Source organism: Acinetobacter amyesii (assembly GCF_023499985.1).
GTDB classification, from domain to species: domain Bacteria; phylum Pseudomonadota; class Gammaproteobacteria; order Pseudomonadales; family Moraxellaceae; genus Acinetobacter; species Acinetobacter amyesii.
On record NZ_JAMCOU010000036.1, the window covers coordinates 1 to 57671 of the forward strand.

Consider the following 57671-nt stretch of genomic DNA (forward strand, 5'->3'; position numbering starts at 1 on the left):
CCCACTCATTTATTAAAAAAAAGTGGCGGGAATGTTTTAGACTATCCCGCCATTAGCGGGGCATAAACAGGAGGAAGTGTTTGCAGGAAGAGATCAGGCGCTTGATAAAGATTCTTCCAAACAAATTTTGGCGTATATTCAAAGCTCTGATGTGCAATAAAAAGAATCGCTTGTTGATTTTGCACAATCAAATGCGTCATAGACGGCAAATACTGTTGATAATCTTCACCGAGTTGCAGATCACTTGCGGTATTTTTGTCTAGTTTGCTACTTGATTCAGATGCTTGATGCAACGAATGCTGTGGATTGGTTTCACTGCTGACGCATAAGGTATTTTGATGATGACCAAAATGATAGCTTTGAACAACTTGGGTTTGCTCTTCATGCACACAGAAAGCGGCTGCCCGTTCCAAAGGGTTTGGAACATGAACAATCCGACTAAGACTGTTATCCATGTCGCAGAACGCATATTGCATCAATCAAGAAAATTTTAACGATTATAAAGCTTGGAGTCAGTCGAAGGTCAAGTGAATCTTTGAATTTGTCTTAAAAATGGATTGCCATAGGGATATAACCTAACCCATTCGCCTTAATCCCCTTACATGGCACATTCTAAAGATTATCCATTGGTTCACGTTTACGATTTTTTATCAGCGATACCTTTATTTTTAATTCAGTTCGGAATCATTCTTCAACTTAGCTTTTCTTGTCACCACTATGCCGCAGAGCACCACCAATGTCGTAACACCTAAAGATAATGAAGTCTCATAACTGTAGGCTGGAGATAAAAACATATAGATCAGCACACTTAAAATCACAATAATGACGGCCCATGTCAGCCATGGAAATAGCCACATTTTAAACGCAACCTCAGTTCCATTTTTTTCGATTTGTGTTCTCAATTTAAGCTGTGAAAATGCAATCACTAAATAAACCAATAAGGCAATTGAACCTGTTGTAGACAGTAAAAATCCAAATACTTGGCCTGGAAATAAATAATTGACTGCACAGCAAATTAATCCCACTACAGACGATGCCAATACTGCAATTGCTGGCACGCCAGAGGCATTAATTGATGTGACCCATTGAGGTGCTTCTTTGCGTGTCCCCAATGAAAATAGCATCCTTGATGAACTATAAAGTGCAGCATTCATACAACTTGCAACCGCAATAAAGACCACACTATCAATAATCAATTTTGATTGAGGGACATTTAAACTGACCAAGACATATTGGAAGGTGCCTAATTGTTGTAATTGCGGTGAACGCCAATCGACCAATGCAACCGTTATAAAAATTGAAACCACAAAAAATAAGATGACCCGATACAACACTAAATTGGTTGCGCGTTTAATTTTTTGCTCAGGATCTTTTGATTCTGCTGCAGCGATCGATAAAATTTCTACACCAAAGAATGAAAATGCTGAAATCAATATTGCTGAAAGCACGCCACCCAGACCATTTGGCATAAATCCATCATTTTTGAATAGATTTTCTACACCACTCACTTCAGGTGCTAAGGGCCAAAATCCAAATATTGCGGTGAGTCCAATGCCGATAAAAATTACAATAGCCAAGACTTTTATCAGAGAAAACCAAAATTCAAACTCACCAAAACTCCGAGTACTAAAAAAGTTCGCTAAACTGAGAAGCACAATAAAGAATGTCGCAAATACAGCACTTGATATTGAAGGAAACCATGCATGCAGAATTTCTGCACCAGCGATTGCTTCAATTGGAATAACTAAAACCCAAAACCACCAATATAACCATCCGATGGTAAAACCCGCCCAAGGCCCAATGGCTTTTCTTGCATAGGTTGAAAATGAGCCGGTGTCAGGTTGGGCTACAGCCATTTCTCCCAACATTCGCATGATTAAAAAAACCAAAATACTGGTAGTAATATAAGCAAGAACGGCGGCAGGCCCTGCTTTTGCAATCGCAGCAGATGATCCAACAAACAGTCCAGCACCAATTACACCACCAATACTGATCATTGTAATATGCCGATTAGATAGCCCTGCACCCAGTTTTGCAGTTGAATTATGTGTGGCTAAGCTATCATCATGCATCGATTAGATTCCCTGTCTGCACGGTCAGTCGTACAAATCATTATTTCCAAGATCATTAGGAATAAAAAAGGGAAAACGCTGTGTTCTCCCTTGTTTTGTAACAATTTAATCTAGAAAATGAGTTTTTCATAGTTCTAATCAAAACTTTAAGATGCAGCTTAATACCATTTTTTCATCTAATTCACTGTTATTACTTATATAATTTATATTTATTTAAAAACTTATTTGACCATTTTCTAGATACAAAATATGGGCTTTTAAATAATCTAACTCATCGCCATGATGCGTAACATATATCATCGGCAGCGCCAACTGTTCTTTCACCGTGTTTAAAAATGGCATTATTTGATCTTTCAGCCTGCGGTCCAGTCCTGTCAGCGGTTCATCTAACAGCAGTAAGTCAGGCTGTGACAGCAATGCGCGTCCTATGGAAACGCGCTGCGCCTCACCGCCAGAAAGTTCATGCGCCCGCCGTTTGAGCAGTGGCTGTAACTCAAGCAGATTAGTCACTTGCTCAAATTTAAATTTCGCATTTTCCTGAGCGCCTAAGTTCTCCGCATATTGCAGATTTTGCTGCACATTCATATGCGGAAAAAGCCATGCTTTTTGAAAAATCAGCGCAATACTGCGTTGATGCATCGGCACGTTAATCTTCTGCGCCGTATCGAACACATCACGCTGATTCAGCGATATATAACCTTGCTGCGGCTGCAGCAAACCAACCAAATTTTTCAGCAGCGTAGACTTGCCGCTGCCTGATGGCCCCATAATGCCAAGCAGCTGTTCTTGCATCTGCAGCCGAGCCTGCAATTGAAAATCTGCATATTGAAACTGAAAATCACACTGAAGCATGGCCGGCTCCGAGTTTTCGCTGATAGCGCTGTAAAATATAATAATTGGCAATCAATGCGCCAAAAGCCGCCAGCAGTGAAAGGATCACTAAACGCATTGCGGATTCTTCGCCATTGGGCTGCTGTATCAGCGAATAGATAGCAATTGGAATGGTTCGGGTTTCATCAGGAATATTACCCACAAAGGTAATGGTTGCGCCAAATTCGCCTAAACTTCGGCTAAATCCTAAAATGCTCCCGATTAAAATGCCCGGCAATGCCAGCGGCAGGCTAATTGATGCAAATACCCGTAACGGATGCGCGCCTAGTGAGCCTGCAACCTGCTCCAGCTGCTGATTAATCATTTGAAAAGACAAACGGATCGGCTGCACAATCAGCGGAAATGACACAATCATGGATGCTAAAACGGCGCCTTTCCAATTAAAAGCCAGTTGAATGCCCCATTCATTGAGCAGCTTGCCGATCCAGCCATTTGAACCAAACAGCACCAATAGCAGATAACCTAAAACCACCGGCGGCAGCACCATCGGCATTTGTAACAGCGCTTCGACTAAAAATTTCAAATGAAACTCATAGCGCGCCAGCACCCAAGCCAGCCCAATAGCAAATGGCAAGCAAAATACAGTGGCGCAAACGGCAACCTTAGCCGACAGAAACAAGGCGCTCCACTCTTCTGGGCTGAGCATGCTTTAGCCTTTCACACCAAAGCCATAATGCTTAAAAAGCATTTTGCTTTGCGCATGGTCTTTAAGATAACGGTAAAACTTCACGGCCTCAGGTTTAGCTGCGCCTTGATGTGTTAAAGCCAATGGATAAATGATCGGTTGATGAGTATGATTTGGAAAAATCCCGGCTATTTTAACTTTAGAACTGATCAGCGCATCGGTACGGTAAACAATCCCCACTTGGCACTCACCGCGTTCAACAAAAGCCAAAGCCGATCGTACATCATCTGTCCCGACAATCCTTCCATTCAAACTTGATAGCCAGCCCAACTTGGTTAGGCTTTGTTTGGCATATTTTCCAGCAGGTACAGACTCCATTTGCCCTGTACATAAGTGACCTTTGAATGCCTTGGCAAAATTAAACTGCGGCACGGCTTTAAATTGCATATTCACCGCTTTAGGCGTAATCAGCACCAAATCATTACTTAGCATGTTGAATACTTGCTTTGCAGGTATTTTCTGTTTTTGCATCAAATAATTCATCCAGTCCACATCTGCTGAAAAATACAAATCACTTGGCGCACCGGCTTCAATTTGTTTGGCTAAAGCAGATGACGCGCCAAATACCGGTACAATTTTGATGTCTGGATTCTGTGCCTGATATTGCTTTGCAATATCGCTGATAGCATTGCTTAAACTGGCTGCAGCATAAATTTTGACTGTTTCCGCCTGAGATGCGCCAGCAATGAAGCTCAGTCCTAGTGCTAAAATAAATTTGAATCGCATAGCAAACTCCTAATGCTGAATAAATACGCCTTGAAGAATTTTTCCTGCTTGCACAGACTGCCCTGCAGGAATCCGAACAATGCAATTGGCTTGCATTAAATTGCTCAACATATGCGACTGCTGTTTAGACAGGCTGGTTAGTTGAAGCTTGCCTTGCTTATCAAAGTGCGCCGACATTCTTAAAAACCGCTCACGTGCATCTGCTTTTAGGTCATGTGTCATGACTGCGCTGAACCAGTCCAGCGCAGGTGTTTGACCTTGTAGGGCTTTCAATAATCTATCTGTATAAATTTGCATGCCGACATAGACTGCAGCGGGGTTGCCCGGCAGTCCGAGTAAATAACAGGAACTGCTGTCAGGACGTCGATATTGTGCAAACAGCATCGGTTTGCTGGGTTTTTGTTTCACTTTCCAGAAAATTTGCTGAAAACCGATGTCCAAGGCTGCCGGCCGAACAAAATCATAATCACCGACAGATACGCCGCCAGTCGTTAAAATTAAATCAAAGCTGTCTTTTAAACGGTTGAATAAATCTAAAACCGCCTGTTTTTCATCTGCAATATGAATCACTTCAACTTGGACGTGCTGCGAATGAAACCATACTAAAATCAGCGGCGCATTGGCATCAAATATTTTACCTGCACGGTAATCTTCTATATTTTGCGCAACTTCATCACCTGTAATTACGACCGCAATTTTCGGATAGGCAAAAACTTCGCAGTGTGAAATACCAGCCATACTGAGCGCTGCAATTGATCCAACCGTCAGCTTTTGACCACGCGCTGCTAAACATTGTCCAAATGAAATTTCCTCACCTGCATCTCGAATATCTGCATGCGGGCTTAAGGCTGCAGTCAGTTCAATCTGCTGTCTATCCGCCTTTACAATTTCTTGCCGCGCTACAGTTGCCGTGCCTTCAGGTATCTGCGCGCCGGTAAATATGCGGACAGCTTGCCCTGCTTTTAAGCTTATTTCAGCCGTTTGCCCTGCGCGGATTTCTCCAATCAGCTTAAATTGCGCGCCGGGTTTAATTTCACCCGCTGCGCAAATGGCATAGCCATCCACTGCGCTTTGCGCAAATAAAGGCAGCTGAATTGGTGAATGCACATCTGCCGCCAAATAACGGCCTAAAGTGTGCTGAAGCGCCAAAGTTTCATGCGCTAAACTTTGCGTATGTGTCTGAATCAGCGTAAGCGCTTCGTCCACTGAAATCAGTCCAGCCTCGGCCCCGCAGCCTGCGTGCAATACGGCTTGGTTCATTGGTAGCCTCCTGCATGCGGAATATTCTTCTGCACATCAAATAGATGCACCAAGGCAGGTAAAATGGCAATCAATGATTCTTTTGCGCCTTGTCTGCTGCCCGGCAGTGTAATGACTAAACTGTCATCAATATAGCCGGCAACACCGCGGCTAAGGGCCGCATAAGGGGTGCGTTTCTGCCCAAAACTGCGGGATGCTTCCATCAGCCCTGGAATTTCCCGTTTTAACAGCGGCTGAATGGTTTCAACGGTTAAATCTTTCTGGCCTAGACCTGTACCGCCCACGGTCAAAATCAGCGGATACTGCGTCTTATGCTGTTCAATAAGAGCCAAAAGCTGTTTAGGACTGTCCGGTATCACTTGATAGCTGATGTTGCTGAAGTTTGCTTCTTCTAAAATTTCGAGGACATTTTGCCCTGCAGTATCTGATTTTTTACCGGCAGCAACCGTATCTGAAAGCACAATAATCGACGCCGATAAGCTTTCTTTCAATACACGGGTAAAATGTGATTTACCGCCTTTTTTCTTTTGCAGTTTCACCTGATCTAGGCATAAATCTTCAGGCTCACAGTGCGGTTTCAGCATGTCATACAGCGTTAAACCGGCAAGACTGACCGCAGTTAATGCTTCCATTTCCACACCCGTTGGGCCAATGGTTTCGACCACAGCACTGATTTCGACATGCGCCTCAAATAATTCATATTCGACATCTGCACGGTAGATCGGCAGCGGATGACACAGCGGAATGAGTTCATCCGTGCGTTTTGCGCCCAATATACCTGCAATCCGTGCGGTTTTCAGCGCATCGCCTTTTTCTGTATTGCCATTACGCAGCAGTTCAATGCAATGTGGCGGCGCATGCAGAATTCCAGTTGCAATGGCTGTACGGTAACTTTCAGCTTTCATGCCCACATTTTTCATTGCTTTGTCCTTATCTTATTCATTTGCGTCTGCAGTATTAAATTTGGAGTTTTATAGGTGCCATTGGTAAATATTGGCGTTCAAATGCATGGTCTGATGGCTGTTTTGATGTGCATGTTCACATGACTCGCCATGAATATGAGCATGCTGCGCTGCATGACTTGTCGCCTTGGGCACATGATCTTTACGAATACAGCAGCCCTCTACATATTGGCTGCTGCCGTCCATATAAAACTCTTCTTTCCAGACCGGAACTTCATGCTTAACCCGCTCAACCGCTTCTTCGCAGGCAGCAAAAGCCTCACGTCGGTGCGGCGCATAGGCCATGGCGATAATGGCGGTATCACCGACCTGCAGCGCGCCAATACGGTGTACAACCCGTACATATGACACGCCGTATTTGGCTTGAATTTCCTGTTCAATTTGCTGGATCATTTTTTCAGCCACAGGCGCATAAGCGGTATATTTCAAAGCTTTTACCGCTTTGCCTTCATGGTGATTACGCACCGCGCCTATAAATACACCTATACCGCCGCATTCAGGAAATGCCTTAATGCTGTCAAAATCGGCTTGGCTGAATACCGTGTCTTGTATGCGTGAAATATACTTGAGCTCCATATTCAGCCTCCCGCCACAGGTGACAACAGCACAACGGTGCTGTCCTGCATCAATGCGGTTTGCCTTGGCACAATGTCTTCTCCCATAGCGCAGGCGCAGCGTTCAAGCATGCTGAACGACTCCGGAAATTGATCTGTAACTTGCTGCAAAACCTCTGCAATCGACTGCTGTGCGAAGCAAGTCAGACTCAAATTCTCTGGCAGCAGGCGTTCAATAGCGCCAAAAGATTCTATTTTGATGGTGATATGAGTCATCTTTAACCTCCAATCATATGCATGCTGATTTTTCTAGATGGACTGGATTGAGCTGTTATGGCATGAAAGCCTTGCTCCTTCTGCCAAATATAACTGCCTAATTTTTGCTGCAAAGCCATTGCATCGAGCGGCATTAACTCTGTTGTTTTACTGCTTTTCAGCTGTTGAATTTCATGGCTGAGATTTAAACCTTTTCGGGCAAACAGGCAGTTAAAAAACTCGCCTTGCGCATTCAGTCTTAGACGGTCGCAGCTGCCGCAAAAAGAATTGCTGATGGTTGAAATAATACCTAGAGGCAAGCCGTTGATTAAGTAAGATCTGGCTGGTGACGCACCTTGACCGTGCACTGTTTGCACTTCAAAAACAGTATTGAGTTTATCCAGTATGTTTTGTTCGGTAACGACCGCAGCTTTAGACCAGTTTTGATCGCCATCCAGCGGCATAAACTCGATAAACCGTAGTTCGAAACCTTTTTGCAGCGCCCATTTTGCTAATGGAATGATTTGCTGTTCATTCAAGCCTTTGATTAACACGGAATTGATTTTGATTTCAAATCCCGCTTGCTGAGCTGCTTCAATTCCATCTAATACAGGCTGTAATTGTTTTTGTGTCAGCTGGAAAAATTGCGCTTCATCCAAACTGTCTAAGCTGATATTTATGCCATCTAAGCCGGCTTGTTTTAAGGCCTGTGCATATTGCTTCAGATAATGTCCATTGGTTGTCATGGAAATACGTTTAAGGCCTAGCTTTCTTAAGTGCTGCAGCTGTTCAATAAAATGTACAACGCCTTGACGCATGAGCGGTTCGCCGCCCGTGATCCGGATCTGATCAATCCCGCGCAGCACCATAAACTCACAAAAATTGTAAAGTGATTCAAAACTAAGAAGATTATGTTTTTTCATCCATTCAGGATGTTCAGGCATACAATAGACACATTTAAAATTACAGCGGTCTGTCACTGAAATGCGCAATTTGCGTTTTTCACGGCCAAACTGATCCTTAAAAATGGTCGCTGGCTGTAATTGTGTCATGCTGTTCATGTTTATCTTCCATGGTGCTGTCATTTGCCCTGTCTTAGCTCAGTACAAATTTTGCGCCCTCTTTTCTTGCAGTAAAAATTGCAATAAGTGTTCCAACTTTGCGCTTTTTTGAATATTTATTTCAGAGGATTTGGTTTGTTTTTTTGACACACAAAATCAATAACTTATAAATAACTAATAGCAATTAAAAATATAAATTGCCGTTAAGCCCATTATTTAAGGTATAAAAGCAGTCTGTTTTATCTCTAGATATCATGCTCAAAAGCTTCATATTGGCTGTAGATTTTCTCTCTGGGTTCAAAAACAGCACATTAGGCTCATTATTTGAAATGAAAGCTCCGCAAAAGGTACAGCTTTTAGAGAAAATTCAGCTGACGGTGCTGCTGCAGCTCATCTAGAGAGTTAATGCTGTGAAAAAAGAGTGCATTATTTTGAAAACGTGCAACTTGCATGTGCATTTTACTAAAACACCCCTTCAAACTGCGCTGTTTTTGATCAAGATGCACCTGCAGCATTGTGAGACTGCTTCGTTTCAGCAAACAAAATGGATACAGCGCTTTGCCATTAATTTCCACTACAGCTACTTCACACAAGGGATCCCGCTGCATGGCCTGATGCAATCTCGAAAGCACTTTCTTCGGGATATAGGTCACATCGCACGGGACAAACAAAACATAATCAGACTCAACATGTGACCACGCGCTTTTCATCCCCATCAATGGCCCTAAAAATCCGGCTTCATCATCTTGATAAAAGCGGATCGAGGGAATGAGCCGTTTATAAATCGAATGATCGCGATGGCTGTTGATCCAGACATTTTCAGCCCGTGATTTCAACTGCTGATGGATCTTAATCAGCTGAATTTCATTATCAAATTTTTGCAGCACTTTATTCATGCCGTTCATTCTGCGGGCCTGACCGCCCGACAAAATAACCAAGTCTGTTTCTGGATAGCCTATTGATTTGGTGATTTTCTTCATCATTCTGCGTACTCCGTCTGACAGGCTTTAATTAAGCCTCGAATTTCTGATAAGCACGAACCGCAATTGCCGCCAGCCTTTAAACATGCAGTAACTTGTTTTTCATGGGTAATATTCTTTTCTTTAATGGTTTCGATAATGGTATTTTTACCGACTTTAAAGCAGCTGCACACCAGCGGACCTGCACTGTTGGTCATGTTCATCGGCTGACCTGCAAGCAGCGCTTTGCGGTGCATTGCGCTTAGTCGTTCACGCTTAAACATGCCAGCAATCCAATCACGGTCTGGCAGCATAGAGCGTTGCGCAATATATAGACTGGCAATTAAATGCCCATCTTGCAGCACCACGGTATGACTCAAATCAGCAGTTTGATCTTCCAAATTCAGCCATTCAAAGCTTTCATCGGTAAATGGCAGTAATGTTTTCAGCTGCTGAACCGTGTTTCTAAATTTTTTACGATCGGCCAACTCAAAACGTGTCGCTTTCGCTGTTTTAATTTTGGTCCACCACACCGTGTTTTGAATGGTGTTTTGCACCATTTGCTCAAAGCCGTCACGTACATACAGTACACCTTGCCACTGTGTATAAAACGGCTGTACAAATACCGGCGTATGTTTAAATTCAGGCTCACCAGATAGTGAATCGACCACAGGATTCACCACTTTGCCTATACGCGCATCCGATGCGACTTGGTCATTCCAATGAATTGGCGCAAAGATTTGACCGCGTCGAATTTTACTGCTGACCTGTGCACGTAAAATACATAAGCCCCAGTTAGATTTCACCTCAACCAGTTCACCATCTTTAACACCAAACTTCAGTGCATCTTGCGGGTGTATTTCACAAAATGGTTCGGCGATATGTGTACTCAAGTTTGCAGATAAACCCGTACGGCTCATGGTGTGCCATTGATCACGGATACGGCCAGTATTTAAAACCAGCGGATATTCGCCGCAAATCTTGTTCAAAGGGTCAATAGCGGTTGTTGCGACAAACTTAGCTTTGGCATCGGCATGGCTGAATTGGCCCGCTGCAAACAAACGGCTGACTGCATCAGCACTCTGATCTAACTGCCAAACTGGCCATTGCACGGGCTTTAATTCAGCATAATCTTGTGCAGATAACTTACTTAAACCCTGCAAGTTAAAGTAGCGAAAAGACTCAGTTGTATCACGTTGATCTAAAGGCGCATTTTGATAAGCAGATAATTTTGCATGTTCAATAAAAATGTCATAGCTGCTGCTGTAGTCAAAACCGCTATAACCCATCTTTTTCGCAACTTGTGCAATAGACCACCAATCTGCTTTGGCTTCACCCGGCGCATCTAAAAATGCAGTTTGACGTGAAATACGGCGTTCAGAATTGGTAACGGTTCCGTCTTTTTCACCCCAGCCCAATGCAGGTAAAAGCACATCTGCATATATTGCTGTGTCTGTGTCTTTGCAAATATCCGACACCACTACAAACTCGCATTGCTCTAAGGCACGTTTGACTTGATCTGCATCTGGCAAGCTAACTACAGGATTAGTAGCCATAATCCAGATGACTTTTATTTTGCCGCTTTCAACCGCCTGAAACAGATCAACCGCTTTTAATCCCGCTTTATTGGCAATAAATGGACTTTGCCAAAACGCTTGTACTAATGCCTGATGCGCTGTGTTATCGACATCTAAGTGCGCAGCCAGCATATTGGCTAAGCCGCCAACCTCGCGGCCACCCATTGCATTGGGCTGACCTGTCATAGAAAAAGGCGCTGCACCTAATTTTCCGATTTTGCCAGTCAGCAAATGGCAGTTAATAATACTGTTGGCTTTGTCTACACCGCGCGAAGACTGATTAACCCCCATCGAAAATAGCGACATAACTTTGTCAGTTTGCGCAAATTTTTCAAAAAATAGCTGTAATTTTTCTAAAGAAATACCTGTACGCTCAGCAACTGCTGTCATAGAAGCTTCTGTTTTACTTTGCTCCAGCGCTTGCGCCAAACCTTGAGTATGTTTGGTGATAAAATCTACATCACTATGATTATTTTGTACTAAATACTGCAGCAAACCGTTGAACAGTGCGACATCTTGCCCCGGTAAAATTGGCAAATGCAAATCTGCAGCCTCACAGGTACTGGTAAAGCGCGGATCAATGACCACCACGAACAAATCACGTTCTTCTTTGGCTTTCATAATGCGCTGATACAGCACGGGATGGCACCATGCTGTATTGGATCCGACCAGCACCACCATCTCTGTATGCTCAAAGTCTTCATAGCTTGCTGGTACAAGGTCTTCACCAAATGCACGCTTATGTGCCGCCACAGCCGATGACATGCAAAGCCGTGAATTGGTGTCAATATTTGCAGTACCTAAATAGCCTTTGACAAATTTGTTAACGGCATAGTAATCCTCCGTCAGCAGTTGGCCCGACACATAAAAAGCGATGCTTTCACGTCCGTAAAGATCTATACATTGCTGAAATTTTTCGGCAATCAGTGCTGTTGCTGTGTTCCAATCTGTAGCCTGACGAGTATGAAATGGTGATGTTTGACGCCCAAGCATCGGCTGTAAAACACGTGTTTCTAATCCAATCGTATCGGCTAAGTTACTGCCTTTAATGCACAGCTTGCCATAGTTTGATGGATGGTTCGCATCGCCAGTCACGCTTACTTTTTGCCCTAAAGCTGTCTGTTCAACTGTTGCGCTCACGCCGCAGCCGACACCGCAATATGGACAAGTGGTTTGCGTTGTTTTAATTTTATTTTCTGTGGAGCTATGCAGTTCCACTATCGGGATGCTATTCACTTCTGCTGGCTCCTTTTCCAATTCTAACGAGGTATTGCAATAATTTTTAATATTAGACTACTTGCATAAGTAGATTTTTAATCAACACTTAATTCATATAGGAAGTTCCCTCTCCTTTTAAAGGATGAGGAACATAGTTCCGCAAGTGGGAGAGGATTTATATGAAAAGCCCCCTCATCCTAACCTTCTCCCAGTGGGAGAAGGGACTTTCAAAATTAAAGACGCATCACCCTGCTTTCTTTAATGCAAAATCCTTACCAAACAGCAATTTGTTTCGGATACTTGAAATTGGAGTTTGATCTGAAATCAATTCTGCATACCATGCCCCGTCTTCAGTATCGCCAAACAGCACAGCACCAATCACTCTATCTTTTTGAATAATAATGCGTTTATAGATTTGGCGTTTTTCATCATTCAAAATAATGTCTTCAAAATCATCCAACGGTTCAAAGTTGCCTGCAGAAAAAACATCACAGCCGCTGACTTTTAACTGCGTCGGAACCGTAGGCGCTTTGAAGGTTAAGCTGCCATGTTCGGCCAAATGCGATGCACAAATGAATGCCTGTCCCCAAAGCGGTTCAACTAAACCGAAAGTTTGGCTTCGGTGTTCAATACATTCACCCACCGCATAAATACTCGGATCAAAAGTTTGCATGGTGTCATTCACCATGACACCGCGGCCGCAGCGCAGTCCTGCACTTTGCGCAAGCTCAATATTCGGACGAATACCCACCGCAAAAACCACAAGATCTGCATCTAAAACAGTACCGTCTTGCAAACGCAGCTGCTTCACATGGCCATCTTCACCCATCAACTCTTGGGTATTTGCTGCGGTCATGATTTTTATACCTTTTTGTTCAATCGCATGATTGAGCATTAAGCTGGCTTTTTCATCTAACTGACGGTCCATAATACGATCCATCAAATGCAGTACTGTGACATTCATGCTACGCTGTTTCAGGCCATACGCAGCCTCTAGGCCAAGTAAACCGCCGCCAATCACCACTGCATTTTGCTTAGATTTACAGTAATCCAGCATGCGGTTTACATCATAAATATCACGGAAGCTGAGAACACCTTTTAAGTCAGTTCCCGGTATAGGCGGAATAAATGGCTTAGAACCTGTCGCTAAAATCAGACGGTCATAATCGATGACCAAGCCTTTTTCTGTGTATACCTGCTTGCGCGGACGGTCTATGCGTACCGCCGCATCACCTGCTACAAAACGGATATTTTTGTCTTTATACCAAGCATGTGAATGCAGCATGATATCTTCAATGGTTTTATCACCTGAAAGCACAGGTGAAAGCATAATTCGGTTGTAATTACCCCAAGGTTCTTCACCAATGACCGTAATTTCATAACGCTCTGGCGCCATATCCAGCAGATCTTCTAAGCAACGCATACCTGCTAAGCCATTGCCGACCAAAACAAGTTTCATCAACTCAGACGATGGCGCGTTATTGGTAATATAGGTTTTTTGAGCAGTTGGACTAATCAGCACACGGCCATTTTCAATTTTGCTTGGAAAAACCAAGAGTTTTTGGTCTTTATCTTCTAAGCAGCGTCCAGTAGCAAGGCTGAAATGCTGTTTATAAATGGGTGATGCAACAACACGTTCACCCTGCAAGTCACCAATAATACCGCGGGACATAACATAGGCTTGGCTAAATGGGTCTTGATTGCTCAGTGCATAAACCCGCTTTTCTTCACCGACACGGAATATCGCAATTTGCTGATTTTCAATCAGTGCGCCCACACCTGTATTTGGCGTAATATCATCTAATGCACAAATATCAAACCAGTCTAAATCATTCATTTCTTTTAAAACTGTCATCTTTAAGTTCCTCTTATCATTCTTTAGCTTTATTAGATCTCTTACAGAAGTTCTTTTTATCCATAAATTCATTTAGATCTAAATTCCCTCTCCTTTTAGGAGAGGGTTAGGGAGAGGTATTTGTTAAAACTCTTCATCCTAGCCTTCTACCTGAGCCATATAAGGTCTAAGTAAAGGAATTTATACTTTGAAAAATAATGGAAAATTTTAATTTTAACTTTCGTAAGATCTCTATTGCTGTGATTAAGCTTCAACCACTGGAATGCGTGACGAATCGCGTTCAGCTTCTGTTTTGGGTCTGATTTGACCGCGAACGGATGCAAACTGAATATGCGGATCATTTTGCTGTTCTGCTTTTGCATTCACGAAAGTCACAAAGCGTTTACGTACTTCAGGATCTTCTACAGCAGTACGCCATTCATCTTGATATGTACCCACAACATGGCTCATACGGCGTTCAAGTTCACCCGCTACGCCAAGCGAATCATTTACAACGACATCTTTCAGGTAATCTAAACCGCCTTCCATGTTGTCGCGCCATACAGAAGTACGCTGCAAACGGTCTGCTGTTTGAATGTAGAACATAAAGAAACGGTCAATGTATTTGATCAATGTTTGCGTATCTAAGTCTGATGCCAAAAGCTCTGCGTGACGTGGCTTCATACCGCCATTGCCGCATACATAAAGGTTCCAGCCCTTTTCTGTCGCAATCACGCCCACATCTTTACTTTGCGCCTCAGCACATTCACGGGTACAGCCCGACACAGCCATTTTCAGTTTGTGCGGTGAGCGAAGGCCTTTGTAGCGGTTCTCTAAATAAATCGCCAAGCCGACTGAATCGTCCACGCCATAACGGCACCAAGTACTGCCGACACAAGATTTCACCGTACGCAGTGATTTGCCGTAGGCATGGCCAGACTCAAAACCAGCAGCAATCAATTTTTCCCAGATTTCAGGCAGTTGATGCACTTGTGCACCAAACATATCAACACGCTGACCGCCTGTAAGTTTGGTATATAGACCATATTCTTTGGCAATTTGACCCACGGCAATTAATCCGTCCGGAGTAACTTCACCGCCAGCCATACGAGGTACTACTGAATATGAACCGTCTTTTTGAATATTGCCGAGGTAGTAGTCATTACTGTCTTGCAAGCCCGCATGGCTTGGTTTAAGTACAAAGTCATTCCAGCATGACGCTAGGATATTGGCTGCCGTCGGTTTACAGATATCACAGCCTAAACCATGGCCATGCTGTTGAATCAGGTCATCAAAGGTTTTGATTTCGTTCACACGTACCAAGTGATAGAGCTCTTGGCGTGAATAAGCAAAGTGTTCACATAAATGGTTATTTACAGTTACACCTTGACGCTGAAGCTCCGATTTAAGTACTTGAGTGACTAATGGCGCACAGCCGCCGCAAGCTGTTGCAGCTTTAGTACATTTTTTCAATGCGCCTAAAGAAGTCGATCCGTCAGCAATGGCTGAACAAATATCTGCTTTAGAGACGTTGTTACATGAACAAATCGTTGCGCTGTCTGGCAGCAGATCGACACCGCTTCCGCCCGATTTACCTGCAGATTGTGCATAGCCAGGCATGATTAGGCTTTCTGGGCTTTCTGGAACTTCTAAGCCATTCAGCATCATTTGCAGCAGGTCATTGTATTCTTTAGCACAGCCCACCAATACTGCACCTAGCAGCTTAGTTTTCTCTGCATTCACGACAATTTTTTTATAAACCTGAGCTGCTTCATCTGCATAGAAATAGCTTAAAGAATTTGGTGTCATTGCATGCGCATCGCCTACAGATGCAACATCAACTCCCATCAGTTTCAGCTTGGTGCTCATATCTGCACCAGCGAAAAGCGTGCAGTTTTGTTCCATCACATGCTTTGCTGCAATACGTGCCATCTCATAGCCCGGCGCAACTAGGCCATAAATTTTATTTTGCCAAAGCGCACATTCACCAATGGCATAAATGTCAGGGTTTGAAGTTTGGCAATAATCGTTAATTACAATACCGCCACGCTCACCAATGGCTAAACCACTTTGGCGCGCTAATTCATCGCGTGGGCGGATACCTGCAGAGAATAAGATGATGTCGGTTTCCAGTTCAGAACCATCACCAAACTTCATTACATGCTTCGCATTTGCACCGTCTTCGATGCAAGATGTCGCTTTTTGCGTATGGACTTTAACACCTAGATTTTCAATTTTAGAGCGTAAAACTTTACCGCCTAGATCATCAATCTGAACTGCCATTAAGCGTGGTGCAAATTCAACAACATGGGTTTCTAAGTTTAAATCACGCAGCGCTTTTGCTGCTTCTAAACCCAATAAACCGCCGCCGATCACCACACCTGTTTTAGCATTGAAGCTTGCGGTACGGATGGCATCCAAGTCTTCAATGGTACGGTACACAAAGCAGTTTTCACGCTCATTGCCTGGAATTGGCGGTACAAAAGCGTATGAACCTGTAGCCAGTACTAATTTGTCATAAGAAAGAATATCACCGTGATTGGTCGTGACCGTTTTATTACGCTGATCAATTTCAACCGCTTTGGTGCTCAGGCGTAAATCTATACCGTATGCATCAGCAAAGTCGCTGCGGCACAGGGTTAAGTCTTTCGCTGACTTGCCGCTGAAGTATTCAGTTAAATGCACACGGTCATAAGCAAGACGCGGCTCTTCAGCTAAAATGGTTAATTCAACATCATCACCTGCGTGTTCCAGTACAGATTCGATAAACTTGTGGCCAACCATGCCATGCCCAATCATGATGATTTTCATATTCTTTCTCCGCAATATTTTCTTTGGCACAGCCTAAGCCTCTATACGCTTAGGCTGCTATTTGTATTAGTTTTGAACTTCAGCTAGATTTCTTTCATTCACAGCTTGTTCAAATAAGCGCTGTTCTTTTTCTTTATGCTCTACAGAGAAGCGGATCATCAGCACACAGCTTGCAGCAATCACCACCAAACCGCCAAGCACCATCAGCGTGGTTTGAATATCCAACATGCCTTTAAGCAAGAATCCTGCAGCTACCGCACCAACGTTACCGCCTGCGCCGATAATGCCTGCCACGCCGCCTAAAGCATCACGGTCAATGAATGGCACCAAGGCATAGGTTGCGCCGCACGCCATATGGGTGAAGAGCGCAAAGACTGTCATGGCAAGAATGGCGAAGATTGGCGTGCTCATTTGCGAGAACAGTATTAAAAACAGTCCTTCGAGCAGAATCATCGCAAACAGAACTTTGGTACGGCCATCCAAGCCTTTGGTAGTCGCGACTTTGTCTGAAACAATGCCGCCGAGCGCGCGGGCAAACAGTGCCAATAGACCGAAGATCCCTGCTGCCATACCCGCTTCTTTTAATCCAAATTGGAAGTTGTCGACGTAATACAGCGCAATAATGTTGTGAATAAAGATTTCTATACCAAAGCAAGCTGCATAAGCGCCAAATAAAATCCATACGCGATAGTTACGTGCAGCGTGCATGAGAATGGCTACACCGCCTTTTTTATCTGAACCGACTGCAACGCCTTGTTCACGCAGTTCTTTAAAGTTGCCTTGCGGGCAGTCTTGGGTAAATTTCCAATACAGCGCGCCTACGATCAACATCATCACACCAGGAACGATTAACGCTATGCGCCAGCCCATCGCTTGCTCTACACCAAACATAACGAGTGCGCCAAGCAATAAAGGCATGAGGGCTTGAGTTGCACCGCCGCCGGCATTACCCCAGCCTGCTGTTGCCGCATTGGCTGTCCCCACCACATTAGGCGCAAACATAATGCTAGTGTGGTATTGCGTGATGACAAAACTTGCGCCGATCGCACCGATCAACAAGCGGAAGAAAAGAAAAGATTCATAGCTATTCGCAGATGCAACACCAAAGACTGGGATGCTGCCGACAATTAATAATGCTGTGTAGGTCTTACGCGGGCCATATTTATCACATAAAGGGCCGACAATCAGGCGGACTAAAATCGTGATTGCAACCGCGGCAATATTAATATTGGCAATTTGATCTTTAGTCAGGTGAAATTCGCCTGCAATCACTGGCATCAACGGCGCACAGGCAAACCATGCAAAGAAGCAAACAAAGAATGCGAGCCAACTCATGTGGAAGGCCCGCATTGCTGCTGAAGAAAAATTAAATAGACTTATTTTTGTGGCTTTTTTGGCATTTAAATTTGAAGACATAACCTTCTCCTGACTGAACTGAACGCATGAATTACTCGGTTATGTCGCTAACACATAACAGAGTCGATCAGAACGGACGTCGTTGGCCGTCTAACAAATTTTTAGAGTCTTCATTGACTCAACAAGTATTAAGCACGAGCCATGCCAAGTTTTTATTTTCGACTTCAATTCATCTTTACATTGCGGCTTTGAACGCCGACTTGTCAGAAATTAAGCGAATTAAGGTAAATAGATAGTCAATGTGCCTATAGAGATGCAGCTAAATGTTCAAGCGTGGTTCAGCCCTGCACAAGATCAGTGCACGGAAATGGTTCAATTTGAAAATGCGAATATAACTTTGCTCAAACTTAGAAGCAGATTTATATTTTGTATTGCCTTTAGATTTGGCATTTAATTTGCTTAGCAAGCTCAATACGTATCTGTTTGGCTCTGTCTGAGTGTTTGCATGCCAAAACTAAAAATAGCCCTGATTGATGATGATCAAGAACGTGCTGAATTTATTCAAGCCTCATTAATTCAGCATGACTTTGATGTGGTCGCCAGTTTTATAATTGATCATTTAAATATGTCATATCTGCAAAATATTCAGGCAGATGTGATTTTATTGGATATGGATCACCCGCATCGCGATGTCATTGAAAGCTGTGTCAGTCAATTTGACTTACCGACTGTTCTGTTCACTAAAAATTCGAGTCGAGAAATTATCCGAAGCGCGATTGATGCAGGTGTCACGGCTTATATTGTCGATGGTATTGACCCTGCACGTTTGAATAGCATTTTAGAAATTTCAATTGAACAATATAAAAAGCATAAAAAACTGCTGAATGATTTGGCTGAAACCAAGTGCAAATTGGCCGATCGAAAAGATATTGAAAAAGCCAAAGTGCTTTTAATACAAATGCATGGATTAACCGAAGATCAAGCATTTAATTTGCTGAGAAAAAATGCCATGAGTCACCGTATGACAATGGGTGAAATGGCGCGTCGGCTGCTTGATGCGCAAGCGTTGTTACAGTCTCAATTTAAGGAATAAACCATGCAAAAGCTTGAAAAAACAGATATTCAATTGGGGTATATTCCTTTACTCGACTGTGTTGCTTTGCTCTGGGCAGAACATCAAGGATATTTTGCTGAACAAGGGTTAAATATCACACTGACTCAAGAACCGTCTTGGGCAAGTTTACGCGACCGTCTAGCTTTTGGTTTTTTAGATGCTGCCCATTGCTTATCGGCCATGCTGCCTGCGTCTGTGACGGGTAAAGACCATCTCGGCATTCCCTTACAAACCTCTCTTACACTCAGTACTAATTGTGCTTATATTAGTTTGAGTCAAAAGCTGTGCTATGAATTAAATATCAATGCTTTGGATCTTCCAAAAAATTCAGCAGAGAAAATCGTATCTGCGGTAAAACAGAATCAAACGATTCAGTTGGCGCATGTTTTTCAGCATTCGATTCATCATTATATTCTAAGAGAATGGCTGGCACTTGCAGACACAGAAATTGCTCAAACGCAAACGTTTTCAACTTTACCACCGCCTTATATGGTCGAAGCAATATCAACGCAACGAATTGATGTATTCTGTGTCGGAGAGCCGTGGAATACGCAAGCTGAAATACAAGGCTATAGTCGTATTATCGTCAATAGCCAAGATATTATTGATCATATTCCAGATAAAGTTTTAGCTTTTACCCATGATTGGGCAGAAAAACATCCCAATACCTTAAACGCAATCCATCTTGCCATCCAAAAAGCCCAAAACGATCTGCTTCAACAAACGCATTTTTCTGAAATATTTTCTTTGTTAAAGCAATATCACATCATCCGTTTTGATTGTTCTGAGCAGATTCACGTCGAGGCTTTTCATCGAATCAAAAGAATCATTCAAAATTTTGGCAAGAGCAAAGCGCCACAAACGTCAGATTTTGAATGGATGATTCAAAAAATGCAGCAATATGATCAATTGAATATTGAAGATGAAAAGGTTTTTGAAATAGCTCAGTCTTGTATTTATCAGGATGCTTTGGGCTGAAGTGATTGATATTCCATAAGACCCTATCATCTGAATAGTGGATCTTGAGTTACATCGACCATGAAACCTTGACTTAGTTATGCATCTGCATCGATGGCGCGCAGATCGATATTTTCTTCAACAAAGACTTCACGAATGCAATCCAGTATCTTTGGAATGTAATTACTATGATCCATATTGCGCACCGACAAAGAGATTGGACTATAGGCTTCCAAATCTAAGATTGGGATATACATCAAATTTTTCATGCCAATATCACTGGCACTTTCAGGGATCAGAGAAATGCCCTCTCCCGACGCCACCAAGCCCAAAGCCATATGAATTTCACGCACTTCGGTTAAATGTTTAGGTACAAGTCCTAATTCGGTAAAAATGGATTGGATGAGGGTGGAAAAATTCGGTTTAGGTGTCGTAGGGTAGGCAAAAATTGGTTCATTTAAAATTTGAGAAAGATAAATGCCTTTGTCTTTAAATTCAGCCAAATGATGATTTTTATGTATAGCTAAACGTAGCGCTTCTTTTCTTAATAAAATACGTTTAATAGACGGATCGGTTAATCGCAGTCGTCCAAAACCAATATCAATTCGACCGGTTTTTAAGGCTTCAATCTGATCGCGTGTACCACATTCTATGAGTTCAACATGAATATCTGGGTTACGTTGTCGAAATAAATAAATAATTTGTGGCAATAATGCGTATAAAAGCGAACTGACATAACCAATGCGGACAGTTTTATCGACGGCATTAATTCGCTGTGCCATGGTTGTGGCCTGGGCGGTATGCGTCAATATCTGTACAGCATGCTCATAAAAGAACATACCTGCTTCTGTGGTTTTCACGGGTCTAGAACCACGCTCAAACAAGGTAATCCCCAGTTCTTCTTCAAGTTTTTGAATTTGGCGGCTCAAAGGTGGCTGAGCAATACATAATTTTTCTGCTGCCTTGGTAATACTTTGCTCTTCAACCACGGTGACAAAGTAACGTAAGTGCCTTAATTCCATTTATATACCTTTTAAGTATCTAAAAATACCAAAATCGCTCTAGTTAAAGATATTACATTAAATTAGGGTATATAAATAGTTGGATAGATAAGAAATATGCAAGATGTATAAGTCGATTGAAACCCTGCTCGTGGAAATCCCAACAATCCGTCCGCACAAGATGGCTGTTGCAACCATGCAAACGCAAACCCTTGTTTTGATTAAAATCACTACCGAAGATGGTTATATCGGTTGGGGTGAAGCGACGACGATTGGTGGTCTAGGCTATGGTGAAGAAAGCCCTGAAAGCATTCGAATCAATATTGAAACTTATTTTAGTCCTTTACTGAAAACTCTCACTGGTTTGAATGTTGCTCAAACCATGCAAGCCATTAAACGTAATATTAACGGCAATCGCTTTGCTAAATGTGCCATTCAAACGGCGCTACTCGATATTTTGGCGCAGCGTTTAAATCTGCCTTTGAGTGAATTATTGGGCGGTCGTTTACGTGACAGCTTACCTGTTCTTTGGGTACTTGCATCTGGCAATACGGAGAAAGACATTGCCGAAGCACAAAAGATGATTGCGACAAAACGACACAATATTTTCAAACTTAAAATCGGTTCACGCCCCGTTGAAGCCGACGTTGAGCATGTTTTAGCCATAAAAAAAGCGTTAGGTTCAGACATTTCTATACGTGTAGATGTCAACCGTGCATGGTCTGAATTAGATGCCATTAAAGGCATTCAATTGTTACAAGATGGTGGTGTTGATCTGATTGAGCAGCCTTGTGCAATCGATAACATTGACGCGATGCGCCGTTTAACTCGTCGTTTTGATATTGCGATTATGGCAGATGAATCACTGATGGGGCCTCAAACGGCATATCAACTTGCGCGGCACAATTCTGCCTCTGTTTTTGCAGTCAAAGTTGCACAGTCTGGCGGTTTAATCGAAGGCTGTGAGGTTTCTAAAATCGCCAAACTTGCGGGTATCGATTTATATGGTGGAACCATGCTTGAAGGCCCTGTGGGCACTATTGCATCGGCACATGCATTTTCTACATTTGACAATTTAGCTTATGGCACAGAGCTTTTTGGTCCATTGCTGCTAACTGAAGAAATTTTAAAAACCCCACTTCAATATCAAGATTTCGAACTCAAGATTCCGACCACAGCGGGTTTAGGGATTGAAATTGATGAAAACAAAATTGATGACTTACGTCGCAAATAACATTTAGCTAGGAGTGAGAAATGCTTTTTCAAGTACGCATGGATGTCAATATTCCATTAGATATGCCAGTCGAAAAAGCCAATGAAATTAAAGCTGTAGAAAAGGCATATTCACAAGATCTACAACGTCAAGGTAAATGGCGCCATATCTGGCGCATTACTGGTCAATATTCAAATATCAGTATTTTTGATGTTGAAAGCAATGAAGAGTTACACAACATTTTACAAGGATTACCCCTTTACCCGTATATGAATATTGAAGTTATGGCTTTAAATCGTCATCCCTCTTCTGTTCGTAGTGATGATAGCTGATGCGTTTGGATTCCAATTGTGTAGCACATGATTGGAGTCCATTGATATGCATTTTTAAGTTTGTAAACATTTGAAATAAAAGATTATCTGCCTTACATGACTGAAGTCGTTAGTCAGGTAAATAGTTTTATCGTTCTTGATGAAGGATCGTAGCATGATTGATAAAAGTACCGCTTCCTTAACAGAAGCACTTTCTCAAATTAAGGATGGATCTACCATTATGATTGGCGGCTTCGGTACGGCTGGTCAGCCTGCTGAACTGATTGATGGACTGATTGAACTTGGCATCAAAGATCTCATCATCGTCAACAACAATGCAGGTAATGGTGACTATGGATTGGCTAAATTACTCAAAGCCGGTGCTGTTCGTAAGATGATTTGTTCTTTCCCTCGCCAATCCGACTCTTGGGTGTTCGATGAGCTATACCGTGCAGGAAAAATAGAACTTGAGCTTGTACCACAAGGTAATTTGGCTTGCCGTATTCAGGCTGCAGGTATGGGGTTGGGTCCAATTTATACACCAACAGGTTTTGGTACGTTGTTGGCAGAAGGCAAACCTACACTCAATTATGAAGGCAAAGATTTTGTTCTCGAAAATCCAATTAAGGCCGATTTTGCTTTAATCAAAGCACATCAGGGCGACCGCTGGGGCAACTTGGTTTACAACAAATCAGCGCGTAATTTTGGCCCCATTATGGCCATGGCGGCAGATGTGACGATTGCTCAAGTCTCAGAAGTGGTTGAACTTGGTGCATTGGACCCAGAGCACATTATTACCCCTGGCATTTTTGTACAACATGTTGTGGCTGTTCAACCTGCACAGCTTGAGCAATCTGCATAAATCACGTGAGGAAAGAACCATGAGCTATACCAAATTAACCCGTGATCAAATTGCAGAACGTGTTGCACAAGATATTCCAGATGGCGCTTATGTCAATTTAGGCATTGGCTTGCCCACTAAAATTTCAAATTATTTACCAACAGACAAAGATGTTTTTCTACATTCAGAAAATGGCCTTTTGGCTTTTGGTCCTCCTCCGGCTAAAGGCGAAGAAGACCCTGAATTAATTAATGCAGGAAAAGAGTTTGTCACTATGCAAACGGGCGGCTGCTTTTTTCACCATGGTGACTCTTTTGCCATGATGCGTGGCGGGCATTTAGATATTGCAGTATTAGGCGCTTTTCAGGTTGCCCAAAATGGTGATTTAGCAAATTGGCATACTGGTGCGCCAGATGCAATTCCTGCTGTAGGTGGTGCAATGGATTTGGCTGTTGGGGCGAAAAAAGTCTTTATTACTACAGACCATGTGACTAAAAAAGGTGAACCGAAAATTGTCGCTGAATTGTCATACCCTGCGACAGGCCTGCAATGTGTCGATCGTATTTACACAGATCTGTGCGTCATTGATGTGACGGTTGAAGGCATGAAAGTGATTGAAAAAGTTGAGGGCTTGAGCTTTGACGAATTACAGTCAATGACCGGTGCAAAGCTGATAGATACGACAGCATAAAGCAAAAAGTCCCTCCTTGATTAAAGGAGGGATTTTGGGAGGATTAATTTAAAAAATTAACTTCCTGTAAATCCCTCCCAACCTCCCGTTAAAAGGGAGGAGCTGAGTTTTTAGGATTTATAAAATGAAAAATGCCTATATTATTGATGCAATCCGTACCCCTTTCGGTCGCTATGCGGGCGGTTTAGCAGCAATGCGTACCGACGACCTAGGTGCCTTACCTATCAAGGCACTGATGCAGCGAAATCCAAGTATTGCTTGGGAGTCTGTTGATGACGTGATTTACGGCTGTGCGAACCAAGCCGGTGAAGATAACCGTAATGTTGCACGAATGTCGTCGCTACTCGCAGGTGTACCTTTTCAAGTTCCTGCTACAACTGTGAACCGACTTTGTGGTTCATCACTTGATGCAATTGCGATGGCAGCCCGTGCAATCAAGGCAAATGAAGCAGACTTAATTATTGCCGGCGGTGTTGAGAGTATGTCCCGTGCACCCTTTGTTATGGGTAAATCGGAAAGTGCTTATGGACGCAGCCAAAAGATTGAAGACACCACCATGGGCTGGCGTTTTATCAATCCAATACTCAAACAAATGTATGGCGTGGAAACCATGCCTCAAACCGCTGAAAATGTGGCAGAACAATTCAATATTAACCGTGCTGATCAAGATGCTTTTGCCTTAGAAAGTCAGCGCCGTACAGCTGCTGCACAAGCCAATGGTTTTTTTGAGAAAGAAATCACCCCTGTCGTCATTCCACAGCGTAAAGGCGACCCACTGATAGTCGATACAGATGAGCATCCACGCGCATCGACGACAGCAGAAGGCTTAGCAAAACTCAAACCTGTGGTGAAAGCAGATGGTACGGTAACTGCGGGCAATGCTTCAGGAATCAATGATGGTGCAGCTGCACTACTGATTGCTTCAGATGATGCTGTTAACAAATTTAAGTTAAAGCCACGGGCCAAAATTATTGCGGCAACGGTGGTGGGTGTTGAACCCAAAATCATGGGCTTTGGTCCTGCGCCGGCCATCAAAAAGCTATTAGCTCAAACAGGTCTAAGCCTTGAACAAATGGATGTAATCGAGCTGAATGAAGCTTTTGCGGCTCAAGCCTTAGCGGTTACCCGTGAACTAGGTTTGGAAGATGGCGCTAAACATGTCAATCCAAACGGTGGCGCTATTGCTTTGGGGCATCCTTTAGGTGCATCTGGAGCCCGTTTAGTTATGACTGCGTTAAATCAGCTTGAGGAAATTTCAGGTCAATATGCCCTCTGTTCGATGTGCATTGGTGTCGGTCAAGGCATCGCTTTGATTATTGAACGTGTTTAATCCTCAATAAAAGTCCTCCTTCTGATAGGGGGATTTAGGAGATTTATAAAATTAAGGATTCAAAATATGCCTACATTTATATCCAACGATGCAACGATTAATTACGCAACTTTTGGTGATACCAACAAACCTGCGATTGTCTTTTCTAATTCTTTAGGCACAAAGTTCAGCATGTGGCAGCCTCAGATAGAGTCGATGCAGCAGGATTATTTTGTCATTTGTTATGATACACGTGGTCATGGTGCATCTTCTGCCTCTCAAGGGCCTTATAGCCTTGATCAATTGGGTACAGATGTCATCCATTTATTGGATCATTTAAATATTCAACAGGCCACATTTTGTGGAATATCGATGGGTGGTTTAACAGGTCAATGGCTTGCAATACATCATCCTGAACGCTTTAACCATGTCATTATATGCAATACCGCTGCAAAAATTGGGCAAGAATCAGCTTGGAATGAACGTGCGCAGTTAGTCCGTCAACAAGGTCTGAAACCAATTGCAGAAACGGCAGCATCACGATGGTTTACAGAACCCTTTATCCAAAGTAACACTGCAACTGTACAATCTTTGAGTAACGACCTCGGAGCTGGCAGCCCAGAAGGTTATGCAAGTTGTTGTGAAGCTTTGGCTAAAGCGGATTTACGCAATGAAATCTCGTCTATTCACATCCCGGTATTGATTATTGCAGGTCAACAAGACCCCGTAACCACAGTTGCAGATGGTCAATTTATGCAAGAACACATTGCAAATAGCCAATTATTTGAAATTAATGCATCGCATATTTCAAACATTGAACAGCCGGATGCATTTAATCAGGCTTTGCAGAATTTTATACAGCAATAATAAGCAGCTGAACAAATTCAATGTAATGTGATTAAAATAGAGCCTTGCCATTGTGCAGGGCTTTATTTCGTTTGAAGACTTATACTCTCGCCAATGGAGGTGGTATCGAGATCTTTCTGTGCAATTAGTAGACTTGAAAAATAGGCATATAAATGCTTATTGCCTGCAGCATTGCGGAAATTGGTTTGTGGATTCCAGAATTTTAAAGTTATAGCTTAAAGAAAAAATATCAAGGCGCAAAAGTATGGACATCTCTTTCATACGAAAAAATAAAGACCGTATTGCAGGCCCAAACTTTAATGAATAATTATACTTTATCTAGAAAATTAACATTAAAAGCACTCCGTAAATGAATATTGATATTGAAAAAGACCGAAGTATTGGAGTCCTTCGGTCTAAACTTTTAACTCCACTCATTCCACATAGGCGTTTAAGCCCATATATTGAAGAATAGTTTGAAGAATAATCCCATGAAATTTTAAGCTGCAGGATGATTGAGTTGATCAATGATACCTTGTGCAGCCAATTCATTTAATTCAGCTTCAGTTTTAAATTGGGACAAAATTTCGATTGTGTGCTGCCCTAACTGCGGCGGTGCATGACGGTATTCTACAGGCGTATCAGATAATTTCATCGGTGATCCAATCACTTTAAAATCATGATTTAAAGCATGTGGAATATTCACCACCATTTGACGATGTTGAATTTGCGGTTCATTTAATGCGTCTTCTACAGAGTTGATTACACCCACTGGCACTTTTACCGCATGAATCGCATCAACCCAAACTTGAGCATCTTGTGTCAGAAAATAGGCACTCAATAATGGAATCAATTCTTCACGGTGCTTCACCCGATCTTGATTACGTAAATAGTTTGGTTGATCTAGCAGTTCTTTATAGCCAATCGCAATACACAAATCTTTAAATTGTTTGTCATTACCACAGGCAATAATAAATTCTTTATCTTTAGCTTTAAAGGTTTGATACGGTACAATATTCGGGTGATTATTTCCCATGCGCTTGGGTGCTTTGCCCGAAGTCAAATAGTTCATACCTTGATTGGCTAGCGCCGCCACCTGTACATCGAGTAATGACATATCGATATATTGACCGCGTCCTGTATGCTGCCGCGCCAACAATGCCGCCTGAATGGCAATCGTTGAGTACAGTCCGGTCTGAATATCGACCACAGCGACCCCCACCTTTTGTGCGCCACCACCGATTACATCATCAGATTCACCAGTAATACTCATCAGACCTGACATGCCTTGAATAATAAAGTCATAGCCTGGTTCTTCCGCACGTGGACCATCCTGACCAAAACCTGTAATTGAGCAATATACGATATTGGGATTTAGTGCACTGAGCGATGCATAATCCAAACCATATTTTGCAAGTGAACCTGCTTTGTAGTTTTCAATCACGACATCTGCAGTTTGGGCAATTTCACGGACTAGGGCTTGCCCTTCTTCACTGGCAATATCAATGGCTACAGAATATTTATTGCGGTTCGCACATTGGTAATAGCCTGATTCTTTCGTCGCTTGACCTTGCTGATTTGGCATCCAAGGTGGTCCCCACATACGGGTATCATCACCCACTTTTGGACGCTCAATTTTGATTACCTCTGCACCTAAATCAGCCAAAATTTGACCGCACCAAGGACCTGCCAAAACACGGCTTAAGTCCAATACGCGAATTCCTTTTAATGCACCCATAGTTCACTCCAGATGTGCCATAGTATTGAGCTATGGCACAGATTTTTTATTTATTTTAATGTCGCAGTTTTTGCAGATGCTTTTTGTTCTGCATCACCAACATGTGTATCTAAATTTGCCAGTTTTTCTTTTTCCGCATCTGAAGAAAGTGAGGCTTGCTGCGGGTCATATTGACGTTCACGAATGAACAAGCCCGGAATAACACCTGCAATAAAGTACGCAGCACCCATTACAATAAAGGCCATAGTGAATGATCCGCCAGCGGCAATCATACCAATGGTTGCTGGTGCTATGGCTGCGCCTAAACGTCCCATATTGTAAGCACCGCCAATAGCCGTACCGCGTACATCCGTCGAGAAGCTTTCTGCCATATAAGTTGCATTTACACCGTATGGAATACCGTATAAGAAACCGAAAGTTACGAGTAAATAGGCGATGTTGGTTGGTGTGTTATAGAAAATGATGATCGGTAAGAATGCTGCCGTAGCTACCGTACCAAACACAAAGGTAATACGACGTCCAAATTTGTCAGCGGCATAGCCTGCTAAAATTTTACCCAGAATCATGGCGGTATATGCACCTACCATATAGCCAGTCATGGCTTTAAAGTTCATGCTGAGTTCAGTTTCTAAATACGTTGGCATCCAGTTGTTGACACCGTAATAACCGAATTGTAGAAATGCAGCGGTCGACATCCAAAAGAAGAACATTTTACGATGATTGGTATGTCCAAAAATACGTTTATAAATGCTTTCAGAAGGTGCGTTTTGCTTGGCTGCAGCTTGCTGCTGTACAGGTTCAAGCTTTAATTCACGGCGTTTTATCTGCTCAATTTTTGCTTCCTGCCAAGATTTTGGCTCAGGAACAAAACGCATAAAGATCAGGGCAAATGCAGCAGGAATAATGGTGACATAAAATAGCATCCGCCAGCCGTGATCTGGAATAATTGCACCCGCCATCAGCGTTGCAACGATATAACCCACGGTTTGACCGGTTTGCAAAGTCCCAAGTACCGTTGTTCGATATTTGGTTGGTACATATTCTGCCATCAGCGTATTACACGCCATATAAAGTGAGCCCAGACCAAATGCGCCAATAAAACGTAAAATTAAAAATTGTTCATAGCTTTGGGTAAAGCCTAAAATACAGGTCATGATTGAGAAAAATACTACCGACCAAGCAATAGTTTTCACACGGCCAAATTTATCGCACGCCCATCCACCCGAAATACCACCCAGCGCCATCCCTGCTAAAGAAGAACTACCAAGCATTCCGGCTTGAAATGTACTTAAACCAAATTCAGCCTTTAAACTGGTCAGGCTGAATGACAGCAACATGATGTCTACACCATCAATCACCAAAGAAATAAAGGCAAAAATAAAAGCCATTTTCCAAGTGTTGCTTGTAATACGATGCATCGTGCCCACGTTAGAAGGCAATTTGAGCGTTCCTGCTCCGTTTTGCATTTCGTTATTCATTTCCTTGTTCCTCATTTTCCCAAATGAGTCATCGGCATTCCTATGTCTGCACATTTGCCTTTTTTATTCTTTTTATTTCATCACTGCTCAGGCTATTGCACAGAGTTACAAGAGTGTTTCACGATGAATCCTTTATTGATTAAGTTTATTTTTGCATAAAAAGTCTCTAAGGCACTCTATGCAGAGCACCTTATCGATATATAATTCAATTAGTTACTAAAAGCCGCGATGCCTGTTTGCGCACGACCTAAGATCAGTGCATGTACATCATGCGTTCCTTCATACGTGTTGACGACTTCGAGATTGACCAGATGGCGGGCAACACCAAACTCATCAGAAATGCCGTTACCACCCATCATGTCACGCGCAACACGGGCAATATCTAAAGCCTTGCCACAGTTGTTACGTTTAATTAATGATGTGCCTTCTACAGCAGCAATGCCTTCATCTTTCATACGTCCAAATCGAAGCGCAGCTTGTAAACCCAAGGCAATCTCAGTTTGCATATCTGCAAGTTTCTTTTGAATCAGCTGATTCGCTGCCAATGGTCGGCCAAACTGTTTACGGTCCATAGTATATTGGTGCGCTGTATGCCAGCAGAATTCTGCGGCGCCCATTGCGCCCCAAGCGATACCATAACGAGCACTATTTAGACAGGTAAATGGACCTTTTAAACCACGTACTTCTGGAAAAGCATTCTCTTCAGGGACAAAGACATTGTCCATCACAATTTCACCGGTAATCGATGCACGTAAGCCAACTTTACCGTGAATTGCAGGAGCAGATAGACCTTCCCAGCCTTTTTCTAAAATAAAACCACGAATGTCACCAACATTACCTTCAGGCGATACTTCTTTCGCCCAAACAACAAACACGTCGGCAATTGGGCTGTTGGTAATCCACATTTTTGCACCCGTGAGACGATAGCCACCTTCGACTTTTTTTGCACGAGTAATCATGCTACCTGGGTCAGAGCCATGATCTGGTTCAGTTAAACCAAAACAGCCAATGTATTCGCCTGTTGCCAGCTTTGGTAGGTATTTCTGTTTTTGAGCTTCAGAGCCAAATTCATTAATGGGCACCATCACCAAAGAACTTTGAACGCTGGCCATTGAACGGTAGCCAGAATCAACATATTCAATTTCACGTGCAACGAGACCATAACTAACATAGTTTAGACCTGCGCCGCCGTATTGCTCTGGAATCGTTGGGCCAAGTAAGCCAAGTTCGCCCATTTCTCGGAAAATAGATGCATCGGTTTTTTCATGGCGGAATTGTTCGAGTACACGTGGCTGTAAACGCTCTTGACAGTATGCATGCGCAGTATCGCGAATCATGCGTTCTTCTTCAGTTAATTGCTGTTCCAAAAGAAACGGATCTTGCCAGTTAAATTGTACTTTTGGTTTTTTTACATTGACCATTTGATTCATCGCATCCTCTGCTTTTTCGGGCTTTCTTTGTTTTATTCGATGCTATGTGTGAAAAGTGATTCATTCAAACGATTAATTTGCATGTAGATATGCGCCTTTCGCATACCTGAGCTTTGTTCACGGCGTATTAAGCACTTTAGCCACTGATTTAAGCGATGGATTGCTTTATTTATAGACTATAGTGGTATATGAAAATCATTCTTATATGCCATTTTGTGATACCTCTCGATAAAAAGGACTTTATCTATGCGGCGTAATATTCCATCATTGCAAAGCTTAATTTGCTTTGAATCTGCTGCAAAACACGCAAGTTATACGCATGCTTCTCAAGAGTTATTTATTACGCAAAGTGCTGTGTCACGCCAAATTCAACAGCTAGAAGAATATCTAGGTGTCACGCTATTTAGCCGAACGCGTCACGGTGTAGATCTCACAGAAGCAGGCAAACAATATGCAAAAAGTATTAAACCCTTTTTGCAAGGCATCGAAAAAAGCACCTCTGATATCATGACGCACAAAGGCTTAGGCGGTACTTTAAAGCTGGGCGTTGTGCCAACGTTTGCCACACGTTGGCTGTTGCCAAAATTAAATAATTTAAATGCACAGCATCCTGAAATTACCGTGCATTTGGAAACCAGTACCAAACCTTTTTTGTTTAATGAAAATGTCTTTGACGCAGCTATTTTTGCAGGAACGCAACAGCAAATTGAGCATTGGCCTGGCATTCAAGCGCATTATTTAATGGATGAAGAAGTGGTTCCCGTTTGTTCTCCCAAATTGATTGAAAACAATTTTCCCCATGCGGAAATGACGGATGATCATAGTTTTAATTTAAGTGATGAAGAATTGCTTCGATTACCCTTATTACAGCAAACAACCCGTCCAAGTATTTGGCAAGAATGGTTTCAAGCCCATCAAATTCAGCATCCCAAGCCTTTCGATGGGCAGAGGCATGAACTATTTTCTATGCTTTCTGTGGCAGCCAGTCATGGCATGGGTATGGCACTGATTCCACAAATGCTGATTGAAGCAGAACTGAGAAAAAAAGAATTGGTGATTGCATCAAATAAAAAACTGCACGGTAGCAGAAAGTATTATTTGGTCCACTCGAGTCAAGACAGTTCACCGCAAATACAAAAATTTGTCGATTGGGTGCTACAAGAATTGCATCAGCTGAGTTGAAGTAGTCGCTATATTTTGAGTACATTAAATTCGCTGCATTATTCGTTCAATACATGTAACCGTACCTAATGGACGCATCAATTAAAATATAAGGCTATAATCTATGCAAAAAATTGTGGTGTTTTCAGGTGCTGGTATGAGCGCAGAAAGCGGCATCAATACCTTCCGTGACAGTGATGGTCTTTGGGAGCAGCATCGTATTGAAGATGTGGCCACACCTGAAGCTTGGGCACGTGACCCTGCTTTAGTACAGCGTTTTTATAATGAACGCCGTAAACATATTTTAGCCGCAGAGCCAAATGCAGCGCATAAATTGATTGCAGAGCTCGATGATTTTTTTGATGTTCAAGTTATTACACAAAATATTGATGACTTACACGAACGTGCAGGCAGTCAAAATGTGCTGCATTTGCATGGTAATATTCGCTACGCTAAAAGCTCTGGCCCTCAGGCTCCACACCCAGAAGAACTATTTAAAGTAGAAGGTTCAGATTTAAATTTAGATACAGACAAATGCCCAGCTGGTTATCCACTCAGGCCCCATGTGGTGTGGTTTGGCGAAGCAGTTCCAGCTTATGACGATGCCAGCATAAGCGTACAAAGCGCGGATATTTTTATTGCGATTGGTACGAGTTTAGCGGTCTACCCTGTGGCTGGATTGATTCACCAAATTCGACCGAGCTGCCGTGCATTTTATATTGACCCGAAAGCAGATTATCAGCGTGTACCTGAGCAATATGAACTGATTAAAGCAGGTGCCAGCGAAGGCATGAAAAAGCTATTTGAGCAATTAGTTGCGCCATAAAAGTACATTTTGGCATTGTTCTAGATCCAAAAAATCATTTTGCCTGCTACCTTGGCAGGCTTTTTCAGAAATTTAGTCCATTCAACTTTATCAATTGCAGTTAAATCACGGCATACAGGCCTTTGGCATTCTAATTGCTTTACAGTATTACGTTTTATTAAAAAAGTAATATTGGGGCTTGGTCAGTATGGGTTATGTCGCAAGAGAGCTCAGTCCAAAAAGTAAGCTATTGCTCGGCTTCGGATCATTTTTAATTCCTGTGCTCATTTGGTGTGCAGTGAGTTATTTGCCATTTTTATGGCACCCGCAGGTGCAAATTACGCAGTCAGGCAGTGTGTCGTATTTTCAGGTCGATAGCCGAGTCGACAAAGCGGTGTTTTATGACGAAGCGCAATCTGCGGTCAATGCTGGTTTAGCACCACCTCAAGGTAAACTGGTCAATCCAATCTATTTACCTGCACCGCACGAAGTAGCAAAAGCATTAGTTACGGCTTTTATAACTCCACCTGCCCAACCTGATGCCCCATGGTTTCATCAAAGCTTATGGCACAGTATTAAAATTGTGTTCAGCGCTTTTTTTATTGCCTCTCTCATCGGTATTCCGCTGGGTATTCTTTGCGGTTTTTCTCAAAAAATATCTCAACTGACCGAACCCTTTGTTGAGTTTTTCCGCTACTTGCCCGCTCCTGCTTTTGGTGCCTTAGCCGTTGCGATTTTAGGCATTAATGATGCACCTAAAATCGCCATTATTGTGATTGGTACGCTATTTCAGCAAATTCTAATTATTGCGAATACCACACGGATGGTAGACCGTGGCCTGATCGAAGCAGGTTTTACGCTGGGCACCAATAAATTGAAAAGCTTATTTCATGTGGTGATTCCAGCTGCACTACCAGATATTTACCGCGACTTACGTGTATTGCTGGGCTGGGCTTGGACTTATCTGATCGTATCTGAACTGATTGGCACAACCTCTGGGATTACGTGGTTTATTACCCAACAAGCGCGTTACCAAAACTTTGACAATGTTTATGCCGCGATCCTCATCATTGGGGTGATTGGTTTGGTATGCGATGTGGTGCTAATGAAACTCGGTCAACGTCTATTTAAATGGAAAGCAGGAGCAAAATAATGAACAGCACAGAATTTAATGCCAGCACTTATTTCGATGCAATTTATGTACGCCCTGTCATTTTAGAAGCAAAAAAACTTACACAAAGTTTTAAACACGGCAAGACTGAGCGTACTATTTTAAATCAGTTGGATTTAAAGATTCATAAACGTGAATTTATCTGCGTGATTGGCCCATCGGGTTGCGGTAAATCGACCTTTAGCCGAATTGTGGCTGGACTTGACCCTTACAGTAGCGGTGAATTGCTGGTCGATGGCCAAGTCATTGAAGGCCCAAGCCCTGAGCGTGGCATGGTTTTTCAAGGCTACACGCTTTTTCCATGGAAAACGGTCAAAGAAAATGTGATGTTTGGCCCTTTAATGAAAGGTGCCAGCAATGCCTCGGCTGAATCCAGCGCCCGCGAATGGATTGATATTATTGGTCTAGAAAAATACCAAGATCAGTACCCGCATCAGCTGTCTGGCGGAATGAAACAGCGCGTTGCGATTGCCCGCGCATTGGTTAATGAACCCAAAATATTATTGATGGATGAACCGTTTGGCGCACTTGACCCGCATACCCGTCAAAAAATGCAAAAACATTTAATGGACCTTTGGCAAAACATTGATATCACGATTATTTTTGTGACCCACGATATGGATGAAGCGATTCTATTGGCGGATCGTATTGTGGCGCTCAAAGCCAATCCTGGTGAAATTAAAGAAATAATCGAGGTCGATTTACCACGTCCTCGTAATCCTGAACTCATGCTGAGTCCTGAATTTAAACAACTGCGCGAACGGGTAGATTTCTTGGTACATGCACAGGAAGACGAGCTCGACCCAGCGATGGAAAACCTACCGAAAATTCCGCGTATGACCCAAGTCAGTACGCAAAAATAACTGGATTAATCCCTCTTCATCTTTAGGACGGCCTAAATGATGTACTACAGCGTTGGACGGCCAACATTATAGGAATTGAAGATGAATGAATCTTATGTTTTGCCGTTTGTTGATATTTCAAAAATGCAAAGCACGGAATTGTCAGAACGCTTAGAAGTAGCCTCTGCGTTGGATCAAGCCTGTAAAGATGTTGGTTTTCTATATTTAAAAGGTGATCAGTTCAATTTTGATTTTGCGACATCACTGATTCAGGTGGCAAAGCGTTATTTTCAACAAGATACCGCCAGTAAAATGCAACACTATATTGGACTGTCGAAAAATCATAGTGGCTATGTGCCAATTGGTGAAGAACAATTTGCAGGCAACAGCTACGACTTAAAAGAAGCCTATGACATTAATTATGATTACAACGGCGAAACGACGGCATTTCCCTTGCTGGGCCCTACGTTATGGCCAGATGATGCCACATTTAAAAGTACGGTCAGTGATTATTACCACCATTTACGCAGTATCAGCGAAGAAATTTTTCAGGCCTTTGCTTTAGCATTGAATGTAGATGAGCATTTTTTTGATTGCAAAATTACCCATCCGACCAGCCAGCTGCGTCTAATCCATTATCCGTATAACCCTGAAGTGAAAGATGCCGAAGGTATTGGCGCGCATACAGATTATGAGTGCTTTACACTGCTCTTACCGACTGCACCAGGTTTACAGGTACTCAATAAACAAGGTGAATGGATGGATATTCCATTGATTGAAAATACCTTGGTGATGAATATTGGCGACATGATGGAAATTTTGTCGAATGGCAAATATTTGGCCACCAAACACCGTGTTAAAAAAGTCTCTGAAGAACGCTACTCTTTCCCTCTGTTCTGCGCCTGCAATTACGACACGATCATTGAGCCAGTACATTCAACTGAAGCGCCTAAATATCAGACCTTAATTGGGGGTGAACACTTATTTAATCAAACCGCGCAAACCTTTAGTTATCTCAAAAAACGTATCGCTTCAGGAGAGCTAAGTCTTAGAAATGCTGTGCCTTTGTCATCATTTGGTATGGATGAAAATACAGAAGTACAAGGAGCAAGCGCATGATTCTATTTCAGGCTTTAGCACAGCTTCCAGCAAGCCAAGATGTTTCAGGCCCTATTCCAGACTATTTGTATGGTGCTTTTCGCCGTAAAACCATTAGTTTTTCGAATGGATTAACGGATGAAAAAACCATTGTGTATTGGTTTCAGTCACGTAGTTTTACCATCGATCTACGTTTAAAAAGCCAAGAAAATACGCCAGTGAATGAGCGTCAAGGCTGGATTGGAAATACTCTTTGGGATGCCGATCAGCAATTATTGTCTTGGGATGTTAAAGCACACTCAAATTATCAAAATCATGTGCAATGGCCAGAGCCTGCCAAGTTGCATGCGATTGGCAACTGTATTTTAGAATTCTCTCCAAGCAATGCGTATGTCGAAGACTGGCGTCAACAAGTGCATGAAGGGCTATTTTTAGGCCTACGGTTGAAGTCAGCCTTCGATGTAGAAAGTCATGAACCATTGCAGATGGATGGAGGTTTAATTATTTGTGATAAGCATGTGGCCTTTGCACTGAGTCGTTTACCTGCAGATCAGCAAACAGTTGCCAGCGTCAATATACCATCTGCACCTACTATGTATGAAACGGTGATTGAAAGCTTTGAAGTATCCATCGCTATTGATGGTCTGCATAAGCACCTTACAACGACTTCCTCTCAGCAAGATCAAGCACTTAACTTTGATCATTTTGAAGTTATTGATGAAACAAATTTGATGCAAAACGTAATTATTAACGGTCAAGCAATACAGCTGATGTTCGAGGTGGATATTTATGTTCCACATTTTGCATTTCAACATCACACTGATACCACGACAGAAAGTGCAGCTTGGTTGCAAAATGAAAAACAGCATCTATTACATCATGCAGTAGAATGCCTATAGGAAATCAATGTCGTTTATATATTTGCTCATCGCAATCATTGCTGAAGTGATTGCTACATCCGCCTTAAAAGCCAGTAATGGCTTTACTGAACTTGTGCCGATTATTTTTACCGTATTGGGCTATGCCATTGCGCTCTTCTTTTTAGGTTTGACCTTTAAATCGATTCCTATGGGATTGGCCTACGCCATGTGGTCCGCTGCAGGCATTGTGCTTATTTCATGCGTGGGCTGGGTTGTGTTTAAACAAAATTTAGACCTACCTGCCATAATTGGTTTGGCCTTTATTTTATTGGGTATTGTGATTATTAATGTTTTTTCTAAAAGCACAGAGCTTTGAAATGTCAGTTTTAAATGAAGTTTTTAAATAATGTCTCTGAAATTTTAAAGACTTAAATTGCTTTAGATAAAAATGCTCTAGCTTGCTGTTGCACACTAGAGCATACGTTTCGAATGAATTAACTGTGATCAGTCGGCTTCTATAAAATGCCTTTCACTAGAAAAAAGCATCCAACAATACACAACAGCACAGCAAAACATTTTTTCAGTACTGCTGGTGAAAGCGCATGCGCAGTTTTCGCGCCATATTTAGCCGTAAAGAAACTCATCACACTAATGCCCAAAAAGGCATAAATATGAATAAAGCCAATGGTATTTGGAATTTCAACTTGCTGTTGCATACCAAAAAACATAAAGCCTAATGCACCAGCAATGGCGATAGGTAAACCGCAAGCGGCAGACGTCCCGACCGCTTTTTGCATCACCACGCCATTTGCCGTTAAATACGGCACAGTAATACTGCCGCCGCCAATCCCGAAGATTGCAGATGCAACGCCGATACCCGAACCTGCCGCAATTTGTTTAGCTGTAGATGGCAGTGTTTTGTTGGGATGGACTGGCTTTTTTGCTCCCATAAACATGGTATAAGCCACCCAAAGTAAAAACACGCCGACAATCATTTGCAGATGTAAACCTGACAGCCAGCCTGCAATCCCTGCGCCTGCAAAACAGCCAATCGCCATAGACGGAGCTAAATTTTTAAATACAGGCCAAATCACAGCACCATTTTTATTGTGCGCCATCAAGGAGCTGATCGATGTCACAACAATCGTAGCCAAAGATGTGCCGAGCGCCAAATGCATAATCACATCGTGACTATAGCCCATTTGGCTAAAAACAATATAGAGCAAAGGCACAATGATAGTACCGCCGCCAACGCCAAACAGCCCCGCAGCAAAACCTGCAAATGCGCCAATAATTAAGAAAGTAATGAGTTCCACGAAATAGATACTTTTAAAGAGATGTATTGAAGAAGTTGACTGGTTTAAGCCAACTCCACTTGACCCACAGCATGATAAGCACGGTTGAAATACACTAAACTTTCTTCCTGCTGACTTTGCTTGATTGCAACCACACGGCACATAAACACACTGTGCGTACCCACTTCTTGAATCTGTTCAATCTGACAGTCAAAACTGACCAAAGCATCTTTTAATATTGGTGAACCTGTTTCTAATGCAGTCCAAGAGCCCAATTTAAACCGCTCTTCAGAGTTTAATTTGCTTGAAGCAAAAGCATTGGAAATTTGTTCATGCTGTGCGCCCAAAACATTGACAGACAGAACTTTATTTTCAAGAAAATGCGCATGAGAACGAGATGATTGATTCATACAAACCAGCAAAGTTGGCGGTGTATCTGTCACACTGCATACTGCTGATGCTGTAAATCCATGCATGCCTGCTTCACCCTCAGTCGTAATCACGTTGACTGCAGTCGTCAATAAAGACATTGCATTTCTAAAATCAGTTGCTTCAATCATCTCTTCAATCTCAATGGTCTATATGGCTTTTCTCTTTCTCAGGTTTGGGCAATAGCAAATTTAATTTCCTTATTGCCCGTACATGAAACCGAGTCAGCTCAAATTTATGCAGTCAATTCTTGGCGAACAATGGCAGCGCCTGCGCTTAGCGCATTTAGTTTGCCTTGCGCCACTTGGCGAGGTAAAGGCGCCATCCCGCAGTTTGTTGAAGGATATAACTTATCTGCATCTACAAACTGAAGTGCTTTGCGTAATGTATTGGCTACTTCTTCTGCTGTTTCTACTCGATTGGTTGCAACATCAATTGCGCCAACCATGACTTTTTTGCCGCGGATGAGTTCAATCAAATCCATAGGTACACGAGAGTTTTGGCATTCTAGCGAGATGATATCGAGCTTCGATTGCTGTAGTTTCGGGAATGATTCTTCGTATTGGCGCCATTCATTACCCAAAGTCTGTTTCCAATCGGTATTGGCTTTAATGCCATAACCATAGCAAATATGAACGGCTGTTTCGCATTTCAAACCTTCAAGCGCACGCTCTAATGTCGCAATACCCCAGTCATTGACTTCATCAAAAAATACGTTAAACGCAGGCTCATCAAATTGAATGATATCTACGCCTGCCGCTTCAAGCTCTAAAGCTTCTTGATTCAGGATTTTAGCAAATTCCCAAGCCAATTTTTCACGGCTCTTGTAGTGACCATCATACAAGGTATCAATCATCGTCATCGGGCCAGGCAGTGCCCATTTGATCGGCTGATTGGTTTGGCTGCGTAAGAATTTTGCATCATCCACAAACACTGCTTTCTTACGCGATACTTCGCCCACCACAGACGGTACACTTGCATCGTAACGATTACGAATACGCATCGTTTCACGCTTTTCGAAATCTACACCTTCAAGATGTTCAATAAACGTGGTCACAAAATGCTGACGGGTTTGTTCACCATCACTGACAATATCAATGCCTGCATGGATTTGTTCATGCAAAGATAATTTCAACGCATCACGTTTTGCATCTAATAATTCTTCGCCTTCAAGTTTCCATGCTGACCACAATTTTTCAGGTTCAGCCAGCCAAGATGGTTTAGGTAAGCTGCCAGCAGTTGAAGTTGGAAGTAAAATGGCCATATTCGATCTTCTATCTCTATTTTCTTTAAAACGGGTGGTTTAACTCACCCGTATTTCATCTATTTGCGTGATTTAAAATTAAGCTGCGGCTGCATTTTCAATACTAAAATTAGCCGCCCACTCATTCAGAATGTCTTTATATGGCTGGATAAAGTTCTCTTCTGTCCATTTGCCCTGTTTAACCGCCAACTGACCACGTTCAACACGGTCATAAACAATACGGGTTAATGAATAATCACCGAAGCTTAAGCTTGGTTGATACACTAAACCTGCTGTCGCATTGGTATTGTAAATTTCAGGACGGTAGATTTTTTGGAAGCTTTCCATGGTGCTGATCGCGCTGATCAGTTCGAAATCTGTATAGTCGCTGAGCAAGTTATTTGCCGAATAGAATGCCAATGGCGCAGTCGCATTTTCAGGTTTAAAGTAACGAACGCTTAAGCCCATTTTTGCAAAATAATCATCTGTACGGGAGTGATCATCATTGGTGTATTCCACACCTAAGATCGGATGCACATTTGCAGTACGGTAATAGGTTTTTGTCGTTGAAACACTTAAACAGATGACAGGCTGTTTTTTAAATTCAGCTTTGAATACATCTGAATTGATCAAATGTTGATATAGCTTGCCATGTAAATCACCAAAATCTTCAGGTTTTTCATTGAACTTACAGCCGAGTGCTGGTAATACCACGCTGAAGTCATAGTCACGTACATACGATGAAAAACTGTTGCCGATCATGCCTTCAATGCGTTCATTGGTTTTATGGTCGATGATGGTGCTCTTTAAAGTTTCAATAAATGGGAAAGTTTGACCATTGCCTTCCACATCGAGTTCAGCCGAAATGATGTCAATTTCAAGTGAATAACGATCTGCATTTGGGTTGTCACAAGTAGCTAAACTATTGAAACGGTTATTAATCATTGCCAAAGTACGGCGCAGATTCTCTTCACGGTGTTCACCACGTGCCAAATTGGCAAAGTTCGTTGTTAGACGCGTATTGTCAGCTGGTTTATAGTTTTCATCAAAGCGGATACGTTTGATTGAACATGCAAATTTATGACTCATGGAGATTCACTACCCTAAAATTAAAAATAATCAAAATTTCTGTATGGAGTAATTTATACGTGAAACTTAAGATGAATAAAAATGATTTAACCTCAACTCAAGGTGAGATAAATTCATGTTTAAGATTTAAATACAATGAATTTTCTTCAACTATGCATCATTCAACTGGCGATAAAAAAACTGCCACTCAGGTAGTATTTAAATTTTATTTAATATAAATAAAGGCTTAAAAAAAATTCAATGAATAATTTTTCATTCAAACACACATCTGAAATGCGTCGAATCGTACAGATTGGCTCAATATCTCCACTCTCAAAATTCAGCGATTTATTCATTCGGGTGAATTTTTCTAACTTTAAAATGAAAAAAGATCAAATCACTAATTGTTTTAATATTGAATCTGTAACACTAATATACTTTTGCCCTGAGCTATAAAGTTCTTAAACCTTGCCATAAATAGATAAACCAAATATGAAATAAGCATATATTCATGTCGTTTCAGCTTTTTAGTCAATATACTGAATATGACTCAACTTATACTTAGAAAAAATCAGCATATTCGAGCTTTGGTATGTTAAGGAATCACTAAAATATTCGGTTTATACTTATACATTCTTAAAATCATGTCTAATAAATTAGAACGTCAGACACTGACTCTCCCAGTAGGTCATGACAAGCTTTTACTCCACTCTTGCTGTGCACCCTGCTCTGGCGAAGTCATGGAAACTTTAATTGAATCAGGTATCGATTTTTCAATTTTCTTTTACAATCCCAATATTCATCCAGTAAAAGAATATGAAATCCGTAAAGAGGAAAATATCCGCTTTGCAGAAAAACACAATATTCCGTTTATCGACTGTGATTACGACACAGACAACTGGTTTGAACGCGCCAAAGGCATGGAGAATGAGCCTGAAAAAGGCATTCGTTGCACGATGTGTTTTGATATGCGCTTTGAACGTACGGCATTATATGCAGCAGAACATGGCTTTAGCCTAATCAGCAGTTCACTGGGTATTTCACGCTGGAAAAATATGCAGCAGATTAATGACTGTGGTCATCGTTCGGCTTCACATTATGACGGAATAACCTATTGGGACTATAACTGGCGTAAAAATGGCGGTGCTGTACGCATGCTGGAAATCAGTAAAAAAGAAGAATTTTATCAGCAGGAATACTGTGGCTGTGTGTATTCACTGCGCGATACCAACCGCTGGCGTATGAGCCAAGGCCGTGACCGAATCAAATTGGGTGTGAAGTTTTACTCAAATGCGATGGATGAAGAAGCTTGAGTTCTGCCCTTCGTTATTTTTTATGAATATTAATTTGATGTTGTTAGCCCTGAAGCATTTATACTATTCAGAGCTTATTTTATTTACGTTTCAACTTATTTCAGTTCTTCAACCAAAGCTGGATAGATTGATCCATCGACATCCATTTCAGTTTTATAAATGCCATTAGCAACATTAAATTTATTTACGTGGTAGCTAGAACCATAAATAGAGTCAAAACCAGTTCCTTTTTTAAAGACTTGTTTGTTGGCAGCTAAATCCAGTAAATGTGTGCCTCCAATAAACTGTTCATACTGTGCAGGATCAACGCCAACGCGATTTGACATGATTTTCACTGCATCGGCATGCGTTGCAGGGTCGTTGATGTATTTAACTGTTTTATCCCAAACTTGAATGATTTTTTTCCACTCTTCTTTGTTGGCAGATAAATGTGTCATATTGACGGTTAATGTGTCGTAAATCAGACCAGGTTTATCTTTCGATGTATAAATGATTTTAGATCCAGCAACAGCTTTCAGTGCTTGATTTGCGACCGGTTGCCACACGGCAATCGCTGCAATATCAGGACTGGCAAATACTTGTGGCAGCTCATTGGTCATAGTGTTGACTAACTTCACTTCAGAGGCTTGAATTTTTGCATCATCCAACGCCGTCGCCAAAAGCAAATGATCAACCAATCCTTTTTCTGTAGCGACACTTTTACCTTTTAAATCGGCAAGGCTATTGATGCCATCTTTAGCAATGATGACATCATTACCCGCAGAATAGTCCGTCGCCATAATCATGACGCCTTTAGTGCCGCCAGAACCCGTGACTAAGTTGTCACCATTGGTGACTAGAACAGCATCCAACTGATTTGCCGCAAATGCAGATAGTGAAGCTGAATAATCAAACCATTTAAAGTCTACATTGACACCGGCTTCTTTCAACCAGCCTTTTTCAATAGCAACTTGCCATGCGACAAAACCAGGCCAGTCGCTATAGCCGATCGTGATGGCTTTTGTATTGACTGTGCTTTCTGCTTGCGCATTTGGTTCAGGTGTTTTGGCCGTATTGTCACAGCCACTCAGTAAGATGGCAGTCACAACGGATGCAGATAAGCAGGCTTTTTTGATCATAGTGCGATTTCCCCGATGGCATTACAGTTAAATTTGGTATTGGTATACAAAAACGATGATGTATTCGGATTGCTGACAGATTGAGCATGGTGCTTTGCATGATTTAGTCTTTGGTTGGCTGCATTAGCATGTGCTTGCTGTTGGTCTGTGATTTGGTCTTTAAACTGACCTTGTGATCGATATAATTGACCCATTTTAAAACTCCTTAATTCTTTGCATTTTGCGGAATTGGCGGCATTACAGCGTCCATCAACTCCAAATGTCCTTTAATCACACCTTTAAGTGCTGAAAAATGCTGACTGATGACTTTGAGCTCTGAACTGACACCTTGCAGAATCATGACTTCTAAAATCTTGTGGTCATCGAGTTGAATATGCAGTGAGCTCACCACTTGTTCTAAAAACTGCTGCTGTAAATCTAAAAGCTGAATACGTAGCGCCGTACTACTTGCGTCATAAAGTAAGGTAAACGTGCCGACCATCACTTCATTGCGTAGCTCCTGATCGGCAATCAGATGCTTATTGATCATGTCGACAATGGCCTGAGAACGGCTTTCATAATGCTGATCGACAATTTTTTGGTCCAATGAATCGACTGTTTTTTCAGGCACGGTAATACTGATACGCGCCAGCTTTTGTTTAGGCACTGTTTTTCCTTATTTTTTTTGCTGAATATAGAAACCCGCACGGGCGCTCAGTAGCTCAATAAAAAATTGCTTTAATTGATGCAGAAATGTTGCAGATTGATGGCGGTTCATATGCATCTCCTGTTTGAGTAATACAAAATATTTATTTCGTAATATCGATAGAAATGCAGAATCTGTGCCAAGTGAGAAATACAAAAAATGATCAATTATTTTGTTCTTTTAACTTTCTTTTAGATTTTATTGTTCATCATTTGTGCAATTAATGCACTCCTACTGACCCATTTGCACTATTGCTGCGATGTGTTATTTGATGAAGGTTTATTTCTAAAAAATCATTGTTCTTAAACAAGAGCATTGACCGACATGCAACAAACTCGAAGTTCAATTTATTTCATCAACATTGAACATCATTTATACTGATTGATCATTCTATTCATCACTCAACGCCTATGAAATATTTCAGCTGCGCGGTATGTTCTAACCAAATCTTTTTTGCCAATTCACACTGTGTCAATTGTCAGACTGCGCTGGGTTATATTGCCTCTGAAAAGCAAATGGGCTGTTTTGAAAAGCACAGCACTACGTTATGGCTTGCCTTAAATCCTGAAATAAAGGGAAAACGCTTTAAACCTTGTCATAATTATCAGCATCATCAGGTTTGCAACTGGATGGTACCTGCCGACAGTGAGGAAATTTATTGTGAATCTTGCTTGCTCACGCACATCATCCCCAACCTAGATAATCCAGACCATATTGTGTACTGGGCACGATTGGAACATGCCAAACGGCGTTTTTTGTATTTAATGCAGCAACTGAATACCATGCCGCGTCCTAAACGCAGTCAAGATGACCGTTTTGGGCTGCGTTTTGATTTTCTCATGCCAACAGAAAATACACCTGTCATGACCGGTCATGCCAATGGCATTATTACCTTAAATGCCAGTGAAGCAGATGTGATTTACCGCGAAACAACGCGTATAAAAATGGGTGAAAACTACCGTACACTTCTAGGTCATTTTAGACATGAAAGCGGTCATTATTATTTTGATTTGATCAAACATTTACACCCTGAACTGATTGAGGAATTTCGAGAACTGTTTGGTGATGAACGACAGGATTATAGTGAAGCTTTGAAACGTCATTATAATGCCGGTGCGCCACAAAATTGGGCGGATTACTATGTCAGTTCATATGCCAGTACGCATCCTTGGGAAGATTGGGCGGAAACATGGGCGCATTATTTGCATATGATGGACACCCTAGAAACAGCCTACTATGCAGGATTAGTGGTCAAAACCAATAAGTCGGATTTGAATAATTTAGAATTAAAAGAAAACCCTATTGGCGCTCAGGATTTTGACCTATTGCTGCAACATTGGATGACCTTGACCTTTAATTTAAATGCGTTGAACCGCAGCATGGGCTTAGATGATGCATATCCGTTTACGCTGTCGAATCCAGTATTGGATAAATTGCGGTTTATTCACCACAAACTGCTCAACATGACCTTAAAAAACCAGCAGCACAAGCAGCACAATTAGATTAAATTTAACACGCGACAGTGTTTGAATCTCAAATCAACTTTTCGGTATCACAGTATTCGTACATTAGCTTAGTTTGAAAGGATGTATACGTAGTAATTTTCTTGGATTGAGCGCTGTAACACCTGCCCTATTTTTACTATTTTATAAAGGTTAAAATAACAAAAAATAGATGCCTGTGACCTTTCCCATGATGCCTTTCATGCATTTACCCGCTCGTTTTATGTGTATCATCAGCCTGAGTTTGCTCAGTGGATGCCAATTGGTCAAATTACAAGAAAATCAACTCAGTGCGTCACTAAATAATAAAACAGATAGCATATTAACCCATCAGAAGCTCAGTACATTTAGCCATCAAATCCTGTTAATGGTGAATGAAAGCGACCAATCTTGTTTAAATGCGCTTGAAAGCTGTATTCACAAAATGCGTAATAATGAAACTTTAGATATTGCTCAAGTCTATGCAGCAGCAAGTGAGCTGTACATGGCACGTGCTTTAAGAGCCGATCAAAATCCACAATGCAAAAAAAGCTTAAAACAACACAGCGGAAAATTAGCTTCAAGCAAAATAAAAATGTGTATGGATCAACAGCTTGCAGACTTTGATTTTAGTCTGCGCTACAGCTATGTCTATCTATTTAAATCCGCTCAAGCCCCTGAAGAACGCTTATTTGATTTGCGTCAGGGACAAGTCCGCACCTTTTATAATGTGGCTTTATCACGTTTAATCACCTCATCATTTACCCGTATTGACTATCAGCAAATGCCTGAAAGTTTAATGCTGGGTTCATCGCTTTATCATTTTAACTATGAGCATTATCCTGAAATCAAAAATGCGGACATTGATAAATTACTGTCGAGCTATAATTTTAATTTTTCAGGCTTAAAAACCATTAACCGTCAGGAAGGCATTGGTTCTGAATTTGTCTTAGTCAAAAAAGCTACGGATCTGTCTGCTGCGCAGTCTTTTATACTAGATCCTGAACAATATTATTCAAATAAATCCAACCCCAACATCCATACAGCACGCTATTTATCTGTCAGTGCGATCGCAGAGCCTGCCAAGACCAATAGCAGCATTAGTGAAATTTTGTCGCCGCAATCACACTTTAAGGTTGAATTATTTAATCCCTATCAATTTAAAAAGGCAAAAATTGAATCTCAGTCCTATACCCTAACGGCCAATTATTCTGTGCCTTATGGACTTTGGTTAGCCGAAAATAAATTAGGACAATCTGGCTACTGGACACTTCTGAATAAGGAAGAACATTTGCGCATGCCACATGTGTTTATGTTAGAGCCGTATCAACCCAATAAAAAGATTATTATCATGGTTCACGGTTTAGCCAGCAGTCCTGAAACTTGGATCAGCCTGACCAATAACATCATGGGTGATCAAAAACTGCGTGATCATTACCAAGTTTGGCAAGTGTTTTACTCAACCAATATGCCAATATTTGAGAGTCGCTTTCAAATCAATGCTTTACTCAAACAGGCATTTGCAACTGTTCAGCCCAATACGCCTTCGGCTCAAGATGCTGTCATTATCGGACATAGTATGGGCGGCATCATCAGTCGTTTATTGGTTAGTGATGCAGATATTTCCGCTCAAGCTATTCCACTCATGAACTATGAACAAAATACACAGTTACAACGTCATCCAATTATCCGCGATCGTTTTGTCTTTAAAGCCTTGAAGCCAGTTAGTCGTGCAATTTTCATTGCCGCACCGCATCATGGTACTGACTATGCAGACCGCTGGTTTACCAATTTAGCGAAAAAAATCGTGGTATTGCCTTTAAGTTTTTTAAATGATGTCAATGTGGAAATCCCGAATGCAAAAAATTCAACTATGGGCCTGATTAAGTCTGGACCTGCAGATTTAAGTCTACAATCACGTTTTATGCTGCTGACTACAGACATCATGCCAAATAAAGATATTCCTTATTATTCTATTATGGGGAATCAGACGCAAAGTACTGAGCCGAGCAAAATGTCGGATGGCATTGTTCCCTATACAAGTTCTCATTTAGATGGTGCGGTGTCTGAAAAGATATTCAATGGTGGACATTCCATCCATGAGTCTCCAGATGCCATTTTAGAGTTGCGACGCATTTTGAGAGAGCATTGGGACAATGAAGCGTTGAATCAATAACGATAAAATTGCTTTATGTATTTATAAATTATCTTTTAAAAGCAGTGTTTTATTGCTAAATTAGCTCTATATTTTGGGGGCTTTATGACAGAAAAATTATACTATTGGGCTGAAAATTTAGAAAATTACACATCAAATAATGATAGTGAAACTGGTTATGATGAAGTTATAGAAATCAAACGACTTAATTTCTTTATTGGTAAAAATAACGCAGGTAAAAGTAGGTTTTTACGTGAATTATTTAAAACATCTCAAGGTCAGCAACTTTATAACTCACTACAATTCAGAAAATTAATAACTTTTAAAAATAGGTTAATCGTTAGCAAAAAATATAACAAACATGATGATTACAATCATTTTTTAACAACGATTGAACAAATTAAACCGTCCAATATCGGTTCTGTAATCACATTATTCTCAAATTCGCTTACCCACTTATCAAGATTCAATCAACTATCAGGAATTTATTCAAATAATAATATTCAGCAAGCTCAAACATATTTTAGTCAAGAACTTCAGCAAAACCTAAATCCTATTTTTACAAATACTAAATTTTATATCCCTATCTTACGTGGCATGCGCCCTGTAACCGATTTAGACAAAAAATATCCTTATATAGAGCGTGCACAAAAAGACTATTTCAAGAATCAGAATAAATTTAATCACGAAAATATAATTACAGGAGAACGCTTATATTACGAGCTTAAAGCTCACTTATTAGGAGAACCTGAACACCGAGAACTTATTAAAAAATATGAAGAAAAATTAAGTCAGTATTTTTTTGATAATGAACCTGTCACTTTAATTCCAAAATTCGGAAAAGATGAACAAGGAAATGAGATTGATGTCGTTCATATTAAAATTGGCTCAGATGCTCAAAGACCTATTTATGAGTTAGGTGATGGCTTACAACAAGCGATAATCTTAACTTATGAAGCTTATATAAAAAGTAAAGACAAAGCAGGCAATCCAGAAACACATGCCTTTTTTATAGAAGAACCGGAATTACATATGCACGCGGGTATGGTTCGTCAACTGATGAACTTCTACTTAAATGAGACTCCACATTATTATTTCTTTACGACACATTCCAATCATTTACTTGATATGGCAGATGAATCAGATCAAGTGATGATTCAAAAATTTGTTAAACAACCCAAAGCTGGTTCATCTAACAATTTTGATTTTAAAATTTATCGCTGCGACAGAGATCGAGACTTACTTGCTTCTTTGGGTGTGCGCCCTTCTTCGGTTTATTTAGCTAATTGCACTATCTGGGTTGAAGGCATTACAGATCGGCTTTATATCACCAAATATATGGAAAAATATTTGGATGAATTAAAAGTATCAGATCAGGAAGTTTATAAAAAATACCGTAGATTTATGCCGAACTATCACTATACATTCGTGGAATATGCTGGCAGTAATTTAGTACATTGGTCTTTTAGCGATGATTATACTGACCAATTAGAAGATAAGGGATTGAGCGCTAAAGCTGTTGCAAGTGAAATGTTACTCATTGCTGATGGTGATATTCAAAGTAAGGCTGATCGTGTTCAAGTCTTAAAAAGTGAATTAAAGAAAGGCAATTATCTGATTTTAGAGTGTAAAGAAACAGAGAATACTCTACCTAAGGATTCCATTATTAGAGTCGCGACTCAAAGATTCAAGCGTATGAAATCTAAAACTAAAGATAGCTATGATATTTCTTTAACCAACAATATAACGAGTGAAAATTACTTTGATCACAAAGAATATGGTATTGGTAAACTCCTAGATATTAAATTAAAAAAACCTTCATCAAAAACCACACAATCTTTGTTTGCCGATGGTCAAGGTATCGGTACTATTAAATACAAATTAGATTTTTGCCGTGAAATTATTAAAGATTTTGATGAAAACTCTGGTTGGAAACTGACACCAAAAGCGAAAGCATTGTGTGAGCGGATTTATAAACATATCGAAAAATGTAATTCTTAAATTCCCCTAACCCCTCTTTAATAAAGAGGGGAAATTCCCTCCTTTTTCAAAGGAGGGTTAGGGAGGATTTTTTATGCCACTGGCGACAACGTAAACAACACCTGCCCCGTTTTCACAATCTGACCTTTTTCAATGGTAATTTCAGAAACCTTCATACGTTCAGGTGCGATAATTGGAATCTCAATCTTCATCGCTTCAATCACAGCAAGCGTTGCACCTTCTTCCACAATATCACCTGACTTGCATTCAATTTTCCAAATACTTCCCGGCATATGCGATTCCACCGCACAGCCCCCTTCAGGTACGTCAACCCCTTCACCATCATCCACAGCATCAAGGCTTTCAGAGACATATTCTGCAAGTTCTGCCTCATGCCAGCGACGACGTTCTGCATCAAAGTTAGCCTGTTGCACAGACTTAAATGCAGAAATGGATGCTTGGTTTTCAGTTAGGAAGTCGTTGTACTCTTTTAAGTTCAGCACGCCTTCTTCAATACGAAGTTTTAAGCGACCTGCTTTAAAGTCCTCACGCATTTGCATGAGTTCAGTTTCAGACACTTCATAGAATTTAATTTGGTCAAAGAAGCGCAATAACCACGGCTTGCCTTGTTCAAAGTCGGCATTTTTACGGTAGCGTGACCACATTTGCGTGGTACGACCAACAAACTGATAGCCTCCCGGACCTTCCATGCCGTAGACACACATATATGCACCGCCAATACCCACGGCATTTTCAGGTGTCCATGTCCGTGCAGGATTGTATTTCGTCGTCACTAAACGCTGGCGAGGATCAAGTGGTGTTGCCACAGGTGCACCTAGATACACATCGCCCAAACCCATGACCAAATAACTCGCGTCATAAACCACATCTTTGACCGCTTGTTTGTCTTTTAAACCATTAATACGACGGATAAACTCAATATTGTCAGGACACCATGGTGCATCTGGACGTACCGTTTGCATATAACGCTCTGTCGCTAGCTGGGTTTGTGAATCCTCCCAAGCAAGTGGTAAATACACAGTCCGTGACGGTACTTGCATTTGGGTCACATCAGGCAATTCTGCTTCAGCCACTTGCAATAAACGCAGTAAATCAAGTTGATCAAGCTTGATCGAATCAAAATGGATTTGCAGTGAACGGATGCCCGGTGTCAGGTCAATAATCCCTGTGATATTTTGCTTTTCAACCCATTGCATGAGTGCATGAATACGGAAGCGTAAGTTTAGATCAAGCACCAACTCACCATATTCCACCAACATGTAGTTGTTTCCGGCAGGACGATACACCACATCAGGCGCACCATTTTCACCTTTTAAGGTATCAAGCAAGGCATTTTTTAAGGTTGCGAGTTCAGGATAGAACGACTCATCAAATGCGACAGCTTGGGTATCTGAAGCTTCTAGTTGCGCATGATATTTTTCATTCAGCATTTTGGCTTGGTGATAGCTCACAGGCACAAATTTAACTTTGTCTCCTGCTTTCAATTGACCGAGTTTCCAAAGCTCAGAATTAATCACCACGGCAGGACAAACAAAGCCTCCTAAACTTGGACCATCTGGACCCAATATAATCGGCATATCACCAGTGAAATCAATCGCACCAATGGCATAAGCATTGTCATGAATATTTGATGGATGCAGACCTGCTTCACCACCATCCTCACGTGCCCATTCTGGTTTTGGACCAATGAGACGAATACCGGTACGGCTTGAGTTAAAGTGAATCTCAAAGGTATTGGAAAAGAAAGTATCAATATCATTTTTGGTGAAGAAATCAGGCGCACCATGTGGGCCGTACATCACCGCAATTTCCCACTCATGACTAAACGTTGGCACTTGTTCAGGCGCAAGCGCTGTCACTTGTTTAGATGTAAATGCCGTGATTGGCAACATATCTCCAATCAATAAATTACGACCGGCATGACCACCAAACTGACCAAGGGTAAAGGTCGCTTGTGAACCTAAATATTCGGGTACATTCAGACCACCTTTAATCCCGATATAGGTGCGACAACCTGTGGCGATTTTTCCACATTTTAGAATCTGACCTTTGCGCACATTCACGGTTTGCCACATTGACACAGCCACACCATCAAGGGTTGATGGCATATCGCCACCGGCAAGCACGATTTGGCTGTCACAATGGAATTTTAGAGTTGGACCTTGTAGCGTACATTCAAGCCCTGCAGTGTTATAACCATTGCCAAGCAATTGGTTTGCTACATTGAGTGACAGTGGATCAATTGCACCAGATGGTGGCACACCGACATCCCAATATCCCAAACGACCTGTCACATCTTGCACAGAAGTTTGAATGCCTGATTGCAACACTTCAATTTTTTGGGTTTTCCACTCAAATGTATTTAAGAATCGTGTGGTTTGCGTACCGGCTTTAAATACATCACAATCGATAATATTTTGTAGATATTCAAGATTGGTTTCGATGCCTGCAACCGATGTTTTGGCGAGTGTTTCGGTCATTGCAACAATTGCAGAGTCACGATTGTCTGAAGTCACAATAATTTTAGCAATCATCGGATCATAAAATGATGAGACATTTGAACCGGTTTCCACCCATGTTTCATTACGGGCATTAGCATCAAACTCAACATGTGTCAGTAAACCGGCACTTGGTTGGAAGTTTTTAATTGGATCTTCAGCATATAAACGCACTTGAATTGAATGACCTTTCGATTCAAGTTGTTCTGTTGGTGCAATCCAATCCCCACTGCCTAAAGTAACCATCCATTCCACAAGATCTACACCAAAGACTTGCTCCGTCACACCATGTTCAACTTGCAGGCGGGTATTCACTTCTAAGAAATAGAATTCCTGTGTGTCGGTATCCATCACAAACTCAACTGTACCTGCCGAACGGTAATTTACCGACTGCATCAGCCCAATCGCAATCGATTGAATATAAGCACGTTGATCATCATTGATATGTGGTGCTGGGGTTTCTTCCACAACTTTTTGATTACGGCGCTGTACCGAACAATCACGTTCACCTAAAGCTAAAACTAAACCTTTACCATCACCAAAAATCTGTACTTCGATATGACGGGCATTCTGTACAAATTTCTCAAGGTATAAACCGGCATCTTTAAAGTTGGCTTGGGCAAGATATGAAACCGTAGAATAAGCATCTTTCAGCTCTTCTTCATTCCATACCAAACGCATACCAATACCACCGCCACCTGCAGTACTTTTCAGCATCACAGGATAACCAATACGATTGGCTTCAAGCAGTGCTTCGGCTTCATCTGCCAATAATTGACTACCCGGCAGTAAAGGTACATTGGCTTGAATCGCAAGTTCTCGTGCCGTATGTTTTAAGCCAAATGATTTCATTTGTGCCGAATTTGGCCCTAAAAATACTATGCCTTGAGCTTCACAGAGATCACAAAATTCTGCATTTTCAGATAAGAAACCATAGCCCGGATGAATCGCTTCAGCGCCTGTTTGCTTTGCGACTTCTAAAATTTTATCGACATTTAAATAACTTTGGCTGGCAGGACTATCACCAATAAATACAACTTCATCGGCTAAGGTCACATGCAAAGAATCACGGTCTGCTTCGGAATACACAGCAACAGATTGAATGCCTAATTTTTTGAGTGTACGGATCACTCGACACGCGATTGCACCACGGTTGGCAATGAGGACTTTATTAAACATGGTATTACTCCTCACCTTCACGGATGATCAGTTGAATTTTTGTAGGGTGATAAGCATTACATGGGTTATTCAGTTGTGGGCAATTAGAAATGAGGACAATTAAATCCATTTCGGCTTTAATCTCGACATATTTTCCCGGTGCAGAAATACCGTCATCAAATTTCAAATGACCATCCGCAGTCACAGGTACATTCATAAAGAAGTTAATGTTTGGGCCAATATGGCGCACATTTAAGCCATGTTTTTTGGCAATAGGATGCTGAGATAACGCAATCATGAAATTGTTACGGCAACTGTGCATTGGATATTTGTCATTTGCATAACGAACGGTGTTGCTTTCACATGAACATGCACCGCCTAAAGTATCGTGACGACCGCAGTTATCATCATGAATGCTGGCAATTTTATTGCCAAAGTTGGTGTATAAAGCTGTGCCTTTTTCTAAATAGATCTGTTGGTTAATGGCTAAGGTATCCGTAGCGCTATAGCGTTCTTCAGGGTTTTGGCTCGAGATAAACAAGGTATCCACCGCTTGATTGCCTTCGAGGTCAACGATCCGGAAATACTGCCCTTTTTTGACTTCGCACATCCAAGCTTCACCGGCAGGACATACTTCGCTTAACACTGATTTTTCAAAATTTTGTGTTGGATTTACTAATGCAGTCATGATCATTCCCCTCAAGCCGTTAAAGCGTAATAGCGTTTATTATTTTGAAAAGCACGTTGATTTTGCGGGCAAGAATCACGGCAAACATCGGTATCTGCCAAAGGCAACGCCTTAAATAAACTTAGCTGTACATCAGCAGGGTTATATTCTTCTGCTTGAGATAATCCATGTGGTGCACTAGATAAAAAGACCAAACAATCCATTTCAAAGCGCAGTTCAATGACTTGATTTGTATTGTCCGATGCAACATAACTTAAGTTGCCATTGTCATCAGGTTGAACTTTAGAGAATAAATTTAAAGTACTGCTCAGGTCTGTTGCAGATAAACCAAACTTGGTCATTTCAAGCAATAAGCTATCTTTGCCGTTGCGGTACATATCATTACGGGCATCTTGGAAAGTTTTACTGCCAAATTGGTTTTCAATTTGTGATGCGGTACTTGGTGCACAAAACGCATCATTCCAAGCGTGATCATCTTTGACTATCGAGATCATGGCACGTCCTAAATCCGACGCCAAAATATGACCTGTACTTAAATACGCCGTGTGTTGCCCTTTAAGGCTATCTGGCATGTTGTAGCGCTCAAGCTTATCTTCACTGTTTACACAGTACAGCGACACATTGGCATTTTGCCCTAGCGATTTAATCTGTAATACTGCCCCACGCTGAATACGCGCTGACCAGTGGTGTCCACCCGGTAAAAGTTCAGTCCATAGTTCTTTATCATCATGATAATGTGTTGTGCTCATTGCAGCCTCTGCCTAATTCTTAACTATTTACCTCCCGGGCTTTTATCCCTCCGTGCAGCTTTGCTTTGAATTAAAACGAAGCCGTGAACTCTCGGTCGCAGTCATACATAGAAATGTATCGGAACCCTAGTTCACTTTATGATGTATATAGAAAAGCAAAGGCTGTGCCAATTTGGTATTACGGTTTGAATAAAACGTAATACTAAGGCTTTTAGGGTTCGTTTTTGATGCTTAAGCTGCAGTATTGGTTTTAAATTGCGCTATTTTTGAACTGTCCATCTGCTTAGGTATGCATCATCCTTGTGCATGTGCAATCATGGTTAAGTGTTTTTGAATTTATATTTTTTAGATTTCTTCAAAATAAAAAGCCCAATGTCAGCATTGGGCCTTTCCTGTGATGTTTGCAAATAAGCTGCTTACGCTTTTAACCAGCTGCTTTATAAAATGGTACCGAGCCATTCACAGTTACACGATGCATAATGCGGTGCGCATCACCATAGTCAAACAGCGCTTTGTGCTGCGTACAGCGGTTGTCCCAAATAGCGACATCACCTTCTTGCCATTTCCAGCGTAAGTGAAATTCTTCCTTCACCGCATGTTCAAACAAGAATGTCAGCAGCTTATCGCTCTCTTGTGCATTCAATTCGTTAATATGCGTTGTAAATCCTTCATTTACAAACAACACTTCAGCACCAGTTTCAGGGTGTGTACGTACGACCGGATGCACCACTGGCGGGTTTTTACGGAAACTATTTTCAAGGCGTTCGCGGTCTGCTGCTGTTGTACCAAAGCGCTCTAATGGAAAAGATTTACGAATATCATGTGTTGCTGTTAAACTGCGTAGTTGCTGTTTTAAATCTTCACTGAGCGCATTAAAAGCAGCAGTACCGCTGGCCCAGAGCGTATCACCGCCAAACTCAGGGATTTTAATGGCTTGCAGCATACAGCCCAATGGCGGTTTCTGACTAAATGTCACATCGGTATGCCAAAGATCATTGTCTCTTAAATCTTGTCTGTGGCTATCCAGTACAATCACTTCTGGAGCATCTTCCATCGCAGGGTAAATCGGATGAATATGCAAAGTACCAAAGGTTTTTGCCAACCTCACTTGCGACTGTGCGCTAAGCGCCTGCTTTCTAAAAAAGATCACTTGATGCTGCAATAGTGCTTGTTTTATTTCCAGCAGCACCGGTGTATCGGCATGGTTTAAATCGATACATTCAATAACGGCGCCAATGTTTGGGTTAATTTGCTTCGCTTGCAATGACATAATTAAATCTTCTTCAATCTCTAAATCTATTTACAGCTGTTGGCCATACCAAGGCGCCAACTGCTTTTGCAGCCAACGTAAAAATAACTCAAAACTTACTGCGACAATCGCGATCACAATAATTCCAAGAATCACAGTATCAGTAATTAGGAACTGAGCCGCAGACTGCACCATAAAACCAATACCGCGATCAGCAGCAACCAACTCTGCAGCCACCAGTGTTGACCAGCCCACGCCCAAGCCAATGCGCACACCCGTTAATATGTGCGGCAAAGCTGTAGGTAAAATCACATATTGCAAAACCTGCAAGCGCGTTGCGCCTAAAGATAATGCTGCACGTTCACGGTTTTTTTGATGGCTGATCACACCATGCGCACTGCTAATAATAATTGGCGCCAAAATTGAAAAGAAAATCAGCAGCACTTTGGTGGTTTCACCAATACCAAACCAAATCACCAATAACGGTAAATACGCAAGCGGTGGAATGGGACGGAGTAGCTCCACAAGTGGATCAAATACAGCACGTACCCATTTGTTGAGTCCCATCCATAAACCTAAAGGCACACCAATCACAATAGCAGCAATCAGTGCGCTAAACACACGGCCAATACTTTCAGCCAAATGCTGCCAAAGTGTGGCTTTCATAAAACCTTGCTGGCTGACTTCAATAAACTTCTGCCATACCGCTGCTGGACTTGGTAAAAAAAGCTCAGGAATAATTTTCAAAGTGGTTACGACAAACCAAAGCACCAGCAAGCTCAGCACGCTGCCGATGCTCACAATAAGTGGTAAATTTTTTCTAAATATAGAAGTAGAGGAACTTCTGTTTAATGTTGCTGCTTCTGCACGATTTTCGCTTAGATGAGCCTTATTTAATTTTTGAATTTGTGTATTCATATTAAGACTCCACCGCATGTAATTTTTGCGCTTTTAAGCGTTCAAACAACATTTCACGCAGCTGAATAAACTGCGGATCAGATTTAATCGCACGTATAGATTCGCCTTTACGGTAGCGCTCAGCAAAATCTAGCTTGAGCGTTTCAACAATCGTCCCCGGACGCGCTGTCATCAGTACTAATTGATTGCTTAATAAAAGCGCCTCTTCAATATCATGGGTAATGAGGAAGAAACCTTTTTTCTCTTTAATCCATAAATTCAGCACAAACTCCTGCATGCTTTCGCGGGTAAATGCATCGAGTGCGGCAAAAGGTTCATCCAGCAAAATAAATGGTGCATGACTAATCAAGGCACGTGCAATACCGACGCGCTGTTTCATACCGCCTGAAAGTTCCCAGATATTGGCATTTGCCACATGCGACAGTCCGACGGTATTTAAAATAGATGCAACTTGTGACTTTATCTCTGTACTTTTTAAGCCTTTTAATTTCAAAGAAAATGCCACGTTATCTGCCACATTCAACCAAGGCAGTAAG

Annotated in this window: 51 protein-coding genes and 1 riboswitch (1 of these 52 running past the window's edge); of the genes, 19 read left to right on the forward strand and 32 right to left on the reverse strand. The window is 41.7% G+C overall.

Annotated elements, in window-relative coordinates; all coding sequences use genetic code 11:
• Positions 1-41: 41 nt before the first annotated feature.
• The 15 genes from M5F03_RS13520 to M5F03_RS13590 all read right to left on the reverse strand — a co-directional run bounded on the left by M5F03_RS13520 (position 42) and on the right by M5F03_RS13590 (position 18281).
• Positions 42-455: a cation transporter gene (locus tag M5F03_RS13520; RefSeq protein ID WP_249708600.1), complete on the reverse strand. Its 414-nt coding sequence runs from the start codon at positions 453-455 to the stop codon at positions 42-44.
• Between the two features lie 213 nt (positions 456-668).
• The gene (locus tag M5F03_RS13525) at positions 669-2072 is read right to left on the reverse strand and encodes an amino acid permease (RefSeq protein ID WP_249708601.1); all 1404 of its coding nucleotides are present in this window, start codon (positions 2070-2072) and stop codon (positions 669-671) included.
• 213 nt (positions 2073-2285) lie between these two features.
• The gene (locus M5F03_RS13530; RefSeq protein WP_249708602.1) at positions 2286-2924 is read right to left on the reverse strand and encodes an ATP-binding cassette domain-containing protein; all 639 of its coding nucleotides are present in this window, start codon (positions 2922-2924) and stop codon (positions 2286-2288) included.
• Positions 2911-3609 carry a molybdate ABC transporter permease subunit gene (gene modB / locus M5F03_RS13535; protein ID WP_180009449.1) on the reverse strand — a complete coding sequence of 233 codons (699 nt, stop codon included), beginning with the start codon at positions 3607-3609 and terminating at the stop codon, positions 2911-2913. Before modB ends, M5F03_RS13530 begins: the two co-directional genes overlap by 14 nt.
• Before the next feature lie 3 nt (positions 3610-3612).
• Positions 3613-4374: a molybdate ABC transporter substrate-binding protein gene (modA, locus tag M5F03_RS13540; protein ID WP_249708603.1), complete on the reverse strand. Its 762-nt coding sequence runs from the start codon at positions 4372-4374 to the stop codon at positions 3613-3615.
• A 9-nt stretch (positions 4375-4383) separates the two neighbouring features.
• Positions 4384-5634, reverse strand: a complete 1251-nt coding sequence (locus tag M5F03_RS13545) for a molybdopterin molybdotransferase MoeA (protein WP_249708604.1) — start codon at positions 5632-5634, stop codon at positions 4384-4386.
• Positions 5631-6554, reverse strand: a complete 924-nt coding sequence (gene moaCB, locus M5F03_RS13550) for a bifunctional molybdenum cofactor biosynthesis protein MoaC/MoaB (protein ID WP_249708605.1) — start codon at positions 6552-6554, stop codon at positions 5631-5633. The genes M5F03_RS13545 and moaCB overlap by 4 nt, the downstream gene beginning before the upstream one ends.
• Positions 6555-6605: 51 nt before the next feature.
• On the reverse strand, positions 6606-7172 hold the full coding sequence (locus tag M5F03_RS13555) for a molybdenum cofactor biosynthesis protein MoaE (protein WP_111884674.1): 567 nt from the start codon (positions 7170-7172) through the stop codon (positions 6606-6608).
• Between the two features lie 2 nt (positions 7173-7174).
• Complete coding sequence (locus M5F03_RS13560; RefSeq protein WP_180011191.1) at positions 7175-7426, reverse strand: MoaD/ThiS family protein; 252 nt, start codon at positions 7424-7426, stop codon at positions 7175-7177.
• 2 nt (positions 7427-7428) lie between these two features.
• Complete coding sequence (gene moaA / locus M5F03_RS13565; protein WP_249708606.1) at positions 7429-8466, reverse strand: GTP 3',8-cyclase MoaA; 1038 nt, start codon at positions 8464-8466, stop codon at positions 7429-7431.
• Positions 8467-8822: 356 nt separating this feature from the next.
• Positions 8823-9446: a molybdenum cofactor guanylyltransferase gene (mobA, locus tag M5F03_RS13570; protein WP_372491151.1), complete on the reverse strand. Its 624-nt coding sequence runs from the start codon at positions 9444-9446 to the stop codon at positions 8823-8825.
• Positions 9446-12238, reverse strand: coding sequence for a molybdopterin-dependent oxidoreductase (locus M5F03_RS13575; protein ID WP_249708607.1), 2793 nt, complete (start codon positions 12236-12238; stop codon positions 9446-9448). The genes mobA and M5F03_RS13575 overlap by 1 nt, the downstream gene beginning before the upstream one ends.
• A 226-nt stretch (positions 12239-12464) precedes the next feature.
• Positions 12465-14075: a nitrite reductase small subunit NirD gene (gene nirD / locus M5F03_RS13580; protein WP_249708608.1), complete on the reverse strand. Its 1611-nt coding sequence runs from the start codon at positions 14073-14075 to the stop codon at positions 12465-12467.
• 243 nt (positions 14076-14318) lie between these two features.
• Complete coding sequence (gene nirB / locus M5F03_RS13585; RefSeq protein ID WP_249708609.1) at positions 14319-16865, reverse strand: nitrite reductase large subunit NirB; 2547 nt, start codon at positions 16863-16865, stop codon at positions 14319-14321.
• Positions 16866-16931: 66 nt separating this feature from the next.
• Positions 16932-18281: an MFS transporter gene (locus tag M5F03_RS13590; RefSeq protein ID WP_249708610.1), complete on the reverse strand. Its 1350-nt coding sequence runs from the start codon at positions 18279-18281 to the stop codon at positions 16932-16934.
• Positions 18282-18726: 445 nt separating this feature from the next.
• Here M5F03_RS13590 and M5F03_RS13595 point away from each other — a divergent pair, with 445 nt between their 5' ends.
• Both M5F03_RS13595 and M5F03_RS13600 read left to right on the forward strand, forming a co-directional pair.
• Complete coding sequence (locus M5F03_RS13595) at positions 18727-19314, forward strand: ANTAR domain-containing response regulator (RefSeq protein WP_078193761.1); 588 nt, start codon at positions 18727-18729, stop codon at positions 19312-19314.
• Positions 19315-19317: 3 nt separating this feature from the next.
• Positions 19318-20313, forward strand: a complete 996-nt coding sequence (locus M5F03_RS13600; protein WP_249708611.1) for an ABC transporter substrate-binding protein — start codon at positions 19318-19320, stop codon at positions 20311-20313.
• Positions 20314-20390: 77 nt separating this feature from the next.
• On the opposite strand, the gene catM is transcribed toward M5F03_RS13600, so the two are convergent.
• A complete protein-coding gene (catM, locus tag M5F03_RS13605; RefSeq protein WP_249708612.1) occupies positions 20391-21314 on the reverse strand; it encodes a cis,cis-muconate-binding transcription regulator CatM in 924 nt (307 codons plus the stop codon).
• A gap of 103 nt (positions 21315-21417) precedes the next feature.
• On the opposite strand from catM, the gene M5F03_RS13610 reads away from it, so the two are divergent.
• From M5F03_RS13610 to pcaD, 6 genes are all read left to right on the forward strand, one after another.
• Entirely contained in the window at positions 21418-22527 is a 1110-nt protein-coding gene (locus tag M5F03_RS13610) for a muconate/chloromuconate family cycloisomerase (protein ID WP_249708613.1), read from the forward strand.
• Between the two features lie 20 nt (positions 22528-22547).
• Entirely contained in the window at positions 22548-22838 is a 291-nt protein-coding gene (gene catC, locus M5F03_RS13615; RefSeq protein WP_078190886.1) for a muconolactone Delta-isomerase, read from the forward strand.
• A 154-nt stretch (positions 22839-22992) separates the two neighbouring features.
• Positions 22993-23679: a 3-oxoacid CoA-transferase subunit A gene (locus M5F03_RS13620; RefSeq protein ID WP_078193765.1), complete on the forward strand. Its 687-nt coding sequence runs from the start codon at positions 22993-22995 to the stop codon at positions 23677-23679.
• A 19-nt stretch (positions 23680-23698) separates the two neighbouring features.
• Positions 23699-24349: a 3-oxoacid CoA-transferase subunit B gene (locus M5F03_RS13625; RefSeq protein WP_078193766.1), complete on the forward strand. Its 651-nt coding sequence runs from the start codon at positions 23699-23701 to the stop codon at positions 24347-24349.
• A 124-nt stretch (positions 24350-24473) separates the two neighbouring features.
• Positions 24474-25679, forward strand: coding sequence for a 3-oxoadipyl-CoA thiolase (gene pcaF / locus M5F03_RS13630; RefSeq protein WP_249708615.1), 1206 nt, complete (start codon positions 24474-24476; stop codon positions 25677-25679).
• A gap of 66 nt (positions 25680-25745) precedes the next feature.
• The gene (gene pcaD / locus M5F03_RS13635) at positions 25746-26525 is read left to right on the forward strand and encodes a 3-oxoadipate enol-lactonase (protein ID WP_249708616.1); all 780 of its coding nucleotides are present in this window, start codon (positions 25746-25748) and stop codon (positions 26523-26525) included.
• Positions 26526-27003: 478 nt separating this feature from the next.
• On the opposite strand, the gene M5F03_RS13640 is transcribed toward pcaD, so the two are convergent.
• From M5F03_RS13640 to M5F03_RS13650, 3 genes are all read right to left on the reverse strand, one after another.
• A complete protein-coding gene (locus M5F03_RS13640) occupies positions 27004-28242 on the reverse strand; it encodes a CaiB/BaiF CoA transferase family protein (protein ID WP_249708617.1) in 1239 nt (412 codons plus the stop codon).
• A 50-nt stretch (positions 28243-28292) separates the two neighbouring features.
• Positions 28293-29720 carry an MFS transporter gene (locus tag M5F03_RS13645; protein WP_249708618.1) on the reverse strand — a complete coding sequence of 476 codons (1428 nt, stop codon included), beginning with the start codon at positions 29718-29720 and terminating at the stop codon, positions 28293-28295.
• A gap of 209 nt (positions 29721-29929) precedes the next feature.
• Positions 29930-31150, reverse strand: a complete 1221-nt coding sequence (locus tag M5F03_RS13650) for an acyl-CoA dehydrogenase (protein ID WP_180127594.1) — start codon at positions 31148-31150, stop codon at positions 29930-29932.
• 246 nt (positions 31151-31396) lie between these two features.
• Between M5F03_RS13650 and M5F03_RS13655 the strand changes: the two genes are divergently transcribed.
• The 7 genes from M5F03_RS13655 (at position 31397) to M5F03_RS13685 (ending at position 37463) form a co-directional block, all read left to right on the forward strand.
• Positions 31397-32332 carry a LysR substrate-binding domain-containing protein gene (locus tag M5F03_RS13655; RefSeq protein WP_233945396.1) on the forward strand — a complete coding sequence of 312 codons (936 nt, stop codon included), beginning with the start codon at positions 31397-31399 and terminating at the stop codon, positions 32330-32332.
• A gap of 103 nt (positions 32333-32435) precedes the next feature.
• A complete protein-coding gene (locus M5F03_RS13660) occupies positions 32436-33137 on the forward strand; it encodes an SIR2 family NAD-dependent protein deacylase (protein ID WP_249708621.1) in 702 nt (233 codons plus the stop codon).
• A 187-nt stretch (positions 33138-33324) separates the two neighbouring features.
• A complete protein-coding gene (locus M5F03_RS13665; protein WP_249708623.1) occupies positions 33325-34269 on the forward strand; it encodes an ABC transporter permease in 945 nt (314 codons plus the stop codon).
• Positions 34269-35150: an ABC transporter ATP-binding protein gene (locus M5F03_RS13670; RefSeq protein ID WP_180102075.1), complete on the forward strand. Its 882-nt coding sequence runs from the start codon at positions 34269-34271 to the stop codon at positions 35148-35150. Before M5F03_RS13665 ends, M5F03_RS13670 begins: the two co-directional genes overlap by 1 nt.
• Before the next feature lie 81 nt (positions 35151-35231).
• Entirely contained in the window at positions 35232-36248 is a 1017-nt protein-coding gene (locus tag M5F03_RS13675) for an isopenicillin N synthase family dioxygenase (protein ID WP_249708624.1), read from the forward strand.
• Complete coding sequence (locus tag M5F03_RS13680) at positions 36245-37126, forward strand: hypothetical protein (protein WP_249708626.1); 882 nt, start codon at positions 36245-36247, stop codon at positions 37124-37126. Before M5F03_RS13675 ends, M5F03_RS13680 begins: the two co-directional genes overlap by 4 nt.
• Positions 37127-37133: 7 nt before the next feature.
• Positions 37134-37463 (forward strand): DMT family transporter, encoded by a 330-nt coding sequence (locus M5F03_RS13685; protein WP_121594129.1) that lies wholly within the window; start codon positions 37134-37136, stop codon positions 37461-37463.
• Between the two features lie 139 nt (positions 37464-37602).
• Here the strand turns inward: M5F03_RS13685 and M5F03_RS13690 are convergent, their stop codons facing one another.
• The 4 genes from M5F03_RS13690 to M5F03_RS13705 all read right to left on the reverse strand — a co-directional run bounded on the left by M5F03_RS13690 (position 37603) and on the right by M5F03_RS13705 (position 41143).
• On the reverse strand, positions 37603-38403 hold the full coding sequence (locus M5F03_RS13690; RefSeq protein WP_249708628.1) for a sulfite exporter TauE/SafE family protein: 801 nt from the start codon (positions 38401-38403) through the stop codon (positions 37603-37605).
• 44 nt (positions 38404-38447) lie between these two features.
• Positions 38448-38942, reverse strand: a complete 495-nt coding sequence (locus M5F03_RS13695) for a flavin reductase (RefSeq protein WP_180155729.1) — start codon at positions 38940-38942, stop codon at positions 38448-38450.
• A gap of 104 nt (positions 38943-39046) precedes the next feature.
• Positions 39047-40075 (reverse strand): methionine synthase, encoded by a 1029-nt coding sequence (locus M5F03_RS13700; RefSeq protein WP_249708630.1) that lies wholly within the window; start codon positions 40073-40075, stop codon positions 39047-39049.
• 78 nt (positions 40076-40153) lie between these two features.
• Entirely contained in the window at positions 40154-41143 is a 990-nt protein-coding gene (locus M5F03_RS13705; RefSeq protein WP_180133384.1) for a putative oxygenase MesX, read from the reverse strand.
• Between the two features lie 623 nt (positions 41144-41766).
• Here M5F03_RS13705 and M5F03_RS13710 point away from each other — a divergent pair.
• Positions 41767-42435, forward strand: a complete 669-nt coding sequence (locus tag M5F03_RS13710; protein WP_249708631.1) for an epoxyqueuosine reductase QueH — start codon at positions 41767-41769, stop codon at positions 42433-42435.
• Positions 42436-42530: 95 nt separating this feature from the next.
• On the opposite strand, the gene M5F03_RS13715 is transcribed toward M5F03_RS13710, so the two are convergent.
• From M5F03_RS13715 to M5F03_RS13725, 3 genes are read right to left on the reverse strand one after another with little or no spacing between them, the layout of a single operon-like run.
• A complete protein-coding gene (locus M5F03_RS13715; protein ID WP_249708632.1) occupies positions 42531-43553 on the reverse strand; it encodes an ABC transporter substrate-binding protein in 1023 nt (340 codons plus the stop codon).
• Entirely contained in the window at positions 43550-43747 is a 198-nt protein-coding gene (locus M5F03_RS13720; RefSeq protein WP_249679782.1) for a hypothetical protein, read from the reverse strand. Before M5F03_RS13720 ends, M5F03_RS13715 begins: the two co-directional genes overlap by 4 nt.
• An 11-nt stretch (positions 43748-43758) precedes the next feature.
• Positions 43759-44199: a CopG family ribbon-helix-helix protein gene (locus M5F03_RS13725; RefSeq protein ID WP_249679781.1), complete on the reverse strand. Its 441-nt coding sequence runs from the start codon at positions 44197-44199 to the stop codon at positions 43759-43761.
• 449 nt (positions 44200-44648) lie between these two features.
• Between M5F03_RS13725 and M5F03_RS13730 the strand changes: the two genes are divergently transcribed.
• The 3 genes from M5F03_RS13730 to M5F03_RS13740 all read left to right on the forward strand — a co-directional run bounded on the left by M5F03_RS13730 (position 44649) and on the right by M5F03_RS13740 (position 49875).
• Entirely contained in the window at positions 44649-45740 is a 1092-nt protein-coding gene (locus tag M5F03_RS13730) for a zinc-binding metallopeptidase family protein (protein ID WP_249708634.1), read from the forward strand.
• A gap of 202 nt (positions 45741-45942) precedes the next feature.
• Positions 45943-47895, forward strand: a complete 1953-nt coding sequence (locus tag M5F03_RS13735) for a lipase family alpha/beta hydrolase (RefSeq protein ID WP_249708636.1) — start codon at positions 45943-45945, stop codon at positions 47893-47895.
• Between the two features lie 84 nt (positions 47896-47979).
• Positions 47980-49875 (forward strand): AAA family ATPase, encoded by a 1896-nt coding sequence (locus M5F03_RS13740; RefSeq protein WP_249708638.1) that lies wholly within the window; start codon positions 47980-47982, stop codon positions 49873-49875.
• 71 nt (positions 49876-49946) lie between these two features.
• Here M5F03_RS13740 and uca read toward each other — a convergent pair whose 3' ends face one another.
• The 6 genes from uca to M5F03_RS13770 all read right to left on the reverse strand — a co-directional run.
• Positions 49947-53552, reverse strand: coding sequence for an urea carboxylase (gene uca / locus M5F03_RS13745; protein WP_249708639.1), 3606 nt, complete (start codon positions 53550-53552; stop codon positions 49947-49949).
• A 4-nt stretch (positions 53553-53556) separates the two neighbouring features.
• Positions 53557-54219 carry an urea amidolyase associated protein UAAP2 gene (locus M5F03_RS13750; protein WP_249708641.1) on the reverse strand — a complete coding sequence of 221 codons (663 nt, stop codon included), beginning with the start codon at positions 54217-54219 and terminating at the stop codon, positions 53557-53559.
• An 11-nt stretch (positions 54220-54230) separates the two neighbouring features.
• Positions 54231-54968, reverse strand: a complete 738-nt coding sequence (locus M5F03_RS13755; RefSeq protein WP_249708644.1) for an urea amidolyase associated protein UAAP1 — start codon at positions 54966-54968, stop codon at positions 54231-54233.
• Between the two features lie 29 nt (positions 54969-54997).
• Positions 54998-55109, reverse strand: a riboswitch (guanidine-I (ykkC/yxkD leader).
• A gap of 283 nt (positions 55110-55392) precedes the next feature.
• Positions 55393-56238 carry a taurine dioxygenase gene (gene tauD / locus M5F03_RS13760; protein WP_249708646.1) on the reverse strand — a complete coding sequence of 282 codons (846 nt, stop codon included), beginning with the start codon at positions 56236-56238 and terminating at the stop codon, positions 55393-55395.
• 30 nt (positions 56239-56268) lie between these two features.
• The gene (gene tauC / locus M5F03_RS13765; protein WP_180085016.1) at positions 56269-57135 is read right to left on the reverse strand and encodes a taurine ABC transporter permease TauC; all 867 of its coding nucleotides are present in this window, start codon (positions 57133-57135) and stop codon (positions 56269-56271) included.
• Between the two features lies 1 nt (position 57136).
• A protein-coding gene (locus M5F03_RS13770) for a taurine ABC transporter ATP-binding protein (RefSeq protein WP_249708648.1) crosses the window boundary here: on the reverse strand, positions 57137-57671 show its 3' portion. The gene runs 251 nt beyond the window's last position; the window shows 535 of its 786 coding nt (coding positions 252-786); its start codon lies beyond the right edge, outside the window; the stop codon is at positions 57137-57139.

Excerpts from the sequence above, each read along its gene's own strand:
- M5F03_RS13520 (WP_249708600.1), bottom strand. The coding sequence starts at position 455 with ATGGATAACAGTCTTAGTCGGATTGTTCATGTTCCAAACCCTTTGGAA.
- M5F03_RS13525 (WP_249708601.1), bottom strand. The coding sequence starts at position 2,072 with ATGCATGATGATAGCTTAGCCACACATAATTCAACTGCAAAACTGGGT.
- M5F03_RS13530 (WP_249708602.1), bottom strand. The coding sequence starts at position 2,924 with ATGCTTCAGTGTGATTTTCAGTTTCAATATGCAGATTTTCAATTGCAG.
- modB (WP_180009449.1), bottom strand. The coding sequence starts at position 3,609 with ATGCTCAGCCCAGAAGAGTGGAGCGCCTTGTTTCTGTCGGCTAAGGTT.
- modA (WP_249708603.1), bottom strand. The coding sequence starts at position 4,374 with ATGCGATTCAAATTTATTTTAGCACTAGGACTGAGCTTCATTGCTGGC.
- M5F03_RS13545 (WP_249708604.1), bottom strand. The coding sequence starts at position 5,634 with ATGAACCAAGCCGTATTGCACGCAGGCTGCGGGGCCGAGGCTGGACTG.
- moaCB (WP_249708605.1), bottom strand. The coding sequence starts at position 6,554 with ATGAAAAATGTGGGCATGAAAGCTGAAAGTTACCGTACAGCCATTGCA.
- M5F03_RS13555 (WP_111884674.1), bottom strand. The coding sequence starts at position 7,172 with ATGGAGCTCAAGTATATTTCACGCATACAAGACACGGTATTCAGCCAA.
- M5F03_RS13560 (WP_180011191.1), bottom strand. The coding sequence starts at position 7,426 with ATGACTCATATCACCATCAAAATAGAATCTTTTGGCGCTATTGAACGC.
- moaA (WP_249708606.1), bottom strand. The coding sequence starts at position 8,466 with ATGAACAGCATGACACAATTACAGCCAGCGACCATTTTTAAGGATCAG.
- mobA (WP_372491151.1), bottom strand. The coding sequence starts at position 9,446 with ATGAAGAAAATCACCAAATCAATAGGCTATCCAGAAACAGACTTGGTT.
- nirD (WP_249708608.1), bottom strand. The coding sequence starts at position 14,075 with ATGACAGTTTTAAAAGAAATGAATGATTTAGACTGGTTTGATATTTGT.
- nirB (WP_249708609.1), bottom strand. The coding sequence starts at position 16,865 with ATGAAAATCATCATGATTGGGCATGGCATGGTTGGCCACAAGTTTATC.
- M5F03_RS13590 (WP_249708610.1), bottom strand. The coding sequence starts at position 18,281 with ATGTCTTCAAATTTAAATGCCAAAAAAGCCACAAAAATAAGTCTATTT.
- M5F03_RS13595 (WP_078193761.1), top strand. The coding sequence starts at position 18,727 with ATGCCAAAACTAAAAATAGCCCTGATTGATGATGATCAAGAACGTGCT.
- M5F03_RS13600 (WP_249708611.1), top strand. The coding sequence starts at position 19,318 with ATGCAAAAGCTTGAAAAAACAGATATTCAATTGGGGTATATTCCTTTA.
- catM (WP_249708612.1), bottom strand. The coding sequence starts at position 21,314 with ATGGAATTAAGGCACTTACGTTACTTTGTCACCGTGGTTGAAGAGCAA.
- M5F03_RS13610 (WP_249708613.1), top strand. The coding sequence starts at position 21,418 with ATGTATAAGTCGATTGAAACCCTGCTCGTGGAAATCCCAACAATCCGT.
- catC (WP_078190886.1), top strand. The coding sequence starts at position 22,548 with ATGCTTTTTCAAGTACGCATGGATGTCAATATTCCATTAGATATGCCA.
- M5F03_RS13620 (WP_078193765.1), top strand. The coding sequence starts at position 22,993 with ATGATTGATAAAAGTACCGCTTCCTTAACAGAAGCACTTTCTCAAATT.
- M5F03_RS13625 (WP_078193766.1), top strand. The coding sequence starts at position 23,699 with ATGAGCTATACCAAATTAACCCGTGATCAAATTGCAGAACGTGTTGCA.
- pcaF (WP_249708615.1), top strand. The coding sequence starts at position 24,474 with ATGAAAAATGCCTATATTATTGATGCAATCCGTACCCCTTTCGGTCGC.
- pcaD (WP_249708616.1), top strand. The coding sequence starts at position 25,746 with ATGCCTACATTTATATCCAACGATGCAACGATTAATTACGCAACTTTT.
- M5F03_RS13640 (WP_249708617.1), bottom strand. The coding sequence starts at position 28,242 with ATGGGTGCATTAAAAGGAATTCGCGTATTGGACTTAAGCCGTGTTTTG.
- M5F03_RS13645 (WP_249708618.1), bottom strand. The coding sequence starts at position 29,720 with ATGAATAACGAAATGCAAAACGGAGCAGGAACGCTCAAATTGCCTTCT.
- M5F03_RS13650 (WP_180127594.1), bottom strand. The coding sequence starts at position 31,150 with ATGAATCAAATGGTCAATGTAAAAAAACCAAAAGTACAATTTAACTGG.
- M5F03_RS13655 (WP_233945396.1), top strand. The coding sequence starts at position 31,397 with ATGCGGCGTAATATTCCATCATTGCAAAGCTTAATTTGCTTTGAATCT.
- M5F03_RS13660 (WP_249708621.1), top strand. The coding sequence starts at position 32,436 with ATGCAAAAAATTGTGGTGTTTTCAGGTGCTGGTATGAGCGCAGAAAGC.
- M5F03_RS13665 (WP_249708623.1), top strand. The coding sequence starts at position 33,325 with ATGGGTTATGTCGCAAGAGAGCTCAGTCCAAAAAGTAAGCTATTGCTC.
- M5F03_RS13670 (WP_180102075.1), top strand. The coding sequence starts at position 34,269 with ATGAACAGCACAGAATTTAATGCCAGCACTTATTTCGATGCAATTTAT.
- M5F03_RS13675 (WP_249708624.1), top strand. The coding sequence starts at position 35,232 with ATGAATGAATCTTATGTTTTGCCGTTTGTTGATATTTCAAAAATGCAA.
- M5F03_RS13680 (WP_249708626.1), top strand. The coding sequence starts at position 36,245 with ATGATTCTATTTCAGGCTTTAGCACAGCTTCCAGCAAGCCAAGATGTT.
- M5F03_RS13685 (WP_121594129.1), top strand. The coding sequence starts at position 37,134 with ATGTCGTTTATATATTTGCTCATCGCAATCATTGCTGAAGTGATTGCT.
- M5F03_RS13695 (WP_180155729.1), bottom strand. The coding sequence starts at position 38,942 with ATGATTGAAGCAACTGATTTTAGAAATGCAATGTCTTTATTGACGACT.
- M5F03_RS13700 (WP_249708630.1), bottom strand. The coding sequence starts at position 40,075 with ATGGCCATTTTACTTCCAACTTCAACTGCTGGCAGCTTACCTAAACCA.
- M5F03_RS13705 (WP_180133384.1), bottom strand. The coding sequence starts at position 41,143 with ATGAGTCATAAATTTGCATGTTCAATCAAACGTATCCGCTTTGATGAA.
- M5F03_RS13710 (WP_249708631.1), top strand. The coding sequence starts at position 41,767 with ATGTCTAATAAATTAGAACGTCAGACACTGACTCTCCCAGTAGGTCAT.
- M5F03_RS13715 (WP_249708632.1), bottom strand. The coding sequence starts at position 43,553 with ATGATCAAAAAAGCCTGCTTATCTGCATCCGTTGTGACTGCCATCTTA.
- M5F03_RS13720 (WP_249679782.1), bottom strand. The coding sequence starts at position 43,747 with ATGGGTCAATTATATCGATCACAAGGTCAGTTTAAAGACCAAATCACA.
- M5F03_RS13730 (WP_249708634.1), top strand. The coding sequence starts at position 44,649 with ATGAAATATTTCAGCTGCGCGGTATGTTCTAACCAAATCTTTTTTGCC.
- M5F03_RS13735 (WP_249708636.1), top strand. The coding sequence starts at position 45,943 with ATGCATTTACCCGCTCGTTTTATGTGTATCATCAGCCTGAGTTTGCTC.
- M5F03_RS13740 (WP_249708638.1), top strand. The coding sequence starts at position 47,980 with ATGACAGAAAAATTATACTATTGGGCTGAAAATTTAGAAAATTACACA.
- uca (WP_249708639.1), bottom strand. The coding sequence starts at position 53,552 with ATGTTTAATAAAGTCCTCATTGCCAACCGTGGTGCAATCGCGTGTCGA.
- M5F03_RS13750 (WP_249708641.1), bottom strand. The coding sequence starts at position 54,219 with ATGACTGCATTAGTAAATCCAACACAAAATTTTGAAAAATCAGTGTTA.
- M5F03_RS13755 (WP_249708644.1), bottom strand. The coding sequence starts at position 54,968 with ATGAGCACAACACATTATCATGATGATAAAGAACTATGGACTGAACTT.
- tauD (WP_249708646.1), bottom strand. The coding sequence starts at position 56,238 with ATGTCATTGCAAGCGAAGCAAATTAACCCAAACATTGGCGCCGTTATT.
- tauC (WP_180085016.1), bottom strand. The coding sequence starts at position 57,135 with ATGAATACACAAATTCAAAAATTAAATAAGGCTCATCTAAGCGAAAAT.